The organism is Pseudoalteromonas sp. SR43-2 (assembly GCF_014163885.1).
Lineage (GTDB): Bacteria > Pseudomonadota > Gammaproteobacteria > Enterobacterales > Alteromonadaceae > Pseudoalteromonas > Pseudoalteromonas distincta.
In genome coordinates this window covers 1-57,671 of the sequence record NZ_JACJED010000002.1, presented here as the reverse complement: position 1 = coordinate 57,671, position 57,671 = coordinate 1, and the positions used below count along the sequence as shown (strand labels likewise).

The window sequence follows — 57,671 nt, the reverse complement described above, 5'->3', positions numbered from 1 at the left end:
GAAAGGATAAATATTACCCCTTTAATAAGCGCCAAAACTATTGTAATGGTTTTGGCGCTTATTTTATTAATTTTCATATCTGCAATAATAAAGTGAGGTTATAGTTACCTTTGTTTTTTCTATAAAAGTCTCTCAATTGATAAAGCCATATTTAGGAGTCAATAATTTTCTATCTTGCACCGCAATAATACCTTACATAAATTATGGTGGCTAAGTGGTCTTAATAATAGTTACCCTATTTGTATGGTTGTTTTAGCAAATTTAAGAGGTTGTAATTTAGGTTTTGCAAAACAATAAGCAAATGTCAGTGGACCAACTCTGCCAATCAGCATAAGTAAAATTATTATTAGCTGGCTTGGCATACTTAAATTACTAGTAAAATCACGAGATAGCCCTACAGTGCTCAATGCCGAAATTACTTCAAAAGTAATATCTAAAAGAGACGCTTGCTCGATTTTACTCATAATCATGATGCTTAAAAAAGCCGTAAATAAGTATAAAATTACAACACTCAATGCTTTTATCACAAGTTTGTCGCTTAGCTCTCTGTTAAATATGGTTACCTGTGGTTTTTGACGTAAATAACTATACATAGCAAGTAGTAAAATAACAAAAGTTCCTATTTTAATGCCGCTTGCTGTACTTACCGAACCGCCACCTATTACCATTAATAACAATGTAAGCAATGTCGAGTCGGAACTGAGCTGGCTAATAGGTAAAGTATTAAAGCCTGCAGTACGTGGTGTAACTGCTTGAAACCAAGCAGCAATTACTTGCTCGTTAATAGGTAGGTTGGCAAGTGTGGCTGGATTTGAATATTCAAATAAAAAAATAAGCAAAAATGCACTGCAATTTATTACAGCACTTGCAATTAATACAATACGTGTATTAGTTGCTAATTTATGCCAGCGACGTTGTTGATATATATCTATTAAAACGGTAAACCCTAAGCCACCGATTATAAATAATGCACTGATAATAAGATTAACAGATACATCACTTTTAAAAGCCATTAAGCTATTACTATCGAGTGCAAACCCGGCATTGTTAAAAGCCGAAATAGTATAAAATAGACTTTGATAGGCGCTACCCGCAATACCATAGTCATCTACCCAACTAATAAAAAGTAAGCAAAATGCTATAGTCTGAATTATTAGCGAGTAAGTTATTACACATCTAGCTACATGGATCACTCCATTTAAATCGCTTGTATCGAATGCTTGGCTTGCAAGTAAACGTTGTTTTAATCCTAAGTTTTTACCAATACTTAAAAATGAAATAACGGCCACGGTCATAAAGCCGATTCCTCCAATTTGAATAAGTACCATAACAACACATTGCCCAAATGTGGTTAGCGCAGTGCCTGTATCAATAACAACTAAGCCTGTAACTGTAACCGCAGAGGATGCAGTAAAAAAAGCTTGAATAAAGCTAAGCGATTCAACACTTGCAAAAGGTAATAGTAATAAGCAAGTGCCTAAAATAATGAGAACAAAAAAACCAGCAGTTAAAATTAAAGGGGGGTTAACAGGCCTTTTCAAATTTTTTAAACGGCGATTAAATTGCTTTGGAAGTACGTGTGCTTGCCAGTTAATCATAAAGCTTTAAACCGTTTGGTGAGTTTTGTTAGGTAATGTTTAGAGCCCAGTAATACAAGGCTATCACCATGGCGTAACTCGGTGTCGAGTGTTAGGTCTGTATTGAAATTATCATCTCGGCGTAAGGTGAGCGGTTTTATATCTGAGTTACGGTCTTTTAGAAGCCAGCCAATATTGCGCCCTGATAAATGTAAATCTATGGCAAGCTCAACAATAAATGTAGATTGTGTAAGTGCAAAGTACTGGTTAACCATAGGGTAGTTAAGTGCATGTGCTACTCTGATCCCCATTTCTTCCTCGGGGTGAATAATACGAGATACGCCAAGTTTACTTAAAATTTGATGGTGACTTTTAGAGCACGCCTTAACCCATATTTGTTTAACACCAAGGTTTTTTAAATGCAGCACGCATAAAATACTCGCTTCTATGTTTTCACCAATTGCAACTAATACAGCTTGGCAGCTGGTTAAGTCGAGTCGAGCAAGCTGTGTTTCATCACTAGCATCTAAAATGACAGTGTAATTTAACTGATTAGCAAACGTGTTAATGGTGCTTTCGCTTATATCGGCTGCGCAAACGTGATGCCCCTGATTAGCAAGCTCAAGCGAGGCGGTAACACCAAAACTACCTAATCCAATTACTGCAAACTGTGCCATGTGCGTTCCTATTTAAAAAATACTACATAGCAAAGACTATGGAATTTTAAAAAAGAGTCACCCCATATCAATTAAGCTTTATAAACATTTAACACTACAGCCAAAAATCTTTATAAAAACTTTATACACAACGTATTAAAAAGCAGTAACCTATAAAAAGAGAATTTTATGGGAGTGCACAAATGGGTATTAATAAATGGCTTAAGCCGCTTTTATTAACAACAATTGCGCCTATTTTTATTGTGCTGGCTATTTTTCCAGTTCGAGAGTGGCTAACGACCACCGACATTGTGATGTTGCAATTACTTTGGGTGGCATGGGTTGCGGTGCGTCAAAATGCCGCCTTAGCGGGGATTACAACGTTAGTTAGTGTGGCATGTACCGACTGGTTTTTTGTACTGCCGTACTTTACATTTCATATCGAAAAAATTGAATACTTAGTCACTTTTACTGTCATGCTTATAGTTGGCTTGATGATAAGCAAATTGGCGGGCGAGCTAAGTAAAAACGTTCGTGATACCCAGTTACATGCCAGTAATACACGATGTTTATATGAGTTAGCTAAGGCGCTTAATGGGCTTGATGATATAAACGCTCAGCGCCAAGTATTTACAACATCGATTAAAAATCATCTAGGTATTACACTTAGTTGGAACAATAATACAATGGATAATGGAGAGTACTTCAATATCGAACAAAACACACAATGGGGCGGCTTTATTTCAGATGCCGAACTTAGTCCTGAAAACCGTGCATTTATAGACACGGCACTGTCTTTGTTGTTTCAGGTCCACGAAAACTCAAATCTTAGAAACCAGTCGGCATCGATGAAAGTACAAGCAGAGTTAGAACGTGCTAAAAACGCATTGCTGCGTAGTTTATCTCATGATCTACGCACGCCTTTGGCTACTATTATGGGCTCATCAAGCATGTTAGCTGACGAAAATATTGAGCTAAGTAAGGCATCAATTACAGAACAAGCAAAAAATATTTATGAGCAAAGTGAAATCTTAAATCAGCATTTTAATAAAGTGATGGAGCTTAGCCGGGTAAATAAAATAGGAGAGCAGCTAGCATTGCAAGCTATCAACGTACATACACTGGTTACTGAGGCTAAAGCACGCAGGCAGCAGCAATTAAGCGGTTTTAACTTAGCGTTAGTCTTTGATAAAGCTACTTGTTGTATAGGTGATATAACACTTTTAGAAATCGCGCTTGCGAATATATTCGAAAACGCGGCACGTTACGGTGATGGAGTGGCGACAGTGGACTTTAATACTGAACGAATTGCTAATATAACACACTATAAAATAGCCGTAAGCAATCTCATAGTTACTCATCCAAGCAGTTCGGATGAAGGAGTTGGGCTTGGTAGCGTAATTTGCGATGTAGTTGCTCAGTTTCATCAAGGCGAATTTGTATTAACTATTGATGAGCTGACCCAAGTAGCCACAGCAATACTTAGCTGGAGTGCAAAGAATGATTAATGTATTGGTGCTAGAAGACTCACCTGCACTGCAAAGTTTTTTAAAAACATTACTAGGTGCCAGTGGCTATAACGTATCAATTAGTGCGAAAGGGCTTGATGGTTTTTCATTAATGAGTGAGCAAAGCTTTGACTTAGTGTTACTTGATTTGGGATTGCTTGATATGGATGGACAGGCTTGGTTACTTGAAGTACGACAATGGAGCCAAATACCAATATTAGTGCTTTCGGCTCGCGATGGCGAGGTGGAAAAGGTTACAGCCCTTGATAATGGGGCAAACGATTATATAACCAAACCTTTTAGTGCAAACGAACTTCTGGCAAGAATGCGTGTGCTACTAAGAGTAAATACACAGCCCAGTTTGGCACTGCAATGCGGTAACATCATTATAGATCCGCATAAGCACACAGTTACGCTTAACAGCAGCGATGTAAAGCTCACTAATAAAGAATATAAAATTTTGCTTATGTTATTTCAAAATAAAGATAAAGTGCTTACTCATAATGCTATTTTAAGTCAGGTATGGGGGGAGCAATACATTAATAGACCTGAGTATATTCGTGTACATGTAGCGCAACTAAGACAAAAGCTTGAGGTAAACCCTGCAAGCCCTATTCATATCTTAACTGAGCCAGCGGTAGGTTATAGATTAGTTGGGTAGGCACTAAAAAATTATCGTCCTAAATTTAGCTATTTAGGACGATAAAGTTATACGTTTTCTAGTTTCGTTCCTTTGGTTTCAGTTACTAAGTAAATAACAAAAAGTACCGATATAAAAGCAAAAAAAGCATAGAGCGAATACGCGAGTGCAAGCCCTCCACCGGCTAGCAATATTGGAAAGGTCATAGTAACTAAAAAGTTAGCCAGCCATTGAGCAAGCCCTGCAAGCCCTAAGCCTAATCCTCTCATGTTATTTGGAAATATCTCGCCGAGCATTACCCACATTACAGGACCCCATGAAAGGTTAAAAAAGAATACATATAAGTTGGCCTGTACGAGTGCAGTAAAGCCCCAGTCGCCAAGTTGTAATTGTCCTTGAGGGTCTATAGTGCCGTTAGAAAATGCGACAACCAAACCAATGAGTGAGAAGGTCATGCCTATTGAACCGATTAATAAAAATGGCTTTCGGCCTAATTTATCAATAAGCGATAAAGTAATAAAGCAGGCAACTAAGCTAATTACGCCACTAATAATATTGATTAAAAGCGCATCTGATTCTGAAAAACCAACAGCCTGCCATAATATAGCGCCATAATAAAATACCACGTTAATACCGACTAGTTGCTGTAATGTTGCAAGCCCAATTGCAATATAAACGACTGGTTTTAGCTTGAATGAGTGTGCTTGAAATAAGTTACTTATCTTTGTTTTTTCGCTATTACCTAATGACTGCCTTATTTCTTCCCACATTGGTTTGGCGTTTTTAGCACCGAATAACTGCGATAGAATTTTCATTCCTGCTTGTTGTTTATTTTTCATTGCTAAATAACGCGGGCTTTCTGGAATAAAAAATAAAGTGACCAAAAAAATAGTTGCAGGGACTAATTCTATCCAAAACATCCATCGCCACGTATCAAAGCCTGACCAAAGTACTTCGGTTGAGTTCCCTGATATTTGTACTAATGAATAGTTACTTAAAAAAGAGCAAAATAATCCTAAAATAATAGCAATTTGCTGAATAGAAGTAAGCGTACCACGTAAACGTGCCGGGGCTATTTCACTTATATAAGCGGGCGTTAGTATTGAAGCTGCACCTACCGCTAAGCCGCCAATTAAGCGATAAATTATAAATTCCCCCGACGCCCCTGCAATGCCTGAACCCCAGGCACTGATAATAAAAAGAACAGCAGTTGCAAGTAATACCTTTTTTCGACCAAAGTGATCGGCGCTTTTACCTGCTATTAATGCACCAATAGCGCAGCCTAGCAGCATACTTGCTACATTAAAGCCGGTTACTACGCTGTCTGAGTTAAAGGCACCTTTGAGTCCATCAACTGTGCCATTAATTACACCGCTATCAAAACCAAATAAGAATCCACCAATCGCAGCTACGCAAGCGATAAAAAATATACGTAGCAAGTTCTCATTTTCGATACTCTTTAATTGAATAGATGTACCACTGAGCGTGGGATCTGTTGCTGTATTTTCCATTTTTTAATTCCTAGATTTTTATTATTTTTATAAAACAATGTTAGACACCGTAAATTTATCTTTTGGTATTTTAATACCTTGCCCAGAGCCCACCGTAACAATTAAGCGTCCTTTGTAAGCCACGGCATTACCTTGCTCATTGATATAAGTGAGTTGGTTTTTAGGAACTGTGAATTTAACCTCGTTTTGCGTTTTGTGTTTAAGGGTAACGTGTTTAAAACTCACTAATTGTTTATTAGGTGTTTTAATTGGCGCGTCGGGCATAGAAATATAAACTTGAACAACATCGTCAGCTGTAAAACTGCTTTGGTTAGCGATTGTTGTTGTTAGGTTTAAATCGCCAGTGTCTGCGTTTATTGAATGACGTGTGTTTTTGTATTTAAAGTCTGCGTAACTTAAGCCGTAACCAAATGGGTAAAGTACTTCACCTTCATAATATTTGTATGTACGGTTTTGCATTGAGTAGTTTTTAAAGTCAGGTAAATCTGAAACTGATTTATAAAAGGTGATAGGCAATTTACCTGATGGGCTAAAGTCGCCGTAAAGTAAACCAGCTAGCGCGCTTCCTGCTGCCTCACCTGGATAGAAGCCCTGAACAATGGCATCTATATTTTCGTTCTCCCAATTTAATGCCATTGCACTACCGCTCATATTTACAAGTACGATAGGTTTACCGGTCTGCTTTAGCTTTTTAAGTAAATTAAGTTGGCTTTTAGGTAAATTAATATTGGTTCGATCTCCGTGAGAAAACCCTTCAATTTGCAGTGGCATTTCTTCACCTTCAAGATTGGCACTAATACCGCCTACAAATACAATAACATCCGCTTCATTGGCATTATCTAGCGCTTGTTGAGTAAGGTTTTGAGGGTTTTTTAACCAGCCTAAACTCGCTGTTGGGTTAATAACGTTGCTATGCCAAAAATGATTGAATTTAGCTTGTGCAGTTAATATATATTCTTCATTTTTATTAAGCGTTATAGCGCCATTAACAGTTTTACCATTAAGTGTAAAACTTATATTGGTGGCTTTAAAATAGTATTGTGCTGTTTGCTCAGGTTTAATTATTCCGTCCCATTTAACAGCAAATTCTTGCTCAATAGAGTTGTCGATAGGGGAGCGTTCCCAGCTAAAATCGATATTTTTATCTATTTGTCGTTTAGCTGGTTGACGGTCAAAATTACTCGCTGGGTAATACTGGGCAATTAACCCTGGCTGCATTTGATTATTATGATCTAGATGAAAAAAATGCTTTGCCTCAATAGGTTGGTAATGTGTATAAACCTCACCGGTAATGCTTGAGCCTGCAGAATATGTAAGTTTATTTTTACCTAGGCGTTTTTCTAATGCGTATTTAGGAGTAATAGGTTTGATAGGTGTGCCGTTGTAATTTCCTAATAAAATAGCGGTGTTATTTGCATTCGGGCCGATTAATGCTATTTTTTCGTTACCTTTTAAAGGCAGCAATTGTTTATTTTTAAGTAATACTAATGATTTTTGAGCTGCTTCTTCGGTGAGTTTTAAATGCTCTGTAGATCCAACTAACGTCATCGGTTTTTTAGAAAAAGGCACATTGTTAGCATCATCAAACATTCCTAATTTAAAGCGCGCATACATAAGGCGTTTTAATGCTATATCTATATCATTTTCTTCAACTAATCCTTCTTGTACTGCCTGAGTTAAATAACTATAGGTATTACCATGATGATCACCGCAGTTTAAATCGGTTCCTGTTCTAAGCGCCATAGCTGCAGCTTGTGCTTCTGTACTGACTATATTGTGGGATTTTATGTCGTAAAAATCGGCTATAGCACCACAGTCAGATACGATGTAACCTTTAAAATTAAATTCATCGCGTAATTTATTTTGAATTAACTCGTTGTTACCACAAGCCGGCGTGCCATTTACGCTGTTATATGCACACATCACTGATGCTACATCCGTTTGTGCTATTACATCTTTAAATGCAGGTAAATAGGTTTCTGCTAAATCTTTTTTAGAAGCAGTGTAGTCGTCACTGTGCCTTGAAACCTCCGGGCCGCTATGTACTGCATAATGCTTAAGTGTCGCTACAGATTTTAAATACTTAGAGTTATCACCTTGTAAGCCGTTAATAAAATTAACCGCAATACGGGTTGTTAAATAAGGGTCTTCACCGTAGGTTTCTTGGCCACGGCCCCAGCGTGGATCTCTAAAAATATTTATGTTTGGCGACCAATACGTCAGCCCTGTATACATTGAGTGGTTATTTTCATTTAAAAAGGCATGATGCTTTGCTCTGCCTTCGTCAGAAATAGCCGTACCAACTCTTAACATTAAGTCTTCATCAAATGTAGCAGCAAGACCAATCGCCTGAGGAAAAACAGTTGCTTTACCGGCTCTTGCTACACCGTGAAGCGCTTCGTTCCACCAATTATATTTTGGAATATTTAAGCGCTCAATTGCGGGGGATTTATCAAATAGCTGAGCTACTTTTTCTTCTAATGTTAAGCGATTTACTAAGTCATTTACGCGCTCGTCAGTTGTTGCCGATTCATTTAGATAAAGTGGAATATCTGTATTTGATTGTTTATGGGGCGCACAACTAACTAAAGTAGCGATTGCTGTAAGTGCAATAAAATCTTTTGTATTTTTGTTAACCATTGTTACCAACTCTTTATGGGTGTGTGATAAAAATAAATTAACAGAGGTTATTATTAGAGTCGTCTAAGGGTAAGATTAATATAAATTTGAACGTTTAAATGGACGTATTTACGTAAGTTCATACTTTAGTCCCCTAAATAATGGGCATTACGCTGCAAATACGTGTTAATTACTATTTAACAGTATGATTTTCAGTCCCTATGTATTAATCCACTTATAAAAACGAGGTATGTATATATAACCAAAGTGGCTTAATAAAGCGTTCAAATAGCGGTATGTGTGGTTAGTTAGGCGATTTTTGCCTTTAATTTTATTAAACCTATACCTGCACGATAACCACATACACAAAAAAGACAGGATAAGAATTTTAAGTGCTACGTGAGTAGTCTTTAAATTCTGATTGGGGAAATAAGAATGAAGAAAATAAAACAGAGCCGTAAATTTAAGTTGTCGATAATTGCCTCTGCAATTATGGCATCACCATTTTCTTGTAATGTATTTGCAGCACAAGAAGAAGCCGTAGCAAAAGCTGATGAAGATAATATAGAAATTGTGATTGTAGAAGGGACACGCTCAAATCTCATTAATGCCCAAAATATGAAGAGAGAAGGCGAAACAGTACTCGATGCTATCTCAGCAAAAGATATTGGGTCTTTACCTGATCGAAGTGTACTTGAGGCAATTACCCGTTTACCAGGAGTGTCTATTGAACGCTTTGCAGCTGCAAACGATCCAGATCATTATGGTGTTGAAGGCAGCGGTGTTGTTGTTCGTGGATTAACACATACTCGCAGTGAATTTAACGGCCGCGACACTTTTACTGCAGATTCAGGGCGAGGGTTAAGCTTTCAAGATGTACCGCCAGAATTAATGGGGTCTGTTGAATTATTTAAAAACCAATCGGCAGATATGATTGAAGGCGGTATAGCTGGTACTGTCAATTTGGTTACACGTAAACCTTTTGATGCCGACGGCCGAGTAATCGCTTTTACTTTAGATGGAACATATAGCGAATTTGCAGATGAAACAACACCGTCATTTTCTGGCCTATATAGCGATATATTTGATTTAGATAATGGCAGGCTTGGCGTATTAGTAAATTATTCAAACTCTAAACTAAAGGCGCAGTCAGACGGTACACAAATAGGCCGTTACGAAGAGCAAAATGAACTTGTTAATGGGCAAGCTGTATTTGTGCCTCGTACTACGCGTTTAACCCGAAAAGAAGATGACAGAGACAGAGAAGGTTTTGCAGGAGCACTACAGTTTGAAAATGAAAGTAAAACGCTTTTAGCTACAGCCCAATTTATTCGCTCTGATTCGTCACTAGCGTGGACCGAACACGCTATTGAAATGGCCGATGATGCTGTTATTAATGATTTAGTAGCTCTTGAAGGTACTGAATTTGACATTACTGACCAAGGGCTTTTTGAATCGGGTTTTATTACATCAAATACGGGTTGGCGTGGTAATGATGCGCAGCGTCAACCATCAGGTGAATTTGGTGCACAACATGCGATGATCACACGTTTTAGAGATCAAGATAACGTAGTGGACGATTACGGCTTTAATCTTAAGTATCGCCCTAACGATACATGGTCGTTTAATTTTGACGCTCAATATGTAGAGTCTACATCAGAGATTTTTGATTTTTCTGTGATGGGCGCAACTCGCGCTGTAATTGGTATTGAACAAAACGGCTCAGAGTTACCTGATATTACTTTACTTGACCCTGCAAATAGCGGCGATGCAGGATTTTTTACCGATCCTCATAACTATTTTTGGCGCAGTGCAATGGATCACATATCTGATAATGATGGTAAAGAAGTTGCCTTTGCAGGTGATACACAATACACATTTGATAGTGGCTTTTTTACTAGCGTAAAAGTTGGTGCTCGTTATGCTAAGCGAGAGCAAACTACACGTCAGTCTACTTTTAATTGGGGATGGCTGTCTGAGGCGTGGGCAGGTAATGGCAGTGCATGGTTTGATGCGCAAGGCGACGAGCTAGGTGCTAGTTTAGGCGATAGCTATGAGGAAGTAACTTTTGATAACTTCGCCAGAGGCGGGGTATTAAATGTTGCCTCAGAGGGAGCTTTTTTGTTTCCTAAAGAGTCATTTGTAAAAGACTATAATAATGCAGAATCGGCCTTTGCGTCTTTATCACCAAATTGGCAACGTTTGTCGAGCAGAGACGGTGCGGTTGGAGATTTTTTAAATAACGAAATAAATGAAACGTCTGAGGTGAATAATGCGTTTTACATTAAAGGTAATTTTGAAGGTGAATTAGGTGACATGTTTTATAGCGGTAATGTGGGCCTACGCTATGTAAAAATAAAAAATGAAACAGATGGCTTTTTAACATTCCCAGATACCGTTGGCGATATTAACGATGCATCCGATCCCGATAATTTTTTACCCTCGGATCAAGCGGCCTTTGGCAATGCAGGATTTACAGAGCAAACTGCAAACAGCGAATACACAAATATACTGCCTAGCTTAAATATAAAATTAAATTTAAAGGATGATTTAATTTTACGCTTTGGCTTTTCAGAAGCTATAGCACTACCGGCTCTAGGAAACCTAAGAAACTTTGTAAAAATCACGCCTGAAGACTTAGTGATCACCTACGATGAAAGCTCAGATGAAAGACAAATTCAAGACGCACGCTATTCACGCTATACAGCTAACTCGGGGAATCCATTTTTAAAACCAATGGAGTCATACAACTACGATTTAGCACTTGAGTGGTATTTTTCTGAAGGAGTGGGTTCACTTACATCATCATTCTTTTATAAAGATATGAGTAATTATTTTATTAATGGCTCAGTAGATAGAGAGTTTACTAATAATGGTGCTACTCAGGTAGTACAAGTAAACGGTGCCACAAATGGTGATGAAGGCTCTGTGCAGGGTTTTGAGCTGGCTTACCAGCAGTTTTATGACTTTTTACCTGGTGCCTTTAGTGGTATCGGGATGCAGTTTAACTACACCTATATTGAAGAAGAAGGATCACCAAATGCAGGATTATCACCAGATAAGCCTGATTCAACAGAAGGCGCCGATGTTGCATTTGATGGATTGCCTCTTGAAGGGCTTTCTAAAGACAACGTAAATATTGTAGCGATGTACGAAAAGTACGGCATAAATGCACGCTTAGCTTACAACTGGCGCTCTGAATATTTGCTAACCAGTAAAGATGTTATAACCCAATTACCTATTTATAACGAAGCTGGTGGGCAGCTTGATGGTTCTGTATTTTATAATCTAACGGATTCATTTCAAATTGGCTTACAAGGTACCAATTTAACTAACGAAGTGGCGCGTACTTCTATGCAAATAGACAACGATAATAATCGTATATCACGCTCTTGGTTTGCCAGCGAACGTCGATTTAGCATTATTTTAAAAGGTAACTTTTAATAAATACTACTGGCACATAAATATACGCTATTACTGGCTAAGTTGCAGTAGTAGCGTATTTTTTAGTTAAAAAGGTTATACAAAATGAGCGATACACACATTAAGTCGATTGTAATTGTGGGTGGCGGTTCGGCAGGTTGGATGAGCGCCTCGGCACTTGCAAAAGTTATTGGTTGCGATAATTGTAGCATTACACTTGTTGAATCGAGCGAGATAGGGACTGTGTCGGTAGGTGAGGCAACTATTCCGCAAATTCAGCTATTTAATACAATACTCGACATCGATGAATCTGAGTTTATTCGTTTTACAAATGCAACGTTTAAACTAGGTATCGAATTTATAGATTGGAAGGAAAAGGGGCATCGCTATTTTCATCCTTTTGGAAATTACGGTACTAATATGGAGGCGCTGCCTTTTCATCATTTTTGGTTGAAAATGCAAGATGAACCAAAATTTGAAAAAACTTCCAACTTATCTAACTACTCACTGGCATCGGTAGGTGCTTACGCCAACAAATTTATGCACCCGTCTACCCAGCAAAATACACCGCTAGCAGGTATTAATTATGCCTACCACTTTGATGCAACCCTTTATGCTAAATTTTTAAGTAAATACGCTATAAATAAAGGTGTTAAGCGTATTGAAGGTCAGGTTGATAAAGTAAAAACCAACCCTGTAACAGGAATGATAGAGTCGTTAGTGTTAAACGATAACACGGTACTCAGCGGTGATTTATTTATTGATTGTTCAGGTTTTAAAGGACTGCTAATTGAGCAAGCACTTAAAACGGGCTACGAAGATTGGACACATCTACTTCCTTGTAATAAAGCGGTTGCAGCGCCTTGTTTATCTACAAAATCACTAAACCCTTATACACAGTCTACGGCGCAGAGTGTTGGCTGGACTTGGCGAATACCGCTACAAAACAGAGTAGGTAATGGGTTTGTGTATTCAAGCGAGTTTATGGATGACGATAAAGCGCAGAGTTTATTATTAAACACACTGGAATCAAGCCCTTTAAATGATATAAATAGCTTACAGTGGGTTACAGGTATGCGTAAAAAAAGTTGGAATAAAAACTGTATTGCTATTGGTTTATCGGCAGGCTTTGTCGAACCACTTGAATCTACAGGGTTACATTTAATTCAGTCGGCTATTGCGAAACTGATGACGTTGTTCCCAAGTAAAGCTTTTACGCAGTGCGATATTGATCTGTTTAATCAGCAAACTGAAACAGAGTATCATCGTATTCGAGATTTTATTATTTTGCATTATAAGTTAACAAATCGCGATGATAGTGAGTTTTGGCGTTATTGTAAAAACATAGAAATGCCAGATTCATTAAAACAAAAAATAGATATGTTTAGTGAAAACGGTCGTATATTTAGACATGACAACGAGTTATTTAACGAAACATCATGGCTTGCTGTTATGCACGGACAAGGCATTAAACCTAAAAGCTACCACCCATTAGTTGACAGGCTAAGCCGTGATGAGATAAAACGCAGACTAAAAAATATTGAATCAGTAATTAGTCGCTCAGCTAATGTAATGCCCGATCATCAGGCGTATATTTTAAAAAATTATACGCCATAATGCATTGTTGTAGAGAGTTGTAAGCGGACAATCTAAGCTTTTGCTTGGCGTTCCCAATGCTCTTTTCTAAATTGAGTGGGTGTTATACCCACTAGTTTTTTAAAAAATGTATTAAAAGTCGCTTTACTGTTAAACCCTGCTTTATCCATAATGTCCAACATGGTCACTGTTTTATTTTCTTCTAAAAGTAGCAGCCGTTTACTTTCTTCAATTCTGTAGTGATTTATAAACTCAAAAAAGTTTTTACCAAAGTGCCTATTAATTATTGATGAAAGGCTTCTTGACCCCATTCCTAATTGGCTTGCTAGGTTATCTAGTGTGAGTAAATGGTTTAAATAAGGCTTGTTTTGCAGCAAGTAACTTTCAATTTTTTGTATTTTTTCGGGTTCAAAAACCTCTGGCAATTTACTTTGTTCGGTAGTGAGTGTGTCGTCAATACCTTGGAATATTCTTGAATGACCTGCACTAAAAAATATTAAGCTCGTTATTAATAAAAGTACCGCGTAGTTAGAGGTAAGCCCCAATAGTTCGTGATCGACAATTATCCCAATGTCATAAGACATAATAATACCAAGCGAGACAAATATTGCGTTTAAATGAACTATTAAAAAGCCAATAACTAAGACTTTTAACCAAGTCAGATCGACACTTTCTAGTTCTGCAAATTCATTTTTGATATTTTTTTGATATTTTTGTAGTTCTAAAAAGCATAAAACACTGATAGAAAAACGAAAACATTCCCGAGAAAAATAAATTATACGATCAATGATAGGTGTAGTTTCAATGGTACCGTTCTGGAGTGCATCTAATTTAACGCTGTTGTCGAGCATAAGCCAATCTAGTGTGAAATAGATGGCATAAAGTATAAAAGGAATAAAATACAGTGCGTCAATTTTTTTAACTTCATAATTTTTATTAACTAACGATTTTATATAGAGCAAAAGTAGCGGGACTTCTAACCAAAATGCTAAGCCGAATGTATAAAACAAATTTGGCGATAAATTTAATGCAAAAGGTCTAAATGCTTCACCAAAGTTTATAAGATTATCCATAGGGATAGCGGCTTGAGCTAATAAAAAGCAGGCAAGTAGGCAGTTACTTAATTTATTCCCTTTTTTCAATGTGATTAAAAATACGCTAAACGATAAGCATATAAACATGGTAAAAATTAAAGCGAGATCGTGAGTGTTAAAAAGTACTTCTTTCACAATTTAATACACCTTTATTAAAATTCTTATTTGGCACATCTGTGTCATTCGTGTGGGTATGTATTATCGAACAAGTTTAAATATTTAAAACAGTTTTAGCGTTCAAATAAAGTGTATTACACGTATTAGAACGCCTAAAACCTCTATTTGAACGACATTATAGTGTATTTGTAATAAAACTATTCGCCACACTAACAAAGTATCAGGTTATCAATTTAATGAAAAATATTTATTCTTCATTTGTTTTAGGCTCATTTTTGAGCATGTCATGCTCAGCTGCATTTGCTAAAAATGATATAACGCTATGGCCAAAACAAAAACCCGCAATAGAAAAAAATGCATCGCTAGAAGCTGACATTACACGCTTAATAAATAAAATGTCGCTTGAACAAAAAGTCGGTCAAATGGTTCAAGCAGAAATAACATGGGTCACTCCGCAAGATGTAAAAAAATACCATTTAGGATCGGTTTTAAATGGAGGGGGTACATTTTTGCATAATGACCGCAATGCAAGTGTGTCTGATTGGGTGTCGTTTATGGATGAGTTGTACTTAGCCTCAATGGATACATCCGCTGGTGGTTTAGCTATTCCTGTTACGTATGGTATTGATGCCGTACATGGAAATAATAAATTTATTGGCGCTACTTTATATCCTCATAATATTGGTTTGGGTGCAGCCCATAACCCCGCGTTAATTTATAAAATTGGTGAAGCAACAGCAAAAGAAGTCCTCCTTGCAGGAATCGATTGGACCTTTGCACCTACATTGGCAGTTGCCAGAGATGATCGGTGGGGGCGAACCTATGAAAGCTACTCTGAAGATTCAGAGATAGTTGCTTTGTATTCAAAAGAAATGATTGAAGGACTGCAAGGTAAAGTAAACACATCTAACTTTTTAGATGACGACCATATCTATTCTACCGCTAAGCATTGGGTAGGCGATGGTGGTACTTATCAAGGGATTGATCAAGGCGATAATAGAGAAACTGAAAAAGATTTAATTAAAAATCATGCTGCGGCTTATTTTCCGGCTATAAAAGCGGGTGTACAAAGTATTATGGCCTCGCATAATATGTGGAATGGACTGCGTTTACATGGCAGTAAATATCTGCTTACGGATGTGTTAAAAACTCGACTCGGTTTTGATGGCTTTATTGTAGGCGATTGGAATTCGCATAGTAAAATACCTGGCTGTACTAATGATAGCTGTCCACAGGCTGTAAATGCTGGGCTTGATATGTTTATGGTAGTCGAAGACTGGAAAGCTTTTATAGGTAATACTATAGAGCAAGTTGAAAATGGCATTATTCCCATTGAACGTATTGACGATGCCGTTAGGCGTATTTTGCGCGTAAAAATGCGTTCGGGGCTATTCAATAAAGGACTTCCATCAAAGCGTAAATACGCAAACCAAAAACAATTATTAGGTGCTCCTGAACACAAGGCGATTGCAAGGCAAGCTGTACGAGAATCTTTAGTACTGCTGAAAAACAATAATAATTTGTTACCGCTTAGCCCAAATAGTAAAGTTTTAGTTGCTGGTGACGGCGCTGATAATATGAGTAAGCAAACTGGCGGTTGGACGATTAATTGGACTGGTGAGGGTAATGTAAAGTCTGATTTTCCTGGAGGCACATCAATTTTTGATGGTATTGAGCAGGTGGTAAACAAAGCCGGTGGTAAGGCTGTATTAAGCCCTGATGGAAGCTTTGATGAAAAACCCGATGTAGCTATTGTTGTATTTGGTGAAAACCCATACGCAGAGTGGATTGGTGACTTGAAATCAATAGCTTATCAGGCTCACTCTCATCGTGACGCTAAATTAATCGAGTCATTAAAATCAAAGGGCATAAAAGTGGTATCTGTATTTTTATCTGGCCGGCCACTTTGGGTTAATAGAGAAATCAACGCATCTGATTCGTTTGTTGCTGCTTGGCTTCCAGGTAGTGAAGGCGTAGGTGTAGCTGACGTGTTATTTACCAATAAAAAAGGAAATATCGAGTATGACTTCAAAGGTAAGCTTTCTTTTTCATGGCCTAAATACGCGTCGCAAGTTGTATTAAATAGATTCGACAAACCGTACGACCCATTATTTGCTTATGGATTTGGTTTAACTTACAAGGATAATGTAAATCTTGGTAAGTTAAATACTCACAATGATTTTGTATTTGAAGTACCCACTAATACACCCTATGTAATTATGCAGGGGAGGGCAAAAGGTGATTGGAACTATCAATTGCAAACAGAGCAAGAAACAAAGGATATCCAAACTCCGGTCGGTAAAATTCAAGGCTTAAGTATGATTGAAGCTGACAAGGAAATTCAAGGAGACGCAAAAGAATTCACTTGGACTGGCAGTAATCATGCTTCTGCATTAATTAGCTCAACATGGTACAGAGAGGATTTATCGCAGTACTTAATCAATAAAAGTGCCTTGACATTCGATGTGCGTGTAGAAGCCTACCCAGAAAAAACGTTAAATGTTCAAATGGGCTGTGGTAAAAGCAAGTGTGGTTCGTTTGACATAGCGCCTATTATTAAAGAATTTAAATTAAGTACATGGAATAAAGTATCGATAGACCTATTGTGTTTTGCTAATAAGGGAGTTGAATTTGAACGCTCTAGTGCGCCATTTGTTTTATCAAGTGAAGGCGCAGCTAAAGTACGCGTTGCTAATGTTCAATTTGAACCTAAAGCAAAGGAAACAGCTAATATAAAATGCGGTGAATAAATGGCAAAGGGTGCATATTAGTGCACCCTTGTTGTATTTTCGCTTGAATTTATGCACATACGGAAAGGGCATTATGAAAAATGTTGTTTTAAAATTAACGTTAATCGCTGTGCTTTTCTTGAGTGCATGCACGGCGGTAGTAAAAGATGATTTTAGTAAACTGAGCACAGAGTCATCTAATCAAAAAATAGCAGTTAATCAGCTTGGTTATTTAGTTAATAGCGAAAAAATAGCAATAGTGCCAAATGTAACCGCTACTACTTATGATTTAGTGGATGTAAATACTAATAAAATAATACGTAGCGGCCAGTTATCACACGCTAAAATGTGGGACAACTCAGGAAATGACACCTTTAAACGCGCTGTATTTACAGATATTGTAACGCCAGGAGATTACCTTTTACGTGTAAAAGGAGTGAGAGATTCTGCCGTATTCTCAATTAATAATCATGTATATGACTCGATTCATACAGCGGCGTTAAAATACTATTACTTAAATCGTTCAAGTATTGTAATAGAGAAAAAGTATGCAGGTATTTATGCGCGGCCTTTAGGGCATAAAGACGGCGACGTGCTTTATCACTCATCAGCAGAGCAAGGCGATGACTTTAAAGCGAAAGAGGTGCAATCTCAAAAAGGCTGGTACGATGCGGGCGATTATGGCAAGTATGTTGTTAATTCTGGTATTACCACGTACACATTACTTGCGGCGTTTGAGCACTACCCTGAAGTGTATCAAAAGCAAATATTAAACATCCCTGAATCGTCAGATGACGTCCCCGATATTATAAACGAAGCACTATGGAACCTTGAATGGCTGATCACTATGCAAAGCGATGATGGGGGGGTTTATCATAAACTCACAACGCGTGAATGGCCAGGCTATGAAATGCCGCATGAAGATAAAAGAGCGCGCTACATGATAGGAAAAAGCACAGCGGCTAGCCTTGATTTTGCCGCGACGTTATCGGTGGCCAGTAGAGTAATTGCTCCCTATTATCCCAATAAAAGTAAGCAATATTTAGCGGCTGCAATTAACGCATGGAAGTACTCGCTTGAAAATCAAACCCAATATTATGAGCAACCTGATGATATTAAAAGTGGAGAGTATGGTGATAATCAGCTAAAAGATGAGTTTGCTTGGGCCGCTGCAGAGTTATTTATAACAACTAGAGATAAAGGTTTTTATAATACTTACAAAGAGATAAATATTCATTATTCAGCTCCTTCATGGAGAAATGTATCGTATCTTTCTATAAGCAGTTTACTGTTTAAAGCAAAAGATTTATTGAGTGAACAAGAATACGAAGATCTTAAAATAAAGCAAAAACACTTAGCTGATGTGTATTTAAAACAACATAAAAATAGCCCATATATTGTTGCGATGGAAAAGTCTGACTTTGTGTGGGGAAGTAATTCAGCAGCGTTAAATAAAGCGATAATTTTGCTACAAGCCGCTGAGTTAAATAATAATTCGCAGTACTTAAAGGCTGCGCAAGGGCTTGTTGATTACATTCTAGGACGCAACCCAACAGGATATTCGTTTGTTACTGGTTTTGGTGATAAAACACCACAAAACCCGCATCATCGAATTTCACAAAGTGATGGCATTACAGCTCCAGTACCAGGTATGTTAGTTGGCGGTCCCCAAGCTGGGCAGCAGGATGAGTGTAACTATGATTCCAACGAACCTGCAAAATCATACAGCGATAGCTGGTGTAGTTATTCAACGAACGAAGTGGCAATTAATTGGAATGCGCCTCTTGTATATGTGCTAGGAGCGTTTGTTAGCCGGTGATACTTACTTGAATCTTTTTATTATAGCTATAAATCACTGGTATAAAGCTTTAGCTTACCAGTTGTGTTCAATAGTATGCGGTGTGTTTCCTTACTTTACGCTAGTAGAAGTAGAGCAGATAGCCTAGAGCTGTCATTCCCTGTTGTGCTGTATTTATACATTGCCATTCAATCTTATAATTTGACTTGTAATTATCAGGGGTGGGGGTCTAATTTTGAGGTGGATTAAAGAGCTAAAAATGTGCTTTGGGCGCTTGGGCACTAGTTTGGGCACAAATCGATAATAACTGTAATTTTTAGGATGATCTTTTAAGGCTTGACTCTCGTTATTTTTAAATTTTGAATACAAAATAATAAAAAGCTAAGAATTTAATTTTTAACAAAAAATTAAATGGGTATATTGAATAGGGTTTTTTAACTGTTTGAAATATAGAGTTTAATTGGTACGACCGAGTGGATTCGAACCACCGACCTCTACCATGTCAAGGTAGCGCTCTAACCAGCTGAGCTACGGTCGTACAATTTTTTTAGGGTTCTTAAATGTTGGTACGACTGAGTGGATTCGAACCACCGACCCCTACCATGTCAAGGTAGTGCTCTAACCAACTGAGCTACAGTCGTATTACTTTATTTAAGTAAGTGTTAATTGCTTAACAACGGCGGCTAATATATAGCGTGGCGGTTGGTGAATCAAGCAAGTTTGTTGTTTTTGAGTTTATTTGCCGTTTTTTTATTCATATTGGGCTTATTTCACACGTTTTATAAAAACCTTGCCACCAAACCACATGTTTTTTAGCTGAGCTTTTAAGTAAGTTCAGTAAGTTACTGGTCGAGCCCGTTTTGACTAAGTTATTAATTTGAGGACTTGAGATACTTTCGTTAAACCAAAGCTCGTTATAAAGCGGTTGTAGTGCCTCTAGATAACCAGTTAATTGCGCTTGATAGGGCTGAATTTCTTTTAGGTAAAACTTTTGAAATACGTTGCTTATGATTTTTGCGTTTTTATTATTTTTATCCACTGGGCACAGCGTATTAAAGTTTAGTGTTTTTACAAACTGTGTGGCGTTGTTATTTAACACGACCTGCATACGGACTGATTGAATGAGTGCTTGGTTAAATTGAAATTTATTAAGCTGCTCGAGTGCGCTAAAAATAGAATCGCTATTAATTGTACTAAACTCTTTAGCCTTAATTTGCTGTTTAATGATTACAAGTTGCTTTAGCGCAAATACGGTATCGCTAAAACCAGCTGGTTCAGTAGTGAGCTCGTTTGTGGTGAGTTGCCAGGTACGATTTAACTCAGGTTCTTTAAATAACATGGTATTAAAAAAGTACATTAGGTGTGTTTCTTTATAGTTTTTGGCTGCGAGTATTTTTGTGTAACTAGGGCTATTTTTATCAAGCGTATTTAAGCAAACCTGCGCACTTTTAATAAAGTTTATTTGATATTTTAATTGCCCAGCAGCGCTGGCTGTTTTTCCTAATTGGTTATTGTGCTCACTTATAAGCACGTTAAGCTTACATTGGCTAATGCCTGCAAGCTCCACAATACTCAGTGTTAAGTCACTTTGTGCTATTGGGGGAGGCTGCAGTAAAGGGAGTTGCTTGAGCGGCGTAGGCTGTGTTGGACTTGCATTAACTGTGCTACTTAAGCGTTCAATATAAGTAGCGTTTACAGTACTTTGTGGTTTGTTGCAGCCAGTAAGCATTAAAAAACACATTACCAGCAAAGCAGCTGGTAATGTTTTAAGGCTGAGCTTATTAGTTTTGATTGAGTGTATCACTGTTAGCAAATTCATATTTTAGACGCTTTCTTACTGTTAGCATTAATAAAATAGCAGCGACGCTAAGGCCTACTATTATTCCAACCCAAAAGCCATGCGGCCCCATAGCTGGCACAATTATGTCTGTTCTTGCCAATACGTAACCTAAACAAAAGCCGATTAACCAATACGATATAAACGTAATATACGATATAGGCGTGGTGTATTTTAACCCACGAAGCATGCCATTTGCAGCAACCTGTAATGCATCGGGTAACTGGTAGACACACGCTAGTATCATAATTGATGAAGCCAGAGCCATTACAGCGGGGCTGTCGGTATAAAGTTGGCTAATTAAATCACGACCTGTAAAAGTCATAAGTGCCAAAAATAGTGCAATTACAATAGCTAATATGTAACTAGTCGATACGGCAACTTTTAACTGCTGTAAATTATTTTGACCATATAGATTACCAATACGAATACTTATAGCAATAGAGAGGCTTAGCGGCATCATAAACAGCAATGTAGTTACACTCGCTGCTATTTGATGCCCCGATACAGCCACTGCACCTAAATGCGCAATAAATAGCGGTATACACGCAAATAAAGTGACTTCAAAAAAGGTGGCAAGTGAAATTGGTATACCTAGCTTAGTAATAATACCAATGGTAGTGAAATTAGGTTTTTCGAATGATGAAAGCATGCCTTTAGCATCTACCTTTTTACTCATTTGGCAGTAAGTAACTTGTGCTATTGCCATAACAGTTAAAACAATTGCTGTGGCAATGCCACAGCCTGCGCCGCCATAAGCAGGAAAACCAAATAAGCCGTTTATGAAAATATAATTTACTGGAATATTAACGGCTAAACCTAATAGGCTTATATAAAAGGCGGGTTTGGTCATCCCCATGCCCTCGGTAACGTTTCTGTATACTGTAAAAATTAAAAATCCAAACACACCCCATTTCACAAAATGGATGTAGTCAATGGCAAGGCTTGCAATAGCAGGCGTTGTATCGAGCTTTAAAATAATGGCATATGCTAAATGGGCAATACCAAAACCTGTAAAGCTTAAAATAGCGGTTAAATAAAGCGCTTGTTGAAAATAGTGGCTAATGCCTTTGCGATCATCGCTGCCCGAAAACTGCGCAATAATACCAGTAAGCGCTAATAAAATACCTTGCAGAGCAAGTAATAATGGGTTCCATATTCCTGTTGCAATAGAAAGTGCAGCTAAGTCAGTAGGGCTAACTTGGCCGGCCATAATTGTGTCGACTACCGACATTAAGATAAGTGTAACTTGCGCTAAAAAAACAGGTAAGGCTAGGGAAAGTAAACGCTTGGCTTCCCAATTGCAAAAGGTCATAAAAAAAGCTATTAAATAAAACAGGCGGCAATTGTAATCTATTGCGTTTCAAATAAAAATCACAGTAGTGAATGATTTTATGAGTTGATACGTTAAACTAGCACTTTGTAATAATTTTAAGTGATTTTATGTTTACAGGAATAGTGCAAACACAAGCAACAGTGGTCTCTAAAACTCAAGCTGATGGTGTGTTACGCTTAGTTGTATCGGTGAGCGATGAGTACGTTAAACATTTAGATTTAGGCGCAAGTATTGCTATTAATGGCTGTTGTTTAACGGTTGTGCAAGTTGAGCTAAGTAATCATGATGTGGTGGCGCAAGTGCATTTTGATGTGATTGACGAAACTCTAAAGTTAACTAATTTAGGCTTGCTTGAGCTAGGTAGTTTAGTAAATTACGAACGCTCTGTTACGTTTGGTACTGAGCTAGGTGGGCATATAGTGTCTGGGCATATTCATTGTACGTCACAAATCTCTCAAATAGTGAAACTTGAGAATAACTGTAAAATACAATTAAGCTTGCCAAAAGAGTGGAAAAAGTATGTGTTATATAAAGGCTTTGTTGCTATAAATGGCGCAAGCTTAACCGTAGGCGAAGTTGATGAACAAGGTTTTTGGATACACCTAATTCCGGAAACGCTCGCCATTACAAACATTGGTGCAGCGCAAGTGGGTGACAAGTTTAATATTGAAGTTGATCAGCAAACTTACACTATTGTAAATACGGTAGAGAACTACTTACGCCATCAGGCTTAAGTTAAAATATTTGTTCGTCGTCACTGTCTACGTGTAGCTCCAATTTATTGTTAGCATGGTCTATATGCATATTTAAATGAATTGGGTTACAACAGGCAGTGCAATCTTCTATATAGTCTTGATCGCCGCTGCTTGCGTCTAAGTCTAGATGTATGTGGTGTCCGCAGTGTGGGCACGTTATTCGTTGTGATAAAAAATCTTTCATAATCACTCCAGTTATAAATAATTAAGTTAGGTTCAACTTAATCGCTTACAGATGAACGTCTACTTACTCATTAAATATAGTGCTCAAATGCAGCTTATGACACTTATTTTATATCTTCAAATACCAGCTTTTCTATATGTTGTTTAGCTTCAGTAAGATAGTGACCGGCAAAGATGTTGGCATGATTTAAAATGGGGTATAGCTGGTATATTAACTTACGTTTTTCGTAATTTTGAGAAAGCGGGTAGTGCGCATTATAGGCGCTATAAAAGTCTTTAGGCAGTGGGGCAAATAGTTCGCTCATTGCAATATCCACTTCCCGATCACCATAATAGCAGGCAGGGTTAAATATTGTTGGTTCTGCTTTTAAAAATCCCATATTGCCACGCCAAAAATCGCCATGTAGTAATGAAGGTTGTACTTGATGACTATGTAGTTGCTCTTTTACGGTATTAATTAAGCGTTCGGGCTTAATAAAGTTAATGCCTTTTTCAGCGAGTAGTTGTAATTGCCACCCTATACGCTCTTCGGCGTAAAATACATCCCACTTTTTGTGCCAGCGGTTTGGCTGTATGGTCGTGGCTAGGTAATTGTCTACATCAAAGCCAAACATAGCTTGGTCATGTTTTTGATGCATTTTAGCGAGGTTGCGCCCCATATTAGTCCACGTGTCGTGGGGTTGTTTATCTAAAACAAGCCATTGTAAAACAATAAACGAAAACTCTATATTTGCACCAGTTGTAATACATTCTGGTACTTTAAAATTACTATTTTGAGCCAAAAGCTTTAAGCCAATAAATTCACTTTCTAAACGTTCGAGCTCGCTTTTTAGTGCTATTTTAACGAAGTAGTTATGCGTACCATTGGTAATATGAAATAGTTTGTCGGTGTTTGTACTTTGTAATTGGCGTTTGTAGGTGTGCTTAAAGTCAAAATTAATGGCTTGGCTGATGTGCTCATTTACTGTTTTCCACATAACAATTGCTCGCCTTTTAAACAGATACTTAAACTATGGCAAAAAGGTATTAATTTAACAATCTAAACGTTGTAAAATTAACGGCTATATTGAATAAAATTACACTTACTGTAGTGGAGTTAAAATGAACAAAAGTTTAATAACCAATTTGCTAGCGGGTTTATGTGTTGTTGTAGGTTTTATGTTTAACCAAGCAATTGTGTTGTCTGTTGGTTTATTTGCACTTTCTGGCGCGGTAACTAATTTATTAGCTATTCATATGTTATTCGAAAAAGTCCCGTTTTTATATGGTTCTGGAGTTATAGCGCTTAAGTTTGAAAGCTTTAAAGTAGCTATACGAAACCTGATATTAACGGAGTTTTTTTCAGAGCAAAAAATTAATAATTTACTCAATAAAGCGCAGCCTAATATCGACTTTGAGCCAATAATTAGCAATGTTGATTTAAACCCTGCATTCGACAATTTGTTAGAGGTAATAGAGCAGTCTCAGTTTGGTAGTATGCTAGGAATGTTTGGCGGTAGAGCGGCAATAGAGCCGATGCGTGAAAAGTTTATTGAAAAAATGCAGTTGTCGCTTAGTGAGATTTCTCAAACTGACGGCTTTAAAGCATTAGTAAGCCAAACACTTTCACAAGGTAATAGCGCAGAAAGCCTACATAAAACGGTGCTTAAACTAGTTGATGAGCGCTTGGATGAGCTTACTCCTAAAATGGTTAAAGAGATTATTCAGACCATGATCCGCGAGCACCTAGGTTGGCTTGTAGTATGGGGCGGTGTGTTTGGTGGTTTATTTGGTTTAATAGCGGCCGTTATTTAAATCTAGCGACTAATAAAAAACATAATCATTCTATTGCATTAAATAGTGTACTTACTGCGTTAAAAATTATTTGTATAGAATAACTACACGTTGTTATTTGTGCCTGTTATTGCACTATTTTCTTAGCGAAATAATAGAGCACTAATTTAATGCAATTGGTATAACTTATTTTTTCAGGCTGTTATTATCGCCCCCATAATTTAGTCGTGTTTTTTTAGGAGTAACGGTGAGCAAAACGTTAGCCAGTTATTATCAGCAAGCATACGCTTGCGATCAGCAGCATTTTAATCAGTGTTTTTATTGTGGCTGTGAAGCGACAGAGCGCGATCATTGTCCGCCACTGCATATGCTACAAAGTATCGTTGATTTGGGTGAAGAGGCTGACTTTATCTCTATCCCTGCGTGTTATGAGTGCCACGCACTTTTACATAACGAAAGACTGATGACGATTGATGAGCGCTTTACCAAGCTTAAAAAAAAGCTCTCAAATAAATATGCTAAACCACTGCGCGTTTATAACATGTGGGAAGAAAGCGAACTTGGCGACATGAGCGACGAGTTTGCCCATAGTATTCAGGCGGGTATGAAATTAGGCAAAGAAGCCGCTGAGCGTTTAGCCTTTACGGGTTTTAGCTATGCCACAGAAGATGCCAAAGTAGCAGTGCGCGAAAAAACAAAAGAGTTTGATGTAGAAGGCATGATATTTACCGACTTTAAAGAGGCGCTAAATTACTGCATTAACGATTTAAATGTTCAAAAAAGCGACTTTTATAAAATTTTGGTTGAAGACTATCAAGGCGATTTTAATAAAGCATTGAGCCAGTATCGTCATCGTCATGACAAAGTAACGGCGGCTAAAGATGGTAATACACTTATTAAAGATTTTTCTAAGCTACATAAGCAAAACTCTGATTTTGTAACGCGTACGGTTAAGCACTTTATTAGTAAAGATCCCTCGCTTACCACCGAAGGTGCGCTTGAAAAGCTATATAACAATTATATAAAGAAATAATTACAGAAATTCATCTTAATTAACTGCGTTTTCACCTGTTTTTTTGGCTTTATTCCTTAGCTTTCGCTAAAGTAGCAAAAAAACAGGAGATCCAAACAACATGCAAAAATTTGCACCTTCTTTATTAGCGGTTGGCTTAGCTGCTGCACTTGTAGGCTGCCAAGAAAACGGCCCACAAGACGATAAAATAACAATTAACAAAAATCCTTACCCAAGTACTTATCAGCCAATTTCTACATCAAGCACTCTTATTACAAATGCAACAGTACTTACCGGTACTGGTGAGCGTTTAGATGAGGCTGATGTATTACTTGTTGATGGTAAAGTACAACAAGTAGGTAAAGACTTAACAGCCACTGCTGATATAACAATTGATGCACAAGGAAAATGGGTAACACCGGGTATTATTGACGTACATTCACATTTAGGCGCATACCCAAGTCCTTCGGTCGAGTCGCATCAAGATGGTAACGAAATGACCAGCCCTAACACTGCAGAAGTGTGGGTTGAGCATTCTGTTTGGCCACAAGATCCAGGCTTTAATCGTGCACGCGAAGGCGGCATTACTTCTCTACAAATTTTACCAGGCTCAGCTAACTTATTTGGTGGACGCGGCGTTACGCTTAAAAACGTACCAGCGCACACTATGCAAGGGATGAAATTTCCAGAGGCGCCGTATGGTTTAAAAATGGCGTGTGGTGAAAACCCTAAACGTGTTTATGGTCGTCAAGGTGTATTGCCTTCAACCCGTATGGGTAATATGGCTGGTTACCGTATGGCATGGGCTGAAGCCGCTGAGTACAAACGTGCATGGGATAAATACGATGCCGATTATGAAGCCGGTTTAAACCCAGAAGCGCCAGTACGTGATATTAAACACGATACGCTTCGCGGTGTGCTTGAAGGCGAAGTACGTATTCATAATCATTGTTATAAAGCTGAAGAAATGGCAATGATGATTGACCTGTCAAAAGAATTTGGTTACCACGCAGGTACTTTTCATCACGGTGTAGAAGCATATAAAATTGCTGACTTACTTGCGCAAAATAGTTCGTGTGCTGCACTTTGGCCAGACTGGTGGGGCTTTAAAATGGAAGCCTACGACATGGTTCAAGAAAACGTTGCTATTGTTGATGCGGTTAAAAACTCGTGTGCAGTTGTTCACTCAGATTCAGATACTACTATTCAGCGTTTAAACCAAGAAGCGGGCAAGGTGATGTACCGAGCTAACGAAAATGGTTTTGATATTTCTGAGCAACACGCTATTAAATGGATCACGTCTAACGCTGCTAAATCGCTAGGTATTGATGACAAAACAGGTTCACTAGAAGCGGGTAAGCAGGGCGATGTTGTTATTTGGAATCAAAGCCCATTTAGTGTCTATGCTAAAGCTGAACAAGTGTTTGTTGATGGTGCAAAGGTTTACGATAGAAACGACAGCGCGTACCAAGCAACAAGTGATTTTATGTTAGGTCAACAATAAGGAGCACCCAGAATGAAAAATTTATCACGTTCGTTTTCGCTTTCTCTGGTTGCTGCAGGATTATTAGCATCTGGTGCTGTAAGCGCACAATCACTAGCAATTATTAATGCAACATTGCATACGTCTTCTGATCAAGGTGTATTAGAAGCGGCAAGCATTGTAATGACAGATGGTAAAATCACAGCGATTAACCCAACTGAAATTAAAGTAGATCAAATTATTGATGCAAAGGGGCAAATTGTAACCCCTGGCTTTATAGCAAGTATTAATCAACTTGGTTTAGTTGAAGTAAGTGCAGTTGCAGGCTCACGCGATGCAGGTGAAGAAAAAGCCGGTATTGATTTTGATGTAAGCCTTGCTTACAACGCACATTCAAGCTTAATTCCTTACGCTCGTAAAGGCGGCGTAACACGCGATGTAATTACTCCCCATAGCGGCGATAGCATTTTTTCAGGCCTTGCGAGTGTTGTTGATTTAAGTGGTAGTTTTGACAGCGACATGCAAAAACAAGCGGCTTTAATTGTTTACTTAGGTGAGCGTAGTAAAGGCTCACGTGCTTTTACTTTGCAAACACTTATTAATAAGCTTGATGAGCACAAAACTAAAGCTGGTAAAAAAGCGAAAAAAGACGATGACAAGCCAAGTACTGAAGATAAAGTAATGGCTAAAGTACTCAGTGGTGAAATGCCATTAGTGGTTGGCGTTTCGCGTGCGGCGGATATTATTGAGCTAATTAAAGTAAAAGAGCAATTTGGTATTAACCTAGTACTTAATGGTGCGCAAGATGCTGTTGTAGTAAAAGAGCGCGTTGCTAAAGCAAATATCCCAGTAATTATTAGTGCAATGGATAGCTTACCAGGAAGCTTTGATTCACTTCATGCGAGTTTAGATAATGCAAGTGTGCTTGAAAAAGCAGGCGTTAAAGTATTATTAACGGTAGGTGGTGATGCAAGTCACAATATTTATCAGCTGCGTTTTGATGCTGGTAATGCTGTGTCGTACGGTATGAGCCAAGAAGGTGCGTTAAAAGCGCTTACATCAAACGTTGCTGATGTATTTGGCATTAATGCAGGTAGTCTTGAAGTTGGCAAAGCTGCTGATGTAGTAATATGGAGTAATGACCCGTTTGAGTTAAGCAGCCATGTGAGCAAAATGTTTATTAATGGCGTTGAGGTTTCTACACAATCTCGTCAAGATAAACTGCGTGACCGTTATACGACAGATTCAAAAATGCCACGTGCATATACCAACCCGCAATAATACTTAATCAATTTGAGGGATTAAATCTGACGGTAACTGCGTTAAAAATTTCTGATATAGAGCAACTAAATAACGAAATTTTTGCCTTGTTATCGACAAGATTTTCTTGCCTCAAAGTTGATCACTTAATTAAGCGAATTGGTATGATACTAATTAATTAATTAAATTTAATTATTCAAAGGCCGCTATTTTATAAATAGCGGCTTTTTTTGTAAAGTTTAGACATAAAAAAGCCGCTTACTTTTACAAGTAAGCGGCTTTTAAATTTAAACCGATATTTATACTAATTTAGCAAGAATATCGTTAAATGTAGTGCTTGGACGCATTGCTTTAAAGGCTGCATCATCGTTAGGCTGGAAGTAACCGCCTAAATCAACTGCAGGGCCTTGCGCATCGTTAAGTTCACTTACGATTTGCTCTTTATTAGACTCAAGGTCACTAGCGATTTGAGTAAACTGTGCTTTAAGTTCACTGTCATCATTTTGCTTAGCAAGTTCTTGTGCCCAGAATAAAGATAGGAAGAAATGAGAACCACGGTTATCAATTTCTTTCACTTTACGTGACGGCGATTTGTTTTCAGCTAGGAACGTACCTGTTGCTTTATCTAGGGTATCAGCAAGTACTTGTGCCTTGTTGTTACCAGCAGTTACGCTTAAGTGCTCAAGTGATGCAGCAAGTGCTAAAAATTCACCTAAAGAATCCCAACGTAAGTGGTTTTCTTTTTCGAATTGTTGAACATGCTTAGGTGCAGAACCACCCGCGCCAGTTTCAAATAATCCACCACCGTTCATAAGTGGAACAATTGAAAGCATTTTAGCACTCGTACCCAACTCTAAAATTGGGAATAAATCTGTAAGGTAATCACGTAGTACGTTACCTGTTACAGAAATCGTGTCTTTACCTTCTTTAATACGTGCTAGTGAGAACAATGTTGCTTCAAGCGGTGCTAAAATTTGAATATCTAGGCCAGCTGTATCGTGATCTGGTAGGTATTTATTTACTTTTTTGATTAGCTGCGCATCATGTGCACGGTTTTCGTCTAACCAGAAAATAGCTGGAACGCCTGTTGCGCGTGCACGATTTACTGCAAGCTTAACCCAATCTTGAATTGGTGCGTCTTTAACCTGACACATACGCCAGATATCGCCTTGCTCAACATTGTGCTCAAGTAATGTATTACCATTTGCATCAACAACACGGATAGAACCGTCCGCTTTTGCTTCAAATGTTTTGTCGTGTGAACCGTATTCTTCAGCTTTTTGAGCCATAAGGCCAACGTTTGGAACGCTACCCATTGTTGTTGGATCAAACGCGCCATTTTCTTTACAAAAATCGATAGTTGCTTGGTAAACACTTGAGTAACAACGATCAGGAATTACAAAGCTAGTGTCTTGTAATTTACCATCGTTATTCCACATTTGACCGCTTGAACGGATTGCTGCAGGCATAGATGCATCGATGATCACGTCACTTGGTACGTGTAAATTTGTAATACCACGGTCAGAATCAACCATAGCAATAGCAGGGCGGTTAGCGTAAACAGCTTGAATGTCTGCTTCGATTTCTTCGCGCTTAGCATCGTCTAATGTTTGAATTTTAGAATATACGTCGCCTAAACCATTATTTACATCAACACCTAGCTCTTCAAAAAGCTCACCGTGTTTAGCAAATACATCTTTGTAGAATACTTTTACAGCGTGACCGAAGATGATTGGATCAGATACTTTCATCATTGTCGCTTTCATGTGAAGCGAGAACAAAACACCTTTTTCTTTAGCAGCGTCAATTTCTGCAGCTAAGAAAGCTTGAAGCTTAGAAGCGCTAATGCTTGATGCATCAATAACTTCGCCAGCTAAAAGAGGTGTGCTTTGTTTAAGAACAGTAACGTCACCGTTAGTTGCAACATGTTCAATACGCACATCAGTGGCTGTATCAACAGTTACTGATTTTTCTGAACCGAAGAAATCGCCTTCGCTCATACTTGCAACGTAAGACTGAGAATCTTTGCTCCACGCACCCATTGAATGTGGGTTGTTACGTGCATATTCTTTTACAGAGCCTGGCGCGCGACGATCTGAGTTACCTTCACGTAGTACAGGGTTTACTGCACTGCCTTTAATTTTGTCGTAAGCCGCTTGAATTGCTTTTTCTTCATCATTTTTAGGTTCAACAGGGTATTCTGGAAGAGCGTAACCTTTTGCTTGAAGCTCTTTAATTACAGCGCGAAGCTGTGGTACAGATGCACTGATGTTTGGTAATTTGATGATGTTTGCTTCTGGTGTTTTAGCAAGCTCGCCAAGTTCAGCAAGTGCATCACCAATGCGTTGTTCTTCTGTTAAATAATCAGGGAAGCTAGCAATTACACGACCTGCTAATGAAATGTCGCGAGTTTCAACTTCAACACCGGCCGCATTTGTATATGCTTGGATGATCGGTAGCAACGAATAAGTTGCTAGTGCCGGAGCTTCGTCCGTTTTTGTATAGATAATTTTTGATGTCATCATCATTCCTAGATAGTCGACCGATAAGGTCTTATTCAACAATGCAAAGAAAATCATTACCTATGAGTGAGTACATATTATTAAACAAGTTAATGAACACGTACGCTCGTAATGAATAGTTTGTTAGGTGTTGGTACTCAGCGTTGCTCTTTTATAAAAGCAGAATAGTCACACCTGACGAACTGGAATCGTATTTATAGCTAAAAAATCAACAAAAATAAATCAGCCTTTAGCCTAGTACATATAAAAGAGGCGATAAGGTGTTATGCACAATTTTTAGCACCAAGAGTGTAACAAGCTTAAATAAAAAGGGCTAGAGTTTGAGCATGCCCAATAAGCAGTTAAACAATCAACTCTTAGAACATTGGGGTATATAAAATAAATTCAAGGAAAAGGGTTGAATTTGAATGAAAAGAGGCAATAAATAAGGGAAGAAGAGATAAGTTAGTATGCTTAAGGAATTAAGCGAGGATCTTAAAAGGTCGCTCGCTTTAGTCGAACAAAACAATCGTCACTCAATAATGTCACCATCTGGGGCAATATTTTTAGCGTGTAGGCCTTTAGGCCCTTGTTCTAATTCGAATGTTACATCTTGACCAGCTTTAAGCGTTTTATAGCCGTCCATTACAATTGTTGAGTAATGAGCGAAGATATCATTCTCGCAGCCGTCTTCTACGATGAAACCAAAACCTTTGGCGTTGTTGAACCATTTAACTTTACCACAAGCCATACTTCTACATCCTTCAATAAGTTGACTAATTTAGTTATTCTAAACCGTATAATTTGCTAGACTGACTAAGGTTTAATCAATCTATGTTTGACTGTAGTTTATTTAGCCAATCAGTCAAGTGTTTTGAGTTATTTTTTAACATTTTATTTATTTTTTATTCAAGTTTGCTTGAGTTACAAAGACAAGACTATATTTAATTATGAGTGGTATGAAAGATTCAGGTGTTATCGACACAGTTCGCGACAGTGAAAAGCAAAAGCTACAGCCGCCGCGAAAATATAAAGTTGTTTTAAATAACGACGACTACACGCCGATGGACTTCGTAATTGAAGTTTTAACGACGTTTTTTAATATGGATAGCGATAGAGCAACCGATGTGATGCTTCAGGTTCATGAAAAAGGTAAGGGTATTTGCGGTGTTTACAGCGCCGATGTTGCCTACACCAAAGTTGAACAAGTTAACCGTTACTCACGGGATAACGAGCATCCACTGCTTTGTAGTTGTGAGCAGGAATAATACCAATTTAATACAATTGGTATAAATACCAATTAGGGTGATCAAACATCCGATTGTTGTGGTATAAATTATTATCTCAGTAAGGGGTTGCCAATGCTAAACAAAGACTTAGAACTCACTTTAAATGCCGCGTTTCGTGAAGCGCGCACTCGCCGTCATGAGTTTATGACCGTAGAGCACCTTTTACTTGCGCTATTAGATAATCCTTCTGCAGGAGAAGCCTTAAACGCGTGTGGTGTTAATCTTTCAGGCTTAAAAACCGAATTATTAGAATTTATTGACGAAACAACACCTGTCATCCCCGATTTAGAAGAAGAGCGTGAAACTCAGCCAACGCTTGGTTTTCAACGTGTATTACAACGTGCTGTGTTTCATGTGCAATCGTCAGGAAAAAACGAAGTGACGGGTGTCAATGTACTGGTTGCTATTTTTTCTGAGCAAGAGAGCCAAGCTGTTTATTTACTTAAAAAGCATGATGTATCGCGCTTAGATATTGTTAACTTTATTTCGCACGGCATTTCAAAAGCTGATGATGAACTAGGCGACGACAGCGATGATATACATGAAGAAGTGCAAGAAGTTCAAAATGAAGAAGCAAGTAAGCTAGACAGCTTTACAACTAACTTAAACGCTCAGGCTCGTGAAGGTAATATTGACCCATTGATTGGGCGCGACAGCGAAGTAGAGCGCACGGTACAAGTATTGTGTCGTCGCAAAAAGAATAACCCATTACTTGTTGGTGAAGCGGGCGTTGGTAAAACAGCCATTGCTGAAGGTTTAGCGTACCGTATTGTGAACGAGCAAGTACCAGAAGTAATTGCAGATGCAGTTGTGTACTCACTAGATATGGGGGCATTGCTTGCAGGTACTAAATACCGTGGCGATTTTGAAAAGCGCTTTAAAAGCTTATTAAAAGAGCTTCAGGCACAACCTGGGTCTATTTTATTTATTGATGAAATACATACCATAATAGGTGCTGGCGCAGCCTCTGGTGGCGTTATGGACGCTTCAAACTTACTTAAACCACTTCTTTCAAGTGGTAAGTTACGTTGTATGGGTTCAACCACTTACAATGAGTATAAAAATATTTTTGAGAAAGACCGTGCATTAGTACGTCGTTTTCAAAAAATTGATGTACTTGAACCAAGTGTTGCTGATACCACTAAAATTTTAAATGGATTAAAAGAGCGTTACGAAGAGCACCATGGTATTCGTTACACTCAAAAAGCATTAAAAGCAGCTGCTGAACTTAGTGCTAAATACATTAATGAGCGCCACTTGCCAGATAAAGCAATTGATGTAATCGATGAAGCGGGCGCTAACCAACGTTTACAGCCTAGTTCTAAACGTAAAAAAACCATTGGTGTGGCTGATATAGAGCTAATAATATCGAAGATGGCTCGTATTCCACCACAAAATGTGTCTTCAACAGATAAAGAGACGCTTAAAAATCTAGACCGTAATCTTAAAATGCTTGTGTTTGGACAAGATCAATCTATTGATGCACTTACATCGGCTATTCGTTTATCTCGCTCAGGTTTATCAAGCGAAGAAAAACCAGTGGGTTCGTTCTTGTTTGCAGGCCCAACAGGTGTTGGTAAAACAGAAGTAACTAAGCAACTTGCTAAATGTATGGGTGTTGAGTTTATTCGTTTTGATATGTCTGAGTATGTAGAGCGCCACGCAATCAGCCGACTAATTGGTGCTCCACCAGGATATGTTGGTTTTGAGCAAGGCGGGTTATTAACTGAAGCAGTTATTAAAAACCCACATGCGGTTGTGCTTTTAGATGAGATTGAAAAAGCGCATCCAGATATTTACAATATTTTACTACAAGTTATGGATCACGGTACGTTAACCGATAATAACGGTCGTAAAGCTGATTTCAGAAATGTAGTGGTTGTAATGACTACCAATGCGGGCGTACAAGAAACCACGCGTAAGTCGATTGGTTTTACAGAGCAAGATCATACGCACGATGCAATGGGCGAAATTAATAAAGTTTTCTCGCCAGAATTTAGAAACCGTTTAGATAACATTATTTGGTTTAATCACCTAGAACGTGAAGTTATTTTACTGGTGGTTGATAAATTTATTGTGGAACTGCAAGCTCAGCTTGATAAAAAATCGGTTAATCTTGAGCTTACGCCTAAAGCGCGTGAATGGCTCGCAGATAAAGGTTATGACAAGGCTATGGGTGCACGACCAATGGCACGTGTTATTCAAGAAGAGCTTAAAAAGCAATTAGCTAATGAAATACTGTTTGGTGAACTTGTTGATGGCGGTACAGTTAAAGTATCGGTTAAGGACAAGAAGATTCGCTTTGATTACGAGAGTAATTTAACGCCAGCGTAAAACGTTAATTACACAACTAAGTTAAATAAAAATGGCCCGCTAAATAATAGCGGGCCATTTTTTTGCCATTTTTATAGGCAACAAAAAACCCAGTAAAAACTGGGTTTTTTGTTTATTAAATGTAATTGCTAGTCAATGTCTATCAATTACATTTAATAAACGCTTAAAGCTAGTAAAACACTAGCCAAAAACTAAATCTCGTTTACGCACTTACTTAGCGAGCACGGAATACGATACGACCCTTTGATAAATCGTAAGGAGTCATTTCTACCGTTACTTTATCGCCGGTTAAAATACGGATATAGTTTTTGCGCATTTTGCCTGAAATGTGAGCCACAACTACGTGACCATTTTCTAGCTCAACTCGGAACATTGTATTTGGTAAAGTATCAAGGACTGTCCCTTGCATTTCGATTACGTCTTCTTTCGCCATGTTTAGCGTAACACCTCTTTAATAGTTAAACGCTGCAGATTTTGCCCAAAATACACCAATAAGTAAAGGCGCAGGGGCTATATTTGCAAATTAAATAGCCACCCACTCATCATTGAGCTGTTTTTGAGCTGGTAAAAACTGAGTTTTGTACTTCATTTTATCGCATTCATCAATTTGATAGCCTAAGTACACGTATTGCTTATTTTGCTCTTTTGCAAATTTAAGCTGCTCTAATATCATCACAGAGCCTAAACTATAGTGTTCAAAGTCGGGGTCAAAAAAAGTATAAATTGCAGAAATAGAGCTGTTCATACAATCAGTTACGGCAACTGCGGCTAAAGTATCCTGGTGCCATAGTTCAATAAATGTGATTTTGAGCCAACTGCAAAGTAAAAAGCTTTGAAACTGTTCTTTTTCAGGAGGATACATACTTCCATCCTGATGGCGCATCGTTATGTATTTACTATAGAGCGGATAATACTCAGGGCGTTCTTGCATCGAGTATTTCACTTCAAACTGGTTTTTTGCTTTGTTTAGTTTACGTTTTTGCGATTTTGAAGGGATAAAGTCTTGTGCTAATACACGTACAGAATTACATGCACTGCATATTGGGCAGTGTGGACGATATATTTGGTTACCACTGCGACGAAACCCTAAGCCTAATAATGACTCAAATTTGTCTGTGCTGTAGCAACTAGGATCAAGAATAACTAATAGTTGCTCTTGTCTGTTGGGTAAATAACTACAGTCAAACTCTTGGGTTAAACCAACACGTGCAGGAAGTTGCTCATTCATAGATTGCGTCAAGTTCTTGTGGCTCCCACATAATAGGATTAATAATATAGTTATGTGCAGCTTTTAGTTTAGTCAAAAATGTTGAGCGGGGGATTACTTGTGCACCTAAAGTCATTAAATAAGGGTTTTCTAACTGGCAATCAATAAAATGCGCATTATGACGTTTAAGCCAATTTACCAGTGCCCACATAGCAAGTTTGGAGCAATTGGTTTGATGATGAAACATCGACTCGCCACAAAAAACACCATTTTGCATAATACCGTATAGGCCACCTGCAAGCTCTCCGTTACTCCACACCTCTAAACTGTGTGCAATGCCCGCATTGTGTGCATTAACGTAAGCGTTGAGCATGTCAGAGGTGATCCAAGTGCCATCGGTATCAAGGCGTTGATCCCTACAAGCTTCTATTACTTCCTCAAAAGCATTATTAATGGTTACTTTTACAGGGTGTTTTTTTAAATGCTTACGTAGGCTCTTACTTATATGAAAATCATCCAGTTCAAAAATCCCGCGTTCGCTTGGCGACCACCACATAATAGGTTCATCTTCGCTAAACCAAGGAAATATTCCGCTTTTGTAGGCATTACTTAGGCGAGGTAAACTTAAATCTCCGCCAATTGCTAACAAGCCATCAGGAGATTCTAATGCGTATTCCGGATTGGGGAATGCTATATCGGTTTCACTTAATTGGTATAGCTGATTTCTCATACAGTACTTATTTTATAATTGATCGTAAAAGTGTAACTATATTTTAAACATAAAAAAAGGGCTGAATAATCAGCCCTATTATAATTTATTTAATTACTTATAAATTATCTAAGAAACGTTCAGCATCAAGGGCAGCCATACAGCCTGTACCCGCAGATGTGATTGCTTGACGGTAAATGTGGTCTGACACATCACCTGCAGCAAAAACGCCTTCTACGCTTGTTTGAGTCGCGTTACCGTGAAGACCAGACTCTACAACTAAGTAGCCATCTTTCATTTCTAGTTGACCAACAAACATATCTGTATTTGGCTTATGACCAATAGCAATAAATACACCGACTAAATCTAGCTCTTGTGTTGCATCAGAGTGTGCATCTTTAATACGAATGCCAGTTACGCCCATTTGGTCGCCTAATACTTCGTCAAGCGTACGGTTGTAATGTAAAACAACGTTACCGTTAGCTGCTTTTTCAGCAAGACGGTCTGCAAGTATTTTTTCACTACGGAAACTATCACGGCGGTGAATAACATGCACTTCGTCAGCAATGTTAGATAAGTATAGCGCTTCTTCAACTGCTGTATTCCCACCACCAACAACCGCTACTTTCTGACCTTTATAGAAAAAGCCATCACATGTAGCACAGGCTGAAACGCCACGGCCTTGGAAATTAGTTTCAGACTCTAAGCCTAAGTATTTAGCAGACGCACCTGTTGCAATGATTAACGCATCACATGTGTAAGTACCTTGGTCGCCAGTAAGTGTGAAAGGGCGCTTAGATACATCTACTTTATTGATGTGATCGAATATGATTTCAGTTTCAAAGCGCTCAGCGTGCTCTTTCATACGATCCATTAATGCAGGGCCCGTTAAGCCGTGTGCATCACCAGGCCAGTTTTCAACTTCAGTTGTGGTTGTTAATTGACCACCTTGTTGAATGCCTGTAATTAAAACAGGGTTTAAATTTGCACGTGCTGCATATACTGCGGCAGTATAACCAGCTGGGCCAGAGCCTAAAATTAGTAGCTTACAATGTTTTGCTTCAGTCATTATTTTTTCCTAAACGTTTAATACGGTCTTTAATGCGCTCGATTCTAAGAAAATCAAGGCGGATGTAAACAAAATCCGCGATTATTTTTTTTCGCAAATCGAAAAGCTGTGCAGTATTGTGTACTAGAGCTCAGCACTTTTACAGTTAAAACACCTAAGTAGCTCAATAAATAGACTAACAGGCAACAAAACAGCGTTAATTCATGACCCCTTTGATTTTTTTTGTTATGTTTTACCTAATTTTATTTGTCACTGATAGATTATGTGACCTAAGCGAATAGGCAACTATGTTATTTTGGCAGGAAAAACCCGCATTCGGGTTGACTTCAAAAGACGTTAACGTCTTAACCAATGCGCAAGATTACCGAACGCAATTGCTACGTTTGATAGCTAATGCAAAAAAACGAATTTATATCACAGCGCTTTATTTACAGGATGACGAAGCAGGTCGCGAGATTTTAGAAGCCCTGCATCGAGTATCATTAGAGAACCCTGCGCTTGATGTAAAAGTGCTGGTGGATTTTCATCGTGCGCAACGTGGTTTAATTGGTGCAGAGAAGTCTGATGGTAACGCAAGTTTATACTGTGACGATTTAGAAAAGTTTAAATCGAACGTACAAGTTTATGGCGTACCTGTAAAAGCTAAAGAATTATTTGGCGTATTACATTTAAAGGGTTTTGTCATTGACGATACCTTACTTTACAGTGGCGCAAGCTTAAACAACGTGTATTTGCAGTATAACGAGCGTTACAGACTCGACCGTTACTTTTTAATAACGCAGAGCGAACTGTGTGACTCAGTGGTTGATTTTATAGAGACAAAGCTAATTAGCTCTGTTGCTGTGCCACGCATAGACACACGACCGCTTAAGCGTTTACACGACTTCAAACTTGATCAAAAGCAATTAATGCGTGATTTAAAAGTCGCAAGTTACAACGCAGCAGAGCAACTAAATACGCAAGCATTAGGTATTCGTTTGTTTTTAGGGCTTGGTCGTCGTAATAACGAATTAAATCGTTTAATAAAAGCGTTATTTGATACCACAGAGCAAGAGCTTGTGTTGTATACGCCATACTTTAATTTTCCGGCGCCACTTATGCGATCACTGCGCCGATTATTAAAGCAAGGCAAGCAAGTGACTATTGTGGTAGGGGATAAAACAGCCAATGACTTTTATTTACCGCCAAGCGAGCCATTTAGTAAAATAGGGGCGTTGCCTTATTTATATGAAACTATTTTGCATAAGTTTGTAAAAACGCAAAAACGCCACATCGATAACGGTAATTTAAATGTGTATCTGTGGAAAGATGAAAGTAATTCGTTTCATTTAAAAGGTATTTGTTCAGATAGAACAAAGCATTTACTGAGTGGGCATAACTTAAATCCGCGTGCATGGGGTCTTGATATCGAAAACGGTATTTTAATAGAAGATCCAGAGCAAACAATTATGGATGCTATTGATAACGAAAAGCAGGAAATTTTACAACACTGCCGCCGTTTAACAGGCCCAGATGATTTAGAAACAATGGATGATTACCCGCAGCCAGTTAAAAAACTACTAGGCCAAGCTAAGCGCGTAAAAGTAGATTTTATAATTAAGCGTTTTATCTAAATAAGTTTATATAAATCTGAAATTTAAATATAAAAAAAGCAGCTAATTAGCTGCTTTTTTTATGGGTTGTAGTTAGGTTACTATATTATTTAATACCAACCTAACTACGAAACGCTAAATTATGCGTTTTCTACTGCTGTGCGTGGGTCAACATATTCCATGTTGAACGCTTCAGCTACTTCTTTGTAAGTTACTTGGCCTTTAATTACGTTTAAGCCTTTTAAGAAGTGAGCGTCATCTAGTAGCGCCTTTTTATAACCTTTGTTTGCAAGGTTAATGATGAAAGGCAATGTTGCATTGTTAAGTGCAAACGTAGATGTGCGTGGAACAGCACCTGGCATGTTAGCCACACAGTAGTGAACAACTTCATCAACGATGAAAGTTGGATCAGCATGCGTAGTTGCTTTAGAAGTAGCAATACAGCCACCTTGGTCGATTGCAACGTCAACAATTGCAGAACCAGGTTTCATTGCTTTAATGTGCTCAGCAGTTACTAGTTTAGGTGCAGCTGCACCAGGGATCAGTACACCACCGATTACTAAATCAGCTTCTAGTACGTGTTTTTCTAGTGCATCAGCAGTTGAGTAAATAGCTTTAACTTTATTACCAAATTGCGCGTCTAGTGCACGTAATACGTCGATGTTACGATCAAGAACGACAACTTCAGCACCAAGACCAACAGCCATTTGAGCTGCGCTACGACCAACCATGCCACCGCCAATTACAACAACTTTAGCAGCTTCAACGCCAGGTACGCCACCTAGTAGCATGCCACGACCGTGGTTAGATTTTTCTAGCGCTTGTGCACCAGCTTGAATAGACATACGACCAGCAACTTCGCTCATAGGAGCAAGAAGCGGTAAACCACCGCGTGAGTCAGTTACAGTTTCGTATGCAATACAAATAGCTTTGCTTTTTACAAGGTCTTCAGTTTGTGGAAGATCAGGTGCAAGGTGTAAGTAAGTGAAAAGAATTTGGTCTTCACGTAGCATTGCACGTTCAACAGCTTGCGGCTCTTTTACTTTTACAATCATGTCTGCTTTAGCAAAAACATCAGCAGCAGTTGCTAAAATTTCAGCACCCGCTTGTGTGTAATCTTCGTTAGTAAAACCAATGCCCATGCCTGCATCAGTTTCTACAATCACTTGGTGACCGTGGTTTACTAATTCACGAACACTTGCAGGAACCATACCTACACGGTATTCATGGTTTTTAATTTCTTTAGGAACACCAATAATCATATCATTTGCCTTATTAAGAACGGATTAACATTTTCCACTATTATATTCATCATAAGCCCGTGTGTCTCACCTTTTTTAAACTCAAATCTAGTGTTATCATCTAGATAATAAAAATAAACAGCATAAAAAACTAGTTGGCACTATGCATCAATTATTAGATAGAATTGACCGTAAAATTTTAATGGAATTACAACACGATGGACGCTTGTCGAACGTAGAACTGGCCAGACGAGTTGGCCTAAGCGCTACGCCCTGCTTGGAGCGAGTAAAAAAGCTAGAACGAGAAGGTTATATACTTGGCTATAAAGCGGTGGTCGATCCCGCTAAGCTTGGGCAAGGTTTATCGGTGTATGTAGAAGTAACGATTACTAAAACATCTCCCGACGTATTTGATGAGTTTAGTGCTGCGGTTAAAAAGCACGAAGAAATTATTGAATGTCATTTAGTATCGGGTAATTTTGATTTTTTACTTAAAACGCGCGTAAATGATATGTCAGAATACCGTGGCGTATTAGGCGACATACTATTGAAACTGCCTAACGTAAGTGAAAGCCGAACTTATGTAGTAATGGAAGAAGTAAAAGGTGAAGAAGGCGTAATTATTCGTCCTTATATTACTTGAGGTTATTTATATTAACTGCGTCATTTGCTTATATAAGCTCAAATTATAAAAACTTGTTCATAATCAGGCCATCAAGGTTAAGATAAAGTGCAACAAATTGCATTTCCTGCTAAGGTATTTCACTGCTAAGTAAGTGTGAATAAAAATAGAATAATAAAGAGGAATAGGGAACTATGCGCCTAAACGGTGTGCAAAGACTATTAGAAACAGGGCTGATTATCAGTACCTTTACGGCAATATTTATTTTATGTGCCTTGATCAGCTTTGATCCAGCAGATGCTGCATGGTCGCAAACTAGTTTTAGCGAAGTAAGCAACATCACAGGAGCAGCCGGTGCATGGATAGCCGACATTTTATTACTCACCTTTGGTTGGTTGGCTTACTTAGTGCCAGCGGCCATTCAGCTATTTGGCTACTTGCTATTTAAACAACCTCACCGCATTTTACAGCTTGATTACACTACCTTAGCGCTGCGAGTTATTGGTTTTGCTTTATTTATTACCTCAGCTACCGCTATTAGTAGTATTAATTTCGACGATATTTATAACTTTTCATCGGGTGGGGTAGTGGGCGATGTTATTGCATCAGCCATGATGCCTGCGTTTAACTTTACCGGTACATCTATATTATTGCTGTGTTTCTTTTTTGCAGGGCTTACCTTATTGACGGGAGTATCGTGGGTTGATTTTGTAGATTACCTTGGCGATTTAATGGTTAGGCTTTATCGCTATGTTGTATCGTATGCAAAAGGCTGGATGCATCGAGAACACACTGCAGGTAAAGTAAATAATAACGATGAAGCAGACGCCCATTTTGAAGACGATATAAAAGAGCAAATAGAGCTGCCTACATCAGCTAAAAAAGCAGATAAACAAAAAGCAATAGATAAGCCTCAAACACCATTTAGTGAACCACAAATTAGTGATGACTTTATGCCGTTTGATGAACTTGACGATATACTCGATCAAGAAATTGGCTTTAGCGCAATAGATGACGAACCAATGGACACGGCTGCTGCATTAAATGCGCTTGATCAAAGCCCAGTTGTGGAGCCTGAAAAACCAGTTACAACGGTGGTATCGCCAGCAAGACCAATGCCTAAACCAAAAGCGCAATATCAACCACCGCCAACGGCAAAAGAAAAGTTTGAGCAATTATTAACGCAAGAGCCACCACCAGGGCCATTACCATCGCTCGATTTACTCGACAGACCAGACAAAGCTAAAAACCCAATTTCGCAAGAAGAGCTTGATAGCGTATCGCGCCTAGTAGAGACAAAACTTCTCGACTTCAATGTACAAGCAACCGTAGTAGCGGTATACCCAGGCCCCGTTGTTACACGTTTTGAGCTAGATTTAGCGCCAGGTATAAAAGTTTCCAAAATCACAGGCTTAGCTAAAGATTTGGCCCGTTCGCTTTCGGCAATTAGTGTACGTGTTGTAGAAGTTATTCCAGGTAAAACCTATGTTGGTATTGAGCTTCCAAATAAACACCGTGAAATAGTTCGTTTATCAGAAGTTATAAACGCCCCTAAATTTGAGCAAAATCCGTCGCCACTTACTATGGTGCTTGGTAAAGACATTGCTGGTCAGCCGGTATGTGCTGATTTAGGTAAAATGCCACATTTATTGGTAGCCGGTACAACTGGTTCAGGTAAATCAGTGGGCGTTAATGTCATGATAGTAAGCTTGCTTTACAAATCGGGTCCTGACGATGTACGTATGATCATGATTGACCCTAAAATGCTTGAGCTTTCAGTATACGAAGGCATTCCGCATTTATTGTGTGAAGTAGTTACCGATATGAAAGAAGCTGCTAACGCACTGCGTTGGTGTGTAGGCGAAATGGAACGTCGTTATAAATTAATGTCAGCATTGGGTGTGCGTAACTTAAAAGGTTACAACCAAAAAGTGCTTGAAGCCAATGAAGCGGGTTACCCGATTCTTGATCCATTATTTAAAGACACCGATGGCATGAAAGAAGGCCCCGACGAGCTAGGTAAATTACCAAGTATCGTTGTAGTAATAGACGAATTTGCCGACATGATGATGATTGTAGGTAAAAAAGTAGAAGAACTTATTGCACGTATTGCTCAAAAAGCACGTGCGGCAGGGATTCACTTAGTGCTTGCTACGCAGCGCCCATCGGTTGATGTAATTACCGGCTTAATTAAAGCTAATATTCCAACACGTATGGCGTTTCAGGTATCGAGCAAAATAGATTCACGGACAATACTTGACCAACAAGGTGCAGAAAACTTACTAGGTATGGGCGACATGCTTTATTTACCGCCAGGCACTAGCGTACCAGAGCGTGTGCATGGCGCGTTTGTAGACGACCATGAAGTACACGCCGTAGTAAACGATTGGAAAGCACGTGCTAAACCAAATTACATTGACGAAATACTCAATGGCGATGCCACTGAAGATATTTTATTACCGGGTGAAGCTAGCGAAAATGCAGATGAAGAATCTGATCCTTTATACGACGAAGCTGTGTCGTTTGTAATTGAAACCGGCAAAGTATCTGTATCGTCAGTGCAACGTAAATTACGTGTTGGCTACAACCGCGCAGCACGTTTAGTAGAACAAATGGAAACATCGGGTATCGTGAGTTCACCAGGTCATAACGGTGCTCGCGATGTATTAGTACCTAATGGAGCAAATTCATGAAAAAAGTTAACGCCTTATTATTAGTGTTAGGCAGCGTACTTGCCGCACCAAGCTTTGCTGACGACAGCCAAGCATTACAAGACAGACTTGCCACTTTAAAAAGCTTTAAAGCGCAGTTTGCACAACAAGTAACAGACAAAGAAGGTCAAGCAGTTATGCAAGGCGAGGGCACAATAGCGCTTCAACAGCCTATGATGATTCGCTGGCAGCAAACTAATCCGGACGATACGTTATTTGTATCAAACGGTGATAAAACATATTACTTCGACAGCTTTGCTGAGCAAGTAACGATTATGAAAACCAGCAGCTTAATCGACTCAACACCATTTGTGCTACTGACATCAAAAGACCCAGCACAGTGGGAAAAATACAGCGTACTTGCAACAAGTACAGGCTTTAGTGTAACGCCAAATAAAGGTGTAGAAAGCCAAGTAGAACAACTTGATATAGCATTTGCGGGTAACGAGCAAGGGCTTGCTAAACTAGTGGTTACCGACAACTCAGGGCAGCTATCGTCATTTACGTTTAACAATGCCCAAGTTAATACGCCGCTTGATCAAAGCACTTTTGAATTTACGCCTCCTGAAGGTGTTGAAATAGACGATCAGAGTAACGGTGAGTAATTTAGGTTTTAATTTTGGGCCCGATGTACGCCCACTTGCTGCGCGTATGCGCCCTACAACACTTGATGAATACATTGGTCAGCAGCACTTATTAAGCGCTGATAAACCACTGCATCAAGCCATTGTCGCGGGGCGATGCCATAGTTTAATTTTATGGGGTCCGCCTGGTGTTGGTAAAACAACACTTGCGCAAATAATTGCCAACCATGCTGATGCCTCACTTATTCAAATGTCGGCGGTAACTGCGGGCGTAAAAGATATACGCGACAGCGTAACGCAAGCGCGCGATAACCTAGAAAGCCGTGGCCAACGCACCCTTATGTTTGTTGACGAAGTTCATCGCTTTAATAAATCCCAACAAGACGCCTTTTTACCGCACATAGAAGACGGCACCTTTATATTTGTAGGTGCAACCACCGAAAACCCATCGTTTGCCCTTAACAACGCTATATTGTCGCGTGCACGCGTGTATGTTTTAAAATCGCTTGCCGATACCGACTTATACACCGTAATAGAGCGCGCACTTAAACAAGACGAGCAGCTAAGCCAAAAGCACATCACTATTGCCGACAACGCTAAAAAGGCACTGTGCCAAGCAAGTGGCGGCGATGCGCGTAAAGTACTTAATTTACTTGAACAAGCAGTTGATTTAACGTCCGAGCAAAACGGTCAATACAACGTAGATGAGCACGTACTTAGCCAAGTATTACCAACGCATTTAGCTAAATACGATAAAGGCGGCGATGAGTTTTACGATTTAATATCGGCCTTTCATAAATCAGTACGAGGTAGCTCCCCCGACGGTGCTCTGTATTGGTATTGCCGAATTTTAGCCGGTGGCGGCGACCCTTTGTATGTTGCAAGGCGTTTACTTGCCATAGCAACAGAAGACATTGGTAACGCCGATCCGCGTGCAATGGAAGTAGCTTTAAATGCGTGGGATATATTTCAACGTGTTGGCCCAAGCGAGGGCGAGCGTGCAATTGCACAAGCCACACTGTATTTAGCCAGCGCACCTAAAAGTAATGCGGTGTATATGGCGTTTAATCAAGCAAAAGCAGACGCTCAAAATGAGCCAAGTTACCCAGTGCCAGAGCATTTACGCAATGCCCCAACTAATTTAATGAAAGACTTAGGGTATGGCGCTGAGTATCGTTATGCGCACAATGAAGAAGGCGCATTTGCCGCAGGTGAAAAATACTTACCACCAGAAATGAACGGCAAAGAATATTACTTACCGAGCGAGCGCGGACTTGAGCAAAAAATTAAACAAAAACTCGATTACCTAAAAGAGCGCGATGCGCAAAGCCCACTTAGACGATACGAAAATGATTAAACTTTATATGATGATCGCTCTTGGCGGAGCCTCAGGTGCGTGTTTACGGTTTTTTATTAGCGAAAGCATGCTAAAACTCCTCGGTAGGGGATTCCCTTTTGGCACGTTGACGGTTAATATTCTGGGTTCATTGTTAATGGGCATTTTGTACGGTTTGATAGATAAAGAAATTATCACCGCAAGCCCCGCCAAAACTCTTATCGGTATTGGCTTTTTAGGTGCATTAACCACCTTTTCAACATTCTCAATGGACTCGTTGTTGTTATTACAACAAGGTCACTTTATTAAAATGGCCCTCAATATCATCTTAAACGTGATGGTGTGTATTTTTATGGCTTGGCTGGGCCTTCAGCTAGTAATGCAAAAAGGTTAAAAAACTAACATGTTAGATTCTAAATTTTTACGTCAAGACATCGAACAAACTGCAGCACGTTTAGCGGCACGCGGTTACGAACTCGATGTAGCGACGGTAACGGCACTTGAAGAAAAACGCAAAACATTACAAGTAAAAACGCAAGAACTTCAAAGTCAACGTAATGCAAGCGCAAAAGCAATTGGTCAAGCCAAAGCTAAAGGCGAAGACGCACAGCCATTACTTGATGCAGTGGCTAACTTAGGCAGTGAGCTAGACGCCGCTAAAACTGAGCAAGATGAAGTATTAGCCGCAATTAACGACATTGCGTTAGCAATTCCAAACTTGCCAGACGAGTCAGTTCCTGAAGGTAAAGACGAAGACGACAACGTTGAAATTTTAACGTGGGGCACACCTAAAAAGTTTGATTTTGAAGTTAAAGACCACGTAGATGTAGGCCAAGACCTAAACGGTTTAGACTTTGAAATGGGCGTTAAAATTAGTGGTGCACGCTTTACCGTAATGCGCGGCCAAGTTGCGCGTATGCACCGTGCACTAACGCAATTTATGCTAGATACACACGCTGATAAAAACGGCTACACAGAAATGTATGTACCGTACCTAGTAAATAGCGCAAGCCTATACGGCACCAGCCAATTACCTAAATTTGCAGGCGATTTATTCCACACATTAGGCCTTGTAAATGACGACGGCGAACAACAAGCCGGCTTTAGCTTAATTCCTACAGCTGAAGTACCACTTACAAACAGCGCCCGTGACGAAATTTACGACGAAAGCGATTTACCAATTCGCTTAGTTGCTCACACTCCGTGTTTTAGAAGTGAAGCAGGCAGCTATGGTCGCGATACACGTGGCTTAATTCGTCAGCACCAGTTTGATAAAGTTGAACTTGTACAGCTTGTAAAACCAGAAGACTCAATGGCAACGCTTGAAGAGTTAACAGGTCACGCAGAGCAAATACTACAAGCGCTTGAACTTCCATACCGTAAAGTAATTTTATGTATGGGCGACATGGGCTTTGGTTCAGCTAAAACATACGATTTAGAAGTATGGTTACCTGCGCAAGACACGTACCGCGAAATTTCATCATGTTCAAACATGGCTGACTTTCAGGCGCGTAGAATGCAAGCACGTTTTCGCCGTGAAGGTGTTAAAAAGCCAGAGTTACTACATACATTAAATGGTTCAGGCTTAGCCGTTGGACGTACACTAGTAGCCATCCTAGAAAACTACCAACAAGCCGATGGTTCAGTAGTTGTGCCAGAAGTATTACGCCCATACATGGGTGGACTTGAAGTGATTGGTAAACAATAAAAATCAAGTTTAAGTTAAGCAAGTTTTAAGCTTGTAAATCTTAATACGAAAGCCGCTGTTTGTAATAAACAGCGGCTTTTTTGTTTTAGGTTAAAGGCAAAAGCTTAGAGAAAAATTAAAATTATCTTTTTAATAATATCGCTCACACCTATTTTTATAGCTCATTACCTGTTTGTCCGATATTACTGATCTCTACCATTTTGGGGTATTTCTACATCAAGGAAATTTAAATATCGGCTAACTAGTTGTTTACAAGTCTTTATTAGCTGGTTAAATTAGAATCTTTGTAATATTTGGACATTTGTCGGTTTATAAAGCGACAAATGTCGGATGCAAAGTTGTTATGTGTATTGGGAAAGTTGTGAGTATGACTCGATTTTGGGATATTCAATTAGTATTAGATAGCACGTACACCGAAGAAGAACAAAAAACTGTGATTGTGAATTCTAGATCTATGGTTCATTTCATTGAAAGGCTTTTATACCCACTTAACTTTCGTAGCAAATTTTCAAGACTAGTTATAAGTTGCTCTAAGTTACCAGTAGAAACTGAGTTTAGCCTGGGAAAAGATCCTGCAATTGCCCATGTTAATATCTCACAAGATTTAGGGTGTTTCATTCACTCAGATGATGAAAAGTATTTAGCTTTCGAGAAAATTCTAAAACATGGTTTTGAGGTTGCTGAAAAATATGCTGAGTTGCCGAAACCAGAAGTGTTTGATGCCATAGAACAGTTTAAATCCACTGGCTTCAAAAACGAATGGGTTCATATTGAAAAAACTTGGAAGCGAAAAGGAGTCACTTGCATAATTGAGTGTCATCATAAATTGAATACTTTCCAACTAGTTCAAAAACTTTATAAATGTGACGCATTGGTTCATTCCTCAATTATTGCTGAATCTATGCCTAGGGAGTGGTTGTTCAATCAGTTACTGGGTAAAGTCGTGCTCAAAGAGAGGGGCAAACTTATTTATTCAGTTAAATCTGAGGTTTTATCAATTTTTGATCTTGATACCAATAAACTAGAAATATTTGGTTCAGTTTAAAATACACATAACAAGCGCCTCAATTCGCTCTTAAGTTCGCTCGGACAATTAACAATGGGCTATTGTCGCTGCGCTCAATATTTTAGCCCATTATTAAATTGCCGCTTAGGCGGGCGTAATGTGTATAAATCTATATGGTGCAATATTCCAGTTTTTGAACAATTTAAGAAAATAATTGCTAGTATTTTCCTTTTATTTTTCCTTTCGGGTTGCACTGTCGGTCATAAGGACTATCAGAGATATCTGAATATGAATATTGGTGAGAATATAAATAATCAAAAGCTTTCTAAATCACCCGATGCTGGTGAGTTGATAAGATCGGATTATTTAATCGCAGGCGAAGGGTTAACCAATATTACAACATTAGATACTGGTTTTTTGAGATACCATTTTAGCAGGCAAGAAGTATTACCGAATTACAGTATTAAAGACTTTGTCGGTAAATGTCTTATTTATTACGGTGTTGATCCTAAAACGGAAATCATAATTGCTTGGGGTTTTGATAAAGGTGGTAACTCTTTAAGTTGTAGAACTTGGCCTTGAGTGCAATATACACATAACAAGTGACTATGGTGTCAATTCCTAATTTCAAACGATTTTAGGATCCCACATGACACTATATCGCACCATTGAATTTATGATCACTACCAGCTTTCGTTGGACTTCCTAGCTTTCACTAGACGTTTTAAAATTTGAATTGGCATGCCAGTTTTATGAAAGTACACAGTTTTTATCACTAAACCGAGACCATGTACAGGCTGCTGGTGGTGGCAATACAATATATGGATTATTAGGCTCTCCATTTTTTAGAAAATACCAAGCTATATTAAATTTTGGAACTCATACACTCACAATTAGTGAGCCATTGTCTGATTGTGAGTGATTAAAGCGGTTCCCTAAAGCCGCTATTATCCTCTAAAAGCGAAGCGCCTTAACTCTCTTTGTGAACTAATTTGGCTTCACTAACATCAGCTCTGCATTTTTTCCATCCATTAATACCGCGACGTTACCCTTATCAGTTATAAACACATCTCTTAACCTGCCTGCGGCTTCTGGAAATACGTGAGACTGCGTAAATTGACCACTTGCCAGATTTACGCTGTAGAGTTTTTTATCAACAAGGGTAGTGATAAGCACATGTTGCTGTAACGAGGGAAAAGCTGCATGTTTAGAGCCGTAATACGCCATGCCTGATGGCGCTATTGATGGCGTCCAATTAACACTTGGTTTTTGCATGCCTTTATATTCGGTAAAGGGTGAAATACCCGCTTGTGAGTAATCTTTGCCATAGGTGATTACCGGCCAGCCGTAATTAGTGCTAGCGGTTAAGTAATTTAGCTCGTCACCGCCTGCAGGGCCGTGCTCGTGGCTAACAATTTGCTGCGTATCGTAATCATAAACTAAGCCTTGAGGGTTACGATGACCAAAGGAGTAAACAGCATGTGCATTTAGGTTTTTGTGATTAATAAATGGGTTGTCTGTTGGAATGGTGCCATCTAGGTTTATACGTAATATTTTACCAAGTTGGCTGGTGATAATTTGTGCTTGCTCTCTAAAGTCAAACCCATCGCCCGTTGAAACTAATAACGTATTGTCGGGTAGGATAAGAGCTCGACCAGCGTAATGTTGTGGTGTGTTTTTATCAGTCGCTACTTTATAAATAACGTTAGGCTTTGAAAAGTCAGTGCCATTAAACGTGGCTTTGGCAACAACCAGCCTGTTTGCGCTTGCATCACCTTGGGCATAGGTAAAAATAACTTCTTTGGAGTCGTTAAAATCTGGTGATAATACAATGTCGAGTAAACCACCTTGGCCCGCAACGTATAAGCCCTCAAGGTTTAATTTTACTCTTGATTGCGCGTTGTTTTTAACTATAACTACATGACCATCACGCTCTGTAATTAACCATGTGCCGTTTGGTAGTTCAACCATGCTCCACGGAGACTGTAATTGTGTAGCCAGTGTTTTTGTACTGTACTGCTCCTTTGGGAGCGCAACATCTGCATTAACAGAAAGCGAAAAAAGCGAAAGCAAAGTAAAAAAAGAGATACATTGTTTACGGGGCAAGCCTTTGCTAGCATGGCTAGTATAAGAAAAAAGCTTTATTTTAAGTTGAGATAACCATGTCGTTTTTAACACGTATATTGCCTTCATTTTTAGTTTCTTGGTTACTTACATTCACACTTGCTAGCTTGTTTCATAGCCAATACGTTGTCAATCAATTAGTTAATGTAGGTGTAGTTGTGGGCTTTAGTGATCGTGCTAGTTTAACGCTTGATGATTGGTTAGGCCTATTACCTACCTACGGCGCTATTATTGCCCTAGCACTTGCCATCGCTTTTTTTGTTACCGCAAAGCTTAATAAAAAGGTTCAAAAATACAGTACTCAGCTATTTGTTATTGCTGGCATTTTGGCATTTACTATTGTGTTAATTGCCATTGAATCAATTATGAATATTCATATTATAGCGGGCGCAAGAGGCTGGGGTTTTTATGCTCAACTGCTTGCAGGCGCGGTAGGTGGTTTTGCGTTTTCGCAATTATTTAGAGCAACTAAAAACCAAAAAGCTTGTTAGATGTGTGAATATAAGTACGGCTTATACGTTATTTGGTGATTAATAAAGGCCGCTGTTTATTGTAAACAGCGGCCTTTAAATATGGTTTTTAGAGTTAAATTAAAAAATTAAACTAATTAGTTTGTAGCTACTTAGACCAAATATTAGGATTAAAACGGGTAGGGTAACCAGGTTTAATACCAAAGAGTTAGTGTAGTTTCCCATAACCCCTTTTTGATTAACCAGCCATACAAGGTAGGTGCTAACAATAGGGAGTAATAACCCGTTAGCCGCTTGCGCGAATATAATTACCGCGACAGGGTCTAAACCGAGTGACGCCACAGCAGCACCAAACAATAAAATAACAATAGCGACGCCTTTAAAGCGCGTGTTACTCATATCGTTAGACCAGCCTAACATGCCACACACGGCGTAAGCACCGGCAAGCGGCGCTGTAATAGCACTTGTTAAACCTGCAGCAAATAAGCCAATAGCAAAAAAGTAATGAGCGGCATCGCCAAGCAATGGCTCTAGCTGCACAGCCATGTTAGCCGCACTAATTTTCCCCGCATCGGTGCCATAAAATGCAACTGAAGCTGTAGATAAAATAGCTAAAGTGATCACACCGCCCAAAGTGATTGATAGGCCTGTATCAACATTTGTTTGTTTAATCATTTTTTGCATGTCGCTGTTACTGTCGTGTCTAGCAGCGAGTACTCCGGAGTGCAAAAATAAGTTATACGGCACAATGGTAGTGCCAACTAAAGCTAGTATGGTTGTAATAGAGCCTTCAGGCATACTAGGAATAAAACCAGCAAATACATCACCCAGTGAAGGCGCTGCCATTACAAGTGTTGAGATAAACACTAAGCTCATTAAAATAACGAGTAAAATTAGCGCGTTTTCAACCACTTTATGTTTGCCGCTATACAGTAAAGCTGCACTAAAAAAAGCAATAAGTGGTGTCCATAGTTGGGAGCTAACTTGAGGGAATATTTCAATTAATCCCATGCTAGCGCCACTTAAGTTACCCGCTTCATAAGCTGCACTGCCCACACCAATCGCGCTAATGACTAAAAATATAGCTAAAGATTTGAATAAGGGCGTTTGAATATGTGCTCTGAGCGCTTGGGCTAAATCTTGCCCGGTAGCAACGCCAAGTCGCGCCGCCATAGATTGTAATAATATAGTGGCAACTACTGAAAACAGTAATGTCCATATAAGTGCAAAACCAAAGTTTGCACCTGCCACGCTTGCGGTAGTAATGGTCCCTGGCCCAATGAAGGCTGCAGTGACGAGTAGTCCTGGTCCTAATCGCATAATTGACCTTAATAGTGCTAATGCATGTCGCTATTTAAAGTTACATCTTACGTTTAAAATCAATAATTATACGCGATGCCTGTTGTGTTAAAGCTGTCACTTACAGTAAGTGCCTTGCAGCAGTAGTCGCTCCTTGACGAGTTCTTTTTTATAAGCATATGTTAAAAAAGGGCGCGTAGGATACCAATTTATATATAAATTTAAAGGGGATAGAATGTGTTTGCGTAAATTTTAAACGAATGTATAAGCGAATTAAATATACTGATGCCGATATTTATATCGGCATCAGTATATTTACTTTATTAGGCTTTTAATCGCTTCTAAGCCTTTTTTTAGGGTATCTGCATCGGTAGCATAGTTAATACGAATACACTCGTGCTTGTGCGCCCAATCATCGTCAATGCCGATAAAAAAGTTATGACCTGGGATCACATACACGTCTTGCTCTTTAAGTTGTTGATACAATACCTCGCTTGTTATTTTTGCATCTTTAAACCACAGCCACATAAAAAATGCACCTTCAACTTTGTGCAAATAAACAGGCAGTTCGGCAAATACTTCGTCAAACAACTCAATCGCGATTTGTGCTTTATTACGATAAAAAGGCAGTACAACGTTGCGGCACAGTGGCAGTAGTTCGTTGTCGTTAATTAAGCGTGTTACTAAGCTTGGGCCAATACTATTTGGCGATAAAACCATGCTGCCGTTTACGCGGCCAATTGCTTTAATAATCTCATTATTGGCAACCACAATACCGCTGCGTAAACCCGGTAGGCCCAGTTTTGAAAGTGACATACATAAAATAATATTTGAGTTCCACGTTAGGTTTGCATCGGTGTAAATACAACCTGGGAACGGATCGCCATATGCGTTATCAATAATGAGTGGAATGCCATATTGCTTAGCGAGCAAATCAAGGTGTTTTACTTCATCATCAGTAATTACATTACCTGTTGGGTTAGTAGGGCGTGAGACGCACAGCGCGCTTATACTGCTGTCGTTTGCTAGTGTTTTTTCAACTGCTTTAAAATCAATGACGTATTTAAACTGTTTTGATGTGCTGCCTGTATTCAAAATTTCGATATCAGGCTTTATGGCAACAAACATATCAGCCGATAAACCTTGATCGGCATAACCTATGTATTCTGGCGCAAGGGGAAATAAAATCTTTTTATGGCTGCCATCCGGCATTTCGCCTGCCAACATATTAAACAGCACAAAAAAGTTAGCTTGGCTGCCATTGCCAAGTGCTACGTTATCGGCGCTAATATCCCATGCGTACTCTTTACTTAGCTGGCCAGCTAATGCGGCTCTAAACTCGTCGTTACCGGTTGGGCCATCGTAAAGGCCAAACACCTGCGATACTTTATTGCTGGCAACAAGTTTTTGTAATTCACTTAAAAAAACCTCATTTACTTGTGGTACTAATGCGGGATTACCGCCACCCAGCATAACAATATTAGGATTGTTACTGTTTTTAGCCCCGCCTAAGTCTTCCATTAATTGGGTAATGCCGTTGGGTTGTGTAAATTTAGTGCCAAAGTTTGAGTAGTTCATAATGCATAGCGTTTGTTAATAATGGGGAGGGCAGTATAGCGTAAATATAGGGCTTAAATCCGATGATGAGAATAATTCAATGCTAAGATTTACAGCTAGTTAAAGTAATGTAATTCCTTATAAAACAAAGGCTAATTTAAGACTTTTTAACGCCGTATAAAAACTCTTCGCCGCAGTCCATATACAAATCAAATTTGGCCATGACTTTGGTGAAAATAGGGGCGTGTAAAAACTCGTTTAACCATGCACGAACATGCGTATATTCACTTTGTAAGTACCAATGTTTATCTACACGGGCAAACTGTCTAATAAATGGCAGCAGGGCATAATCGGCTAGACTTTTTTCATCGCCCATTAAGTATTTATGCGTGGTTAGTTTTGCTTCAAATTGCTTAATAAATTCTTCGCAGGCTTTTTGGTAATAAATTTGTGCCATGTCTTTTGTACGAGCATAAAATTTGTACTTTTCGAGCACGGGTTTAAATTGCGTATCGTTTAGCTTAATTAACTCAAGCATGCGCTCAAGTGCTAATGGGTCTTGAGTATGCAGTAAATTATGCGAATCGTTTTGCTTTAAAGCCCACAGCATAATATCTAGGCTTTCATCTATAACTTGGTTATTAGGCAGTAATAAAACAGGCACAGTGCCTTTAGGCGATATTTGCAACAGATGCGGCGGTTTATTTTTAGTTTTTATAGCGCGTAGTAGTACTTGTTGCTCTGCCATTAAAATACCCATTCGTGCACGCATTGCGTATGGGCAGTGTTGTAATGAATATAATAATGGCAATGTCATGTTAGTTACCTTAGCTGTTTAGGCCTTCAACATACTGCTGGCGGGTTTGTACTTTAACCAAGCTATTTAAGTGTTCAACCGCTTGTGTTTGCCCGTTAATTAAATCTTGAAAATGCGCAAGTAACACGGCTTTATCCAGTTTTTCTTTATCGCCTGAACCAATGTCGGTTAAATCAACCATAAACTCGTCAAATTTGTCGGCAAAGTCACTCACAATATCCATGTTTAAAAATTGCTCATGGTTATAAATACTTGGGTAGCCGCCTTTTTGTTTATCAATAGCAAAGCTAATACCTTTAACATTGGTAACGGTGGTTTCTTTTTTACAGCTCAGCATACAGCTTGCGTCAATGCGTGGTTTTTTACATCCTACTGTTTGCTGGAAAAAACACTGTCGGCTGGTCATCATTAGTATTGGATGATAAATACTGTACATCATTTTAAAATTGTTAGGGCGTTTAATATTACGCATTTGTGGTTTGTTTATTTCGTTTGAAATAAACGCGCCTTTTGCGTTTAAATCTTCTTGTAGTGTTAGTAACGCATAAGAGTTTGTGGTGTTTAACAACGGGCCTGCAATCCAGTCAATACCCATTTGTACTGCTTTAAATGCAACGCCTGTGTTGTTACTAATAATAAGCTTAGGTTTTACAACCTCGAGCAAACGTACCGCTTCTTCAAAATCTTTACCAATTAACACCGCCGGAAACCACGGAATTAACTGTGGGTGCTCTAAAAATACATTAATGTATTTATCGTTATCGGTTCTAAAGCTCTCTGGTAATTTAAAGTAAACATCGCCACCTGTTAAATCACATAGATGAACGTCTTTTATGTCCGATATTAAAATAGAGAGTGTTGTTTTGTTATCGGCTTTAGGGTGGTTTACTAGTTTTGGCAGTTCAACAGGGGCGAGGACGTCTTTGCCTTCGTTTAATAAAAACGCGACTTGCTTCTTAATACGGGCAAGCTCTTTAAACGGAATGCTCAAGTTGTCGCCTAAGTTTGAGTAATCCATATTTTTAATTTCAAAATTGGCATTACTAAAGGTTTTAAAGCGTTTATCAATAGCTGCAATATCAACAACCGATTTATCGGCGGTTTGCATAGGCATTTGCGATTGAACTTCAAAGCGTAGAGGTTGAAGGGCGCTTTGCTCTGCTTGGGTGTTGTCGTGTTTATCGTTTATTGTCAGTGTGACTGTAAATGGCTGGTTTAATTGGCCGCTAAACTCAAAGCGTAGTTCTCGTTTTGAAATATCTAAAAACTCAATCTTCTTTTTAACTAACGTATCAATGTCATTTTTTTCTGCGGCGAGCTCTTGTTGTGCATCGTAAATTTGCACAACCGAAATTGCGTTATTCTTTTCGTTAGCGTGATCAAAGCTATGGTCGCGCGGGTTGTCGGTAAACATGTTTTTTGTCATGTCACCTTGCAAAAACTTATTAGTGAAATTACGGTTAAATACTTTATATAAGCTTGAATCGTCTTCAATTAAATTACCTGTTTGTACAAAGGTATCTATTTGTTTGCGCCAGCTATCAATAACGGTATGAACGTAGTTAGCACCTTTAATGCGGCCTTCTACTTTTAACGAGTCAACACCCGCGGCTATCAACTCCGGTAAATCAAAATAGGCTGAATTATCTTTTAAGTTTAACGGATGTTTGTTACCCATAGCCGTTGGCTCGTATTCATCACGACATGCTTGTGAGCAACGACCACGGTTACCTGAGTTACCCACACTTACTGAGCTTGAATAACATTGCCCCGAAAACGCAATACACAATGCACCATGTACAAACACCTCGGTTAATACATCGCATTTGTGCGCTACATCGGTCAGTATTTTAATTTCAGTTAAGTTAAGCTCGCGCGATAAATTTACACGTGTAGCGCCAATGCGCGCTAAAAACTCAACCTGTGATTCGTTATGCGTAGTTAACTGAGTTGATGCGTGAATATGCAAAGTAGGAAAGTGCTTTTTAACAATGTTGAACAACCCTAAATCTTGCACAATAATGCCATCGAGCGTGGTATTTACGAGTTGGTTAAGTAGCTTAAATAGCGCGCCCATTTCGTGCTCTAATATCACTACATTTAGCGTTAAAAATATTTCACAGCCGTATTCATGGGCTAGGCGAAGTGCGCCGTTAAGCTCATCAAACGAAAGATTAGACGCTCGGTTACGTGCATTAAAGGTATCTAATCCACAATAAACCGCATTAGCACCGGCTACAATGGCGGCTTTTACCGCGTTAACATCACCGCCTGGGGCTAATAGTTCAATCTTTCTACTCATTACAATGTCGCTTCGCTCATATTTAATTGCCGCGAATTTTATATGGTTAAGCACGTTAATGCTATTTATTGAGGGATATAATAAAGACTAATACCAATTCGCTTAATTAAGTGATCTATTTTGAGGCTGGAAAAACGTGTTGATAGCTAGGCAAAAAATTCGCTATTTAGTTGTTCTCGGCAATTGCTCCTGCATTGCTCTACCTTCTGCATCCATGCAGTCGTAAATGAGAATTTTTTAACACAGGTAGCGACACGTTTAGCCCCGCAAAATGATTAAGTATTAT

The 57,671-nt window shown here is 38.9% G+C and carries 45 protein-coding genes and 2 tRNA genes (1 of these 47 running past the window's edge); 24 read left to right on the top strand and 23 right to left on the bottom strand.

Annotation, left to right across the window (positions count from 1 at the left end):
• Nucleotides 1-10, top strand: partial view of a sugar porter family MFS transporter gene (locus H5120_RS01930; protein WP_404936097.1) — the final stretch only. It extends 1,394 nt beyond the left edge of the window; the window shows 10 of its 1,404 coding nt (coding positions 1,395-1,404); its start codon lies beyond the left edge, outside the window; its stop codon occupies nt 8-10.
• Nucleotides 11-230: 220 nt separating this feature from the next.
• On the opposite strand, the gene H5120_RS01925 is transcribed toward H5120_RS01930, so the two are convergent.
• Together H5120_RS01925 and H5120_RS01920 are read right to left on the bottom strand one after the other, a co-directional pair.
• A complete protein-coding gene (locus H5120_RS01925; protein WP_182673410.1) occupies nt 231-1,598 on the bottom strand; it encodes a TrkH family potassium uptake protein in 1,368 nt (455 codons plus the stop codon).
• On the bottom strand, nt 1,595-2,254 hold the full coding sequence (locus H5120_RS01920; RefSeq protein WP_182672167.1) for a TrkA family potassium uptake protein: 660 nt from the start codon (nt 2,252-2,254) through the stop codon (nt 1,595-1,597). Before H5120_RS01920 ends, H5120_RS01925 begins: the two co-directional genes overlap by 4 nt.
• A gap of 182 nt (nt 2,255-2,436) precedes the next feature.
• On the opposite strand from H5120_RS01920, the gene H5120_RS01915 reads away from it, so the two are divergent.
• A complete protein-coding gene (locus H5120_RS01915) occupies nt 2,437-3,741 on the top strand; it encodes a DUF4118 domain-containing protein (protein ID WP_182673409.1) in 1,305 nt (434 codons plus the stop codon).
• Nucleotides 3,734-4,402 carry a response regulator gene (locus H5120_RS01910; protein ID WP_101163047.1) on the top strand — a complete coding sequence of 223 codons (669 nt, stop codon included), beginning with the start codon at nt 3,734-3,736 and terminating at the stop codon, nt 4,400-4,402. Before H5120_RS01915 ends, H5120_RS01910 begins: the two co-directional genes overlap by 8 nt.
• A gap of 47 nt (nt 4,403-4,449) precedes the next feature.
• Here H5120_RS01910 and H5120_RS01905 read toward each other — a convergent pair whose 3' ends face one another.
• The gene (locus H5120_RS01905) at nt 4,450-5,892 is read right to left on the bottom strand and encodes a sugar porter family MFS transporter (RefSeq protein WP_182673408.1); all 1,443 of its coding nucleotides are present in this window, start codon (nt 5,890-5,892) and stop codon (nt 4,450-4,452) included.
• Nucleotides 5,893-5,919: 27 nt separating this feature from the next.
• The gene (locus H5120_RS01900) at nt 5,920-8,532 is read right to left on the bottom strand and encodes a glycoside hydrolase family 3 C-terminal domain-containing protein (protein WP_182673407.1); all 2,613 of its coding nucleotides are present in this window, start codon (nt 8,530-8,532) and stop codon (nt 5,920-5,922) included.
• Nucleotides 8,533-8,946: 414 nt separating this feature from the next.
• On the opposite strand from H5120_RS01900, the gene H5120_RS01895 reads away from it, so the two are divergent.
• Nucleotides 8,947-11,955: a TonB-dependent receptor gene (locus tag H5120_RS01895; RefSeq protein ID WP_182673406.1), complete on the top strand. Its 3,009-nt coding sequence runs from the start codon at nt 8,947-8,949 to the stop codon at nt 11,953-11,955.
• A gap of 84 nt (nt 11,956-12,039) precedes the next feature.
• Nucleotides 12,040-13,551: a tryptophan halogenase family protein gene (locus H5120_RS01890; protein WP_182673405.1), complete on the top strand. Its 1,512-nt coding sequence runs from the start codon at nt 12,040-12,042 to the stop codon at nt 13,549-13,551.
• 32 nt (nt 13,552-13,583) lie between these two features.
• On the opposite strand, the gene H5120_RS01885 is transcribed toward H5120_RS01890, so the two are convergent.
• Nucleotides 13,584-14,759 (bottom strand): AraC family transcriptional regulator, encoded by a 1,176-nt coding sequence (locus H5120_RS01885; protein WP_182673404.1) that lies wholly within the window; start codon nt 14,757-14,759, stop codon nt 13,584-13,586.
• Nucleotides 14,760-14,977: 218 nt separating this feature from the next.
• On the opposite strand from H5120_RS01885, the gene H5120_RS01880 reads away from it, so the two are divergent.
• Together H5120_RS01880 and H5120_RS01875 are read left to right on the top strand one after the other, a co-directional pair.
• Nucleotides 14,978-17,491: a glycoside hydrolase family 3 protein gene (locus tag H5120_RS01880; RefSeq protein WP_182673403.1), complete on the top strand. Its 2,514-nt coding sequence runs from the start codon at nt 14,978-14,980 to the stop codon at nt 17,489-17,491.
• 73 nt (nt 17,492-17,564) lie between these two features.
• Nucleotides 17,565-19,289 (top strand): glycoside hydrolase family 9 protein, encoded by a 1,725-nt coding sequence (locus H5120_RS01875; RefSeq protein WP_182673402.1) that lies wholly within the window; start codon nt 17,565-17,567, stop codon nt 19,287-19,289.
• A gap of 440 nt (nt 19,290-19,729) precedes the next feature.
• Here H5120_RS01875 and H5120_RS01870 read toward each other — a convergent pair.
• The 4 genes from H5120_RS01870 to H5120_RS01855 form a co-directional block, all read right to left on the bottom strand.
• A tRNA-Val gene (locus H5120_RS01870) sits at nt 19,730-19,806 on the bottom strand.
• A 26-nt stretch (nt 19,807-19,832) separates the two neighbouring features.
• Nucleotides 19,833-19,909: transfer RNA gene (locus H5120_RS01865), tRNA-Val, on the bottom strand.
• Nucleotides 19,910-20,022: 113 nt separating this feature from the next.
• Complete coding sequence (locus tag H5120_RS01860; protein WP_182673401.1) at nt 20,023-21,087, bottom strand: DUF3080 family protein; 1,065 nt, start codon at nt 21,085-21,087, stop codon at nt 20,023-20,025.
• A complete protein-coding gene (locus H5120_RS01855; RefSeq protein ID WP_182673400.1) occupies nt 21,050-22,420 on the bottom strand; it encodes an MATE family efflux transporter in 1,371 nt (456 codons plus the stop codon). The genes H5120_RS01860 and H5120_RS01855 overlap by 38 nt, the downstream gene beginning before the upstream one ends.
• A 128-nt stretch (nt 22,421-22,548) precedes the next feature.
• On the opposite strand from H5120_RS01855, the gene H5120_RS01850 reads away from it, so the two are divergent.
• Complete coding sequence (locus H5120_RS01850; RefSeq protein WP_182673399.1) at nt 22,549-23,175, top strand: riboflavin synthase subunit alpha; 627 nt, start codon at nt 22,549-22,551, stop codon at nt 23,173-23,175.
• Between the two features lies 1 nt (nt 23,176).
• Here the strand turns inward: H5120_RS01850 and H5120_RS01845 are convergent, their stop codons facing one another.
• Both H5120_RS01845 and H5120_RS01840 read right to left on the bottom strand, forming a co-directional pair.
• The gene (locus tag H5120_RS01845) at nt 23,177-23,380 is read right to left on the bottom strand and encodes a CPXCG motif-containing cysteine-rich protein (RefSeq protein WP_002962509.1); all 204 of its coding nucleotides are present in this window, start codon (nt 23,378-23,380) and stop codon (nt 23,177-23,179) included.
• A 103-nt stretch (nt 23,381-23,483) separates the two neighbouring features.
• Complete coding sequence (locus tag H5120_RS01840; protein ID WP_182673398.1) at nt 23,484-24,356, bottom strand: fructosamine kinase family protein; 873 nt, start codon at nt 24,354-24,356, stop codon at nt 23,484-23,486.
• A gap of 124 nt (nt 24,357-24,480) precedes the next feature.
• Between H5120_RS01840 and H5120_RS01835 the strand changes: the two genes are divergently transcribed.
• From H5120_RS01835 to H5120_RS01820, 4 genes are all read left to right on the top strand, one after another.
• Nucleotides 24,481-25,173 carry a DUF445 domain-containing protein gene (locus H5120_RS01835; RefSeq protein ID WP_182673397.1) on the top strand — a complete coding sequence of 231 codons (693 nt, stop codon included), beginning with the start codon at nt 24,481-24,483 and terminating at the stop codon, nt 25,171-25,173.
• A gap of 226 nt (nt 25,174-25,399) precedes the next feature.
• Nucleotides 25,400-26,185 (top strand): hypothetical protein, encoded by a 786-nt coding sequence (locus tag H5120_RS01830; protein ID WP_002962505.1) that lies wholly within the window; start codon nt 25,400-25,402, stop codon nt 26,183-26,185.
• Nucleotides 26,186-26,285: 100 nt separating this feature from the next.
• On the top strand, nt 26,286-27,668 hold the full coding sequence (locus H5120_RS01825) for an amidohydrolase (protein ID WP_182673396.1): 1,383 nt from the start codon (nt 26,286-26,288) through the stop codon (nt 27,666-27,668).
• Between the two features lie 12 nt (nt 27,669-27,680).
• The gene (locus H5120_RS01820; RefSeq protein WP_182673395.1) at nt 27,681-28,928 is read left to right on the top strand and encodes an amidohydrolase family protein; all 1,248 of its coding nucleotides are present in this window, start codon (nt 27,681-27,683) and stop codon (nt 28,926-28,928) included.
• 278 nt (nt 28,929-29,206) lie between these two features.
• On the opposite strand, the gene H5120_RS01815 is transcribed toward H5120_RS01820, so the two are convergent.
• Both H5120_RS01815 and cspD read right to left on the bottom strand, forming a co-directional pair.
• Nucleotides 29,207-31,429, bottom strand: a complete 2,223-nt coding sequence (locus H5120_RS01815) for an NADP-dependent isocitrate dehydrogenase (RefSeq protein WP_182673394.1) — start codon at nt 31,427-31,429, stop codon at nt 29,207-29,209.
• A gap of 511 nt (nt 31,430-31,940) precedes the next feature.
• Entirely contained in the window at nt 31,941-32,159 is a 219-nt protein-coding gene (gene cspD / locus H5120_RS01810) for a cold shock domain-containing protein CspD (RefSeq protein WP_002962500.1), read from the bottom strand.
• A gap of 208 nt (nt 32,160-32,367) precedes the next feature.
• Between cspD and clpS the strand changes: the two genes are divergently transcribed.
• Together clpS and clpA are read left to right on the top strand one after the other, a co-directional pair.
• Nucleotides 32,368-32,676, top strand: a complete 309-nt coding sequence (gene clpS, locus H5120_RS01805; protein WP_021032429.1) for an ATP-dependent Clp protease adapter ClpS — start codon at nt 32,368-32,370, stop codon at nt 32,674-32,676.
• A 93-nt stretch (nt 32,677-32,769) separates the two neighbouring features.
• Nucleotides 32,770-35,031, top strand: coding sequence for an ATP-dependent Clp protease ATP-binding subunit ClpA (gene clpA, locus H5120_RS01800; protein WP_024595509.1), 2,262 nt, complete (start codon nt 32,770-32,772; stop codon nt 35,029-35,031).
• A gap of 214 nt (nt 35,032-35,245) precedes the next feature.
• Here the strand turns inward: clpA and infA are convergent, their stop codons facing one another.
• From infA to trxB, 4 genes are all read right to left on the bottom strand, one after another.
• Nucleotides 35,246-35,464, bottom strand: a complete 219-nt coding sequence (gene infA / locus H5120_RS01795; protein ID WP_002962494.1) for a translation initiation factor IF-1 — start codon at nt 35,462-35,464, stop codon at nt 35,246-35,248.
• A 90-nt stretch (nt 35,465-35,554) separates the two neighbouring features.
• Nucleotides 35,555-36,259: an arginyltransferase gene (locus tag H5120_RS01790; RefSeq protein WP_182673541.1), complete on the bottom strand. Its 705-nt coding sequence runs from the start codon at nt 36,257-36,259 to the stop codon at nt 35,555-35,557.
• Complete coding sequence (aat, locus tag H5120_RS01785; RefSeq protein WP_024595507.1) at nt 36,252-36,968, bottom strand: leucyl/phenylalanyl-tRNA--protein transferase; 717 nt, start codon at nt 36,966-36,968, stop codon at nt 36,252-36,254. Before aat ends, H5120_RS01790 begins: the two co-directional genes overlap by 8 nt.
• A 97-nt stretch (nt 36,969-37,065) precedes the next feature.
• A complete protein-coding gene (trxB, locus tag H5120_RS01780; RefSeq protein ID WP_182673393.1) occupies nt 37,066-38,016 on the bottom strand; it encodes a thioredoxin-disulfide reductase in 951 nt (316 codons plus the stop codon).
• Between the two features lie 287 nt (nt 38,017-38,303).
• On the opposite strand from trxB, the gene pssA reads away from it, so the two are divergent.
• Nucleotides 38,304-39,629, top strand: a complete 1,326-nt coding sequence (gene pssA, locus H5120_RS01775; protein WP_002962483.1) for a CDP-diacylglycerol--serine O-phosphatidyltransferase — start codon at nt 38,304-38,306, stop codon at nt 39,627-39,629.
• Nucleotides 39,630-39,748: 119 nt separating this feature from the next.
• Here pssA and ald read toward each other — a convergent pair whose 3' ends face one another.
• The gene (gene ald, locus H5120_RS01770; RefSeq protein WP_002962982.1) at nt 39,749-40,870 is read right to left on the bottom strand and encodes an alanine dehydrogenase; all 1,122 of its coding nucleotides are present in this window, start codon (nt 40,868-40,870) and stop codon (nt 39,749-39,751) included.
• A gap of 142 nt (nt 40,871-41,012) precedes the next feature.
• Between ald and lrp the strand changes: the two genes are divergently transcribed.
• The 8 genes from lrp to H5120_RS01730 all read left to right on the top strand — a co-directional run bounded on the left by lrp (nt 41,013) and on the right by H5120_RS01730 (nt 49,398).
• A complete protein-coding gene (lrp, locus tag H5120_RS01765) occupies nt 41,013-41,492 on the top strand; it encodes a leucine-responsive transcriptional regulator Lrp (RefSeq protein ID WP_007582985.1) in 480 nt (159 codons plus the stop codon).
• Nucleotides 41,493-41,665: 173 nt separating this feature from the next.
• The gene (locus H5120_RS01760; protein ID WP_024595504.1) at nt 41,666-44,164 is read left to right on the top strand and encodes a DNA translocase FtsK; all 2,499 of its coding nucleotides are present in this window, start codon (nt 41,666-41,668) and stop codon (nt 44,162-44,164) included.
• On the top strand, nt 44,161-44,787 hold the full coding sequence (lolA, locus tag H5120_RS01755; RefSeq protein WP_138489158.1) for an outer membrane lipoprotein chaperone LolA: 627 nt from the start codon (nt 44,161-44,163) through the stop codon (nt 44,785-44,787). Before H5120_RS01760 ends, lolA begins: the two co-directional genes overlap by 4 nt.
• Nucleotides 44,780-46,123 (top strand): replication-associated recombination protein A, encoded by a 1,344-nt coding sequence (locus H5120_RS01750; protein WP_182673392.1) that lies wholly within the window; start codon nt 44,780-44,782, stop codon nt 46,121-46,123. Before lolA ends, H5120_RS01750 begins: the two co-directional genes overlap by 8 nt.
• Nucleotides 46,116-46,496, top strand: coding sequence for a fluoride efflux transporter CrcB (crcB, locus tag H5120_RS01745; RefSeq protein WP_021032117.1), 381 nt, complete (start codon nt 46,116-46,118; stop codon nt 46,494-46,496). The genes H5120_RS01750 and crcB overlap by 8 nt, the downstream gene beginning before the upstream one ends.
• Before the next feature lie 9 nt (nt 46,497-46,505).
• The gene (gene serS, locus H5120_RS01740) at nt 46,506-47,810 is read left to right on the top strand and encodes a serine--tRNA ligase (protein WP_182673391.1); all 1,305 of its coding nucleotides are present in this window, start codon (nt 46,506-46,508) and stop codon (nt 47,808-47,810) included.
• Between the two features lie 367 nt (nt 47,811-48,177).
• Nucleotides 48,178-48,855, top strand: coding sequence for a hypothetical protein (locus H5120_RS01735; RefSeq protein WP_182673390.1), 678 nt, complete (start codon nt 48,178-48,180; stop codon nt 48,853-48,855).
• Between the two features lie 120 nt (nt 48,856-48,975).
• The gene (locus tag H5120_RS01730) at nt 48,976-49,398 is read left to right on the top strand and encodes a hypothetical protein (RefSeq protein ID WP_182673389.1); all 423 of its coding nucleotides are present in this window, start codon (nt 48,976-48,978) and stop codon (nt 49,396-49,398) included.
• A 405-nt stretch (nt 49,399-49,803) separates the two neighbouring features.
• Here H5120_RS01730 and H5120_RS01725 read toward each other — a convergent pair whose 3' ends face one another.
• Nucleotides 49,804-50,994, bottom strand: coding sequence for a PQQ-dependent sugar dehydrogenase (locus H5120_RS01725; RefSeq protein ID WP_182673388.1), 1,191 nt, complete (start codon nt 50,992-50,994; stop codon nt 49,804-49,806).
• Between H5120_RS01725 and H5120_RS01720 the strand changes: the two genes are divergently transcribed.
• A complete protein-coding gene (locus H5120_RS01720) occupies nt 50,979-51,431 on the top strand; it encodes a hypothetical protein (RefSeq protein WP_182673387.1) in 453 nt (150 codons plus the stop codon). The two genes, H5120_RS01725 and H5120_RS01720, sit on opposite strands and share 16 nt — an antisense overlap.
• 99 nt (nt 51,432-51,530) lie before the next feature.
• On the opposite strand, the gene H5120_RS01715 is transcribed toward H5120_RS01720, so the two are convergent.
• From H5120_RS01715 to H5120_RS01700, 4 genes are all read right to left on the bottom strand, one after another.
• Entirely contained in the window at nt 51,531-52,730 is a 1,200-nt protein-coding gene (locus H5120_RS01715) for an Nramp family divalent metal transporter (protein WP_182673386.1), read from the bottom strand.
• Nucleotides 52,731-53,024: 294 nt separating this feature from the next.
• On the bottom strand, nt 53,025-54,287 hold the full coding sequence (locus H5120_RS01710) for a valine--pyruvate transaminase (protein ID WP_182673385.1): 1,263 nt from the start codon (nt 54,285-54,287) through the stop codon (nt 53,025-53,027).
• A 136-nt stretch (nt 54,288-54,423) separates the two neighbouring features.
• Nucleotides 54,424-55,083 (bottom strand): glutathione S-transferase, encoded by a 660-nt coding sequence (locus H5120_RS01705; protein ID WP_182673384.1) that lies wholly within the window; start codon nt 55,081-55,083, stop codon nt 54,424-54,426.
• A gap of 10 nt (nt 55,084-55,093) precedes the next feature.
• Nucleotides 55,094-57,385 (bottom strand): peptidase U32 family protein, encoded by a 2,292-nt coding sequence (locus H5120_RS01700; protein ID WP_182673383.1) that lies wholly within the window; start codon nt 57,383-57,385, stop codon nt 55,094-55,096.
• Between the last annotated feature and the right edge of the window lie 286 nt (nt 57,386-57,671).

Bases quoted from the DNA above. Each gene is read 5' to 3' on its own strand.
- H5120_RS01925 (WP_182673410.1), bottom strand. From the start codon at position 1,598: ATGATTAACTGGCAAGCACACGTACTTCCAAAGCAATTTAATCGCCGT.
- H5120_RS01920 (WP_182672167.1), bottom strand. From the start codon at position 2,254: ATGGCACAGTTTGCAGTAATTGGATTAGGTAGTTTTGGTGTTACCGCC.
- H5120_RS01915 (WP_182673409.1), top strand. From the start codon at position 2,437: ATGGGTATTAATAAATGGCTTAAGCCGCTTTTATTAACAACAATTGCG.
- H5120_RS01910 (WP_101163047.1), top strand. From the start codon at position 3,734: ATGATTAATGTATTGGTGCTAGAAGACTCACCTGCACTGCAAAGTTTT.
- H5120_RS01905 (WP_182673408.1), bottom strand. From the start codon at position 5,892: ATGGAAAATACAGCAACAGATCCCACGCTCAGTGGTACATCTATTCAA.
- H5120_RS01900 (WP_182673407.1), bottom strand. From the start codon at position 8,532: ATGGTTAACAAAAATACAAAAGATTTTATTGCACTTACAGCAATCGCT.
- H5120_RS01895 (WP_182673406.1), top strand. From the start codon at position 8,947: ATGAAGAAAATAAAACAGAGCCGTAAATTTAAGTTGTCGATAATTGCC.
- H5120_RS01890 (WP_182673405.1), top strand. From the start codon at position 12,040: ATGAGCGATACACACATTAAGTCGATTGTAATTGTGGGTGGCGGTTCG.
- H5120_RS01880 (WP_182673403.1), top strand. From the start codon at position 14,978: ATGAAAAATATTTATTCTTCATTTGTTTTAGGCTCATTTTTGAGCATG.
- H5120_RS01875 (WP_182673402.1), top strand. From the start codon at position 17,565: ATGAAAAATGTTGTTTTAAAATTAACGTTAATCGCTGTGCTTTTCTTG.
- H5120_RS01860 (WP_182673401.1), bottom strand. From the start codon at position 21,087: ATGAATTTGCTAACAGTGATACACTCAATCAAAACTAATAAGCTCAGC.
- H5120_RS01855 (WP_182673400.1), bottom strand. From the start codon at position 22,420: ATGACCTTTTGCAATTGGGAAGCCAAGCGTTTACTTTCCCTAGCCTTA.
- H5120_RS01850 (WP_182673399.1), top strand. From the start codon at position 22,549: ATGTTTACAGGAATAGTGCAAACACAAGCAACAGTGGTCTCTAAAACT.
- H5120_RS01845 (WP_002962509.1), bottom strand. From the start codon at position 23,380: ATGAAAGATTTTTTATCACAACGAATAACGTGCCCACACTGCGGACAC.
- H5120_RS01840 (WP_182673398.1), bottom strand. From the start codon at position 24,356: ATGTGGAAAACAGTAAATGAGCACATCAGCCAAGCCATTAATTTTGAC.
- H5120_RS01835 (WP_182673397.1), top strand. From the start codon at position 24,481: ATGAACAAAAGTTTAATAACCAATTTGCTAGCGGGTTTATGTGTTGTT.
- H5120_RS01825 (WP_182673396.1), top strand. From the start codon at position 26,286: ATGCAAAAATTTGCACCTTCTTTATTAGCGGTTGGCTTAGCTGCTGCA.
- H5120_RS01820 (WP_182673395.1), top strand. From the start codon at position 27,681: ATGAAAAATTTATCACGTTCGTTTTCGCTTTCTCTGGTTGCTGCAGGA.
- H5120_RS01815 (WP_182673394.1), bottom strand. From the start codon at position 31,429: ATGACATCAAAAATTATCTATACAAAAACGGACGAAGCTCCGGCACTA.
- cspD (WP_002962500.1), bottom strand. From the start codon at position 32,159: ATGGCTTGTGGTAAAGTTAAATGGTTCAACAACGCCAAAGGTTTTGGT.
- clpS (WP_021032429.1), top strand. From the start codon at position 32,368: ATGAAAGATTCAGGTGTTATCGACACAGTTCGCGACAGTGAAAAGCAA.
- clpA (WP_024595509.1), top strand. From the start codon at position 32,770: ATGCTAAACAAAGACTTAGAACTCACTTTAAATGCCGCGTTTCGTGAA.
- infA (WP_002962494.1), bottom strand. From the start codon at position 35,464: ATGGCGAAAGAAGACGTAATCGAAATGCAAGGGACAGTCCTTGATACT.
- H5120_RS01790 (WP_182673541.1), bottom strand. From the start codon at position 36,259: ATGAATGAGCAACTTCCTGCACGTGTTGGTTTAACCCAAGAGTTTGAC.
- aat (WP_024595507.1), bottom strand. From the start codon at position 36,968: ATGAGAAATCAGCTATACCAATTAAGTGAAACCGATATAGCATTCCCC.
- trxB (WP_182673393.1), bottom strand. From the start codon at position 38,016: ATGACTGAAGCAAAACATTGTAAGCTACTAATTTTAGGCTCTGGCCCA.
- pssA (WP_002962483.1), top strand. From the start codon at position 38,304: ATGTTATTTTGGCAGGAAAAACCCGCATTCGGGTTGACTTCAAAAGAC.
- ald (WP_002962982.1), bottom strand. From the start codon at position 40,870: ATGATTATTGGTGTTCCTAAAGAAATTAAAAACCATGAATACCGTGTA.
- lrp (WP_007582985.1), top strand. From the start codon at position 41,013: ATGCATCAATTATTAGATAGAATTGACCGTAAAATTTTAATGGAATTA.
- H5120_RS01760 (WP_024595504.1), top strand. From the start codon at position 41,666: ATGCGCCTAAACGGTGTGCAAAGACTATTAGAAACAGGGCTGATTATC.
- lolA (WP_138489158.1), top strand. From the start codon at position 44,161: ATGAAAAAAGTTAACGCCTTATTATTAGTGTTAGGCAGCGTACTTGCC.
- crcB (WP_021032117.1), top strand. From the start codon at position 46,116: ATGATTAAACTTTATATGATGATCGCTCTTGGCGGAGCCTCAGGTGCG.
- serS (WP_182673391.1), top strand. From the start codon at position 46,506: ATGTTAGATTCTAAATTTTTACGTCAAGACATCGAACAAACTGCAGCA.
- H5120_RS01735 (WP_182673390.1), top strand. From the start codon at position 48,178: ATGACTCGATTTTGGGATATTCAATTAGTATTAGATAGCACGTACACC.
- H5120_RS01720 (WP_182673387.1), top strand. From the start codon at position 50,979: ATGTCGTTTTTAACACGTATATTGCCTTCATTTTTAGTTTCTTGGTTA.
- H5120_RS01715 (WP_182673386.1), bottom strand. From the start codon at position 52,730: ATGCGATTAGGACCAGGACTACTCGTCACTGCAGCCTTCATTGGGCCA.
- H5120_RS01710 (WP_182673385.1), bottom strand. From the start codon at position 54,287: ATGAACTACTCAAACTTTGGCACTAAATTTACACAACCCAACGGCATT.
- H5120_RS01705 (WP_182673384.1), bottom strand. From the start codon at position 55,083: ATGACATTGCCATTATTATATTCATTACAACACTGCCCATACGCAATG.
- H5120_RS01700 (WP_182673383.1), bottom strand. From the start codon at position 57,385: ATGAGTAGAAAGATTGAACTATTAGCCCCAGGCGGTGATGTTAACGCG.